49 protein-coding genes and 2 tRNA genes (2 of these 51 only partly in view) are annotated in these 57,671 nt (G+C 60.0%); 21 read left to right on the top strand and 30 right to left on the bottom strand.

Going from position 1 to position 57,671, the window contains the following annotated elements; genetic code table 11:
- On the bottom strand, nucleotides 1-304 hold the 5' end (the start) of the coding sequence (gene sfsA / locus ACVWZP_RS25395; protein ID WP_017847441.1) for a DNA/RNA nuclease SfsA. The gene continues 410 nt to the left of window position 1, outside the view; 304 of the gene's 714 nt are visible here — the first part of the coding sequence; it begins with the start codon at nucleotides 302-304; its stop codon lies off the left edge, out of view.
- Nucleotides 304-1,476 (bottom strand): pyridoxal phosphate-dependent aminotransferase, encoded by a 1,173-nt coding sequence (locus tag ACVWZP_RS25390; RefSeq protein ID WP_046487535.1) that lies wholly within the window; start codon nucleotides 1,474-1,476, stop codon nucleotides 304-306. The genes sfsA and ACVWZP_RS25390 overlap by 1 nt, the downstream gene beginning before the upstream one ends.
- Before the next feature lie 321 nt (nucleotides 1,477-1,797).
- Here ACVWZP_RS25390 and dksA point away from each other — a divergent pair, with 321 nt between their 5' ends.
- The 14 genes from dksA to ACVWZP_RS25320 all read left to right on the top strand — a co-directional run bounded on the left by dksA (nucleotide 1,798) and on the right by ACVWZP_RS25320 (nucleotide 21,245).
- Entirely contained in the window at nucleotides 1,798-2,241 is a 444-nt protein-coding gene (gene dksA, locus ACVWZP_RS25385) for an RNA polymerase-binding protein DksA (RefSeq protein ID WP_017847439.1), read from the top strand.
- Between the two features lie 84 nt (nucleotides 2,242-2,325).
- A complete protein-coding gene (gene gluQRS / locus ACVWZP_RS25380) occupies nucleotides 2,326-3,213 on the top strand; it encodes a tRNA glutamyl-Q(34) synthetase GluQRS (protein WP_017847438.1) in 888 nt (295 codons plus the stop codon).
- A 62-nt stretch (nucleotides 3,214-3,275) separates the two neighbouring features.
- Complete coding sequence (locus ACVWZP_RS25375; RefSeq protein WP_003176118.1) at nucleotides 3,276-3,452, top strand: hypothetical protein; 177 nt, start codon at nucleotides 3,276-3,278, stop codon at nucleotides 3,450-3,452.
- Nucleotides 3,436-6,390 (top strand): sensor histidine kinase, encoded by a 2,955-nt coding sequence (locus tag ACVWZP_RS25370; RefSeq protein ID WP_164887002.1) that lies wholly within the window; start codon nucleotides 3,436-3,438, stop codon nucleotides 6,388-6,390. Before ACVWZP_RS25375 ends, ACVWZP_RS25370 begins: the two co-directional genes overlap by 17 nt.
- A gap of 22 nt (nucleotides 6,391-6,412) precedes the next feature.
- The gene (locus ACVWZP_RS25365) at nucleotides 6,413-7,852 is read left to right on the top strand and encodes a sigma-54-dependent transcriptional regulator (protein ID WP_017847436.1); all 1,440 of its coding nucleotides are present in this window, start codon (nucleotides 6,413-6,415) and stop codon (nucleotides 7,850-7,852) included.
- Nucleotides 7,853-8,549: 697 nt separating this feature from the next.
- A complete protein-coding gene (locus ACVWZP_RS25360) occupies nucleotides 8,550-9,953 on the top strand; it encodes a polynucleotide adenylyltransferase PcnB (RefSeq protein WP_046382050.1) in 1,404 nt (467 codons plus the stop codon).
- 2 nt (nucleotides 9,954-9,955) lie between these two features.
- Nucleotides 9,956-10,453, top strand: coding sequence for a 2-amino-4-hydroxy-6-hydroxymethyldihydropteridine diphosphokinase (gene folK, locus ACVWZP_RS25355; RefSeq protein ID WP_017847434.1), 498 nt, complete (start codon nucleotides 9,956-9,958; stop codon nucleotides 10,451-10,453).
- A gap of 240 nt (nucleotides 10,454-10,693) precedes the next feature.
- Nucleotides 10,694-11,494 (top strand): 3-methyl-2-oxobutanoate hydroxymethyltransferase, encoded by an 801-nt coding sequence (gene panB, locus ACVWZP_RS25350; protein ID WP_457370234.1) that lies wholly within the window; start codon nucleotides 10,694-10,696, stop codon nucleotides 11,492-11,494.
- A complete protein-coding gene (gene panC / locus ACVWZP_RS25345) occupies nucleotides 11,491-12,342 on the top strand; it encodes a pantoate--beta-alanine ligase (protein ID WP_126588581.1) in 852 nt (283 codons plus the stop codon). Before panB ends, panC begins: the two co-directional genes overlap by 4 nt.
- Before the next feature lie 213 nt (nucleotides 12,343-12,555).
- Nucleotides 12,556-14,220 (top strand): glucose-6-phosphate isomerase, encoded by a 1,665-nt coding sequence (gene pgi, locus ACVWZP_RS25340; protein ID WP_017847431.1) that lies wholly within the window; start codon nucleotides 12,556-12,558, stop codon nucleotides 14,218-14,220.
- 105 nt (nucleotides 14,221-14,325) lie between these two features.
- Nucleotides 14,326-16,263 carry an acetate--CoA ligase gene (gene acs, locus ACVWZP_RS25335; protein WP_198864441.1) on the top strand — a complete coding sequence of 646 codons (1,938 nt, stop codon included), beginning with the start codon at nucleotides 14,326-14,328 and terminating at the stop codon, nucleotides 16,261-16,263.
- A 16-nt stretch (nucleotides 16,264-16,279) separates the two neighbouring features.
- On the top strand, nucleotides 16,280-17,149 hold the full coding sequence (locus ACVWZP_RS25330) for an oxygenase MpaB family protein (RefSeq protein ID WP_046382047.1): 870 nt from the start codon (nucleotides 16,280-16,282) through the stop codon (nucleotides 17,147-17,149).
- A gap of 57 nt (nucleotides 17,150-17,206) precedes the next feature.
- Nucleotides 17,207-18,223, top strand: coding sequence for a class I SAM-dependent rRNA methyltransferase (locus ACVWZP_RS25325; RefSeq protein ID WP_046382046.1), 1,017 nt, complete (start codon nucleotides 17,207-17,209; stop codon nucleotides 18,221-18,223).
- Between the two features lie 88 nt (nucleotides 18,224-18,311).
- A complete protein-coding gene (locus ACVWZP_RS25320; RefSeq protein ID WP_457370233.1) occupies nucleotides 18,312-21,245 on the top strand; it encodes a DUF748 domain-containing protein in 2,934 nt (977 codons plus the stop codon).
- A gap of 192 nt (nucleotides 21,246-21,437) precedes the next feature.
- On the opposite strand, the gene ACVWZP_RS25315 is transcribed toward ACVWZP_RS25320, so the two are convergent.
- From ACVWZP_RS25315 to rlmE, 16 genes are all read right to left on the bottom strand, one after another.
- Nucleotides 21,438-22,046, bottom strand: coding sequence for a BON domain-containing protein (locus tag ACVWZP_RS25315; protein WP_448126285.1), 609 nt, complete (start codon nucleotides 22,044-22,046; stop codon nucleotides 21,438-21,440).
- Nucleotides 22,047-22,341: 295 nt separating this feature from the next.
- A complete protein-coding gene (gene pnp / locus ACVWZP_RS25310) occupies nucleotides 22,342-24,447 on the bottom strand; it encodes a polyribonucleotide nucleotidyltransferase (protein ID WP_017847425.1) in 2,106 nt (701 codons plus the stop codon).
- A gap of 195 nt (nucleotides 24,448-24,642) precedes the next feature.
- Nucleotides 24,643-24,912 (bottom strand): 30S ribosomal protein S15, encoded by a 270-nt coding sequence (rpsO, locus tag ACVWZP_RS25305; RefSeq protein WP_003176135.1) that lies wholly within the window; start codon nucleotides 24,910-24,912, stop codon nucleotides 24,643-24,645.
- 159 nt (nucleotides 24,913-25,071) lie between these two features.
- A complete protein-coding gene (gene truB, locus ACVWZP_RS25300; RefSeq protein WP_014719950.1) occupies nucleotides 25,072-25,989 on the bottom strand; it encodes a tRNA pseudouridine(55) synthase TruB in 918 nt (305 codons plus the stop codon).
- A gap of 3 nt (nucleotides 25,990-25,992) precedes the next feature.
- Complete coding sequence (gene rbfA, locus ACVWZP_RS25295) at nucleotides 25,993-26,388, bottom strand: 30S ribosome-binding factor RbfA (protein ID WP_017847424.1); 396 nt, start codon at nucleotides 26,386-26,388, stop codon at nucleotides 25,993-25,995.
- A gap of 159 nt (nucleotides 26,389-26,547) precedes the next feature.
- Nucleotides 26,548-29,076: a translation initiation factor IF-2 gene (gene infB, locus ACVWZP_RS25290; protein WP_046382043.1), complete on the bottom strand. Its 2,529-nt coding sequence runs from the start codon at nucleotides 29,074-29,076 to the stop codon at nucleotides 26,548-26,550.
- Nucleotides 29,077-29,103: 27 nt separating this feature from the next.
- Nucleotides 29,104-30,585, bottom strand: a complete 1,482-nt coding sequence (gene nusA, locus ACVWZP_RS25285) for a transcription termination factor NusA (protein WP_008057419.1) — start codon at nucleotides 30,583-30,585, stop codon at nucleotides 29,104-29,106.
- A gap of 47 nt (nucleotides 30,586-30,632) precedes the next feature.
- Nucleotides 30,633-31,091 (bottom strand): ribosome maturation factor RimP, encoded by a 459-nt coding sequence (rimP, locus tag ACVWZP_RS25280; protein WP_026140087.1) that lies wholly within the window; start codon nucleotides 31,089-31,091, stop codon nucleotides 30,633-30,635.
- Nucleotides 31,092-31,232: 141 nt separating this feature from the next.
- Nucleotides 31,233-31,309, bottom strand: a tRNA-Met gene (locus ACVWZP_RS25275).
- A 96-nt stretch (nucleotides 31,310-31,405) separates the two neighbouring features.
- A tRNA-Leu gene (locus ACVWZP_RS25270) sits at nucleotides 31,406-31,491 on the bottom strand.
- A gap of 22 nt (nucleotides 31,492-31,513) precedes the next feature.
- Nucleotides 31,514-31,897 (bottom strand): preprotein translocase subunit SecG, encoded by a 384-nt coding sequence (gene secG, locus ACVWZP_RS25265; RefSeq protein ID WP_010206600.1) that lies wholly within the window; start codon nucleotides 31,895-31,897, stop codon nucleotides 31,514-31,516.
- Nucleotides 31,898-31,901: 4 nt separating this feature from the next.
- Nucleotides 31,902-32,657 (bottom strand): triose-phosphate isomerase, encoded by a 756-nt coding sequence (tpiA, locus tag ACVWZP_RS25260; RefSeq protein ID WP_046382042.1) that lies wholly within the window; start codon nucleotides 32,655-32,657, stop codon nucleotides 31,902-31,904.
- A gap of 66 nt (nucleotides 32,658-32,723) precedes the next feature.
- Nucleotides 32,724-34,061 carry a phosphoglucosamine mutase gene (gene glmM, locus ACVWZP_RS25255; protein WP_017847420.1) on the bottom strand — a complete coding sequence of 446 codons (1,338 nt, stop codon included), beginning with the start codon at nucleotides 34,059-34,061 and terminating at the stop codon, nucleotides 32,724-32,726.
- Between the two features lie 16 nt (nucleotides 34,062-34,077).
- Nucleotides 34,078-34,929 (bottom strand): dihydropteroate synthase, encoded by an 852-nt coding sequence (gene folP, locus ACVWZP_RS25250; protein WP_026140085.1) that lies wholly within the window; start codon nucleotides 34,927-34,929, stop codon nucleotides 34,078-34,080.
- Between the two features lie 8 nt (nucleotides 34,930-34,937).
- Nucleotides 34,938-36,848, bottom strand: coding sequence for an ATP-dependent zinc metalloprotease FtsH (ftsH, locus tag ACVWZP_RS25245; protein ID WP_017847418.1), 1,911 nt, complete (start codon nucleotides 36,846-36,848; stop codon nucleotides 34,938-34,940).
- 200 nt (nucleotides 36,849-37,048) lie between these two features.
- The gene (rlmE, locus tag ACVWZP_RS25240; protein ID WP_017847417.1) at nucleotides 37,049-37,699 is read right to left on the bottom strand and encodes a 23S rRNA (uridine(2552)-2'-O)-methyltransferase RlmE; all 651 of its coding nucleotides are present in this window, start codon (nucleotides 37,697-37,699) and stop codon (nucleotides 37,049-37,051) included.
- A 105-nt stretch (nucleotides 37,700-37,804) separates the two neighbouring features.
- Between rlmE and ACVWZP_RS25235 the strand changes: the two genes are divergently transcribed.
- Nucleotides 37,805-38,113, top strand: a complete 309-nt coding sequence (locus ACVWZP_RS25235; RefSeq protein WP_017139256.1) for a YhbY family RNA-binding protein — start codon at nucleotides 37,805-37,807, stop codon at nucleotides 38,111-38,113.
- A 9-nt stretch (nucleotides 38,114-38,122) separates the two neighbouring features.
- Here ACVWZP_RS25235 and ACVWZP_RS25230 read toward each other — a convergent pair whose 3' ends face one another.
- From ACVWZP_RS25230 to grpE, 8 genes are all read right to left on the bottom strand, one after another.
- Nucleotides 38,123-38,527, bottom strand: coding sequence for a hypothetical protein (locus tag ACVWZP_RS25230; RefSeq protein WP_017847416.1), 405 nt, complete (start codon nucleotides 38,525-38,527; stop codon nucleotides 38,123-38,125).
- Nucleotides 38,528-38,555: 28 nt separating this feature from the next.
- A complete protein-coding gene (gene greA, locus ACVWZP_RS25225) occupies nucleotides 38,556-39,032 on the bottom strand; it encodes a transcription elongation factor GreA (RefSeq protein WP_017847415.1) in 477 nt (158 codons plus the stop codon).
- On the bottom strand, nucleotides 39,029-42,250 hold the full coding sequence (gene carB / locus ACVWZP_RS25220) for a carbamoyl-phosphate synthase large subunit (protein ID WP_017847414.1): 3,222 nt from the start codon (nucleotides 42,248-42,250) through the stop codon (nucleotides 39,029-39,031). Before carB ends, greA begins: the two co-directional genes overlap by 4 nt.
- A gap of 105 nt (nucleotides 42,251-42,355) precedes the next feature.
- A complete protein-coding gene (gene carA / locus ACVWZP_RS25215; protein ID WP_108525435.1) occupies nucleotides 42,356-43,492 on the bottom strand; it encodes a glutamine-hydrolyzing carbamoyl-phosphate synthase small subunit in 1,137 nt (378 codons plus the stop codon).
- A gap of 259 nt (nucleotides 43,493-43,751) precedes the next feature.
- Nucleotides 43,752-44,558 carry a 4-hydroxy-tetrahydrodipicolinate reductase gene (gene dapB / locus ACVWZP_RS25210; RefSeq protein ID WP_457370232.1) on the bottom strand — a complete coding sequence of 269 codons (807 nt, stop codon included), beginning with the start codon at nucleotides 44,556-44,558 and terminating at the stop codon, nucleotides 43,752-43,754.
- 10 nt (nucleotides 44,559-44,568) lie between these two features.
- The gene (dnaJ, locus tag ACVWZP_RS25205; RefSeq protein WP_057005459.1) at nucleotides 44,569-45,693 is read right to left on the bottom strand and encodes a molecular chaperone DnaJ; all 1,125 of its coding nucleotides are present in this window, start codon (nucleotides 45,691-45,693) and stop codon (nucleotides 44,569-44,571) included.
- 316 nt (nucleotides 45,694-46,009) lie between these two features.
- Complete coding sequence (dnaK, locus tag ACVWZP_RS25200) at nucleotides 46,010-47,926, bottom strand: molecular chaperone DnaK (protein WP_017847410.1); 1,917 nt, start codon at nucleotides 47,924-47,926, stop codon at nucleotides 46,010-46,012.
- A gap of 102 nt (nucleotides 47,927-48,028) precedes the next feature.
- Nucleotides 48,029-48,589 carry a nucleotide exchange factor GrpE gene (grpE, locus tag ACVWZP_RS25195; protein WP_017847409.1) on the bottom strand — a complete coding sequence of 187 codons (561 nt, stop codon included), beginning with the start codon at nucleotides 48,587-48,589 and terminating at the stop codon, nucleotides 48,029-48,031.
- Nucleotides 48,590-48,843: 254 nt separating this feature from the next.
- On the opposite strand from grpE, the gene recN reads away from it, so the two are divergent.
- Entirely contained in the window at nucleotides 48,844-50,517 is a 1,674-nt protein-coding gene (recN, locus tag ACVWZP_RS25190) for a DNA repair protein RecN (RefSeq protein ID WP_046382039.1), read from the top strand.
- 90 nt (nucleotides 50,518-50,607) lie between these two features.
- Here recN and fur read toward each other — a convergent pair whose 3' ends face one another.
- Entirely contained in the window at nucleotides 50,608-51,012 is a 405-nt protein-coding gene (gene fur, locus ACVWZP_RS25185) for a ferric iron uptake transcriptional regulator (RefSeq protein ID WP_026140081.1), read from the bottom strand.
- A 98-nt stretch (nucleotides 51,013-51,110) separates the two neighbouring features.
- Here fur and ACVWZP_RS25180 point away from each other — a divergent pair, with 98 nt between their 5' ends.
- Entirely contained in the window at nucleotides 51,111-51,638 is a 528-nt protein-coding gene (locus ACVWZP_RS25180) for an outer membrane protein assembly factor BamE (RefSeq protein ID WP_046382038.1), read from the top strand.
- Between the two features lie 63 nt (nucleotides 51,639-51,701).
- On the opposite strand, the gene ACVWZP_RS25175 is transcribed toward ACVWZP_RS25180, so the two are convergent.
- A complete protein-coding gene (locus tag ACVWZP_RS25175) occupies nucleotides 51,702-52,004 on the bottom strand; it encodes an RnfH family protein (protein ID WP_057005460.1) in 303 nt (100 codons plus the stop codon).
- Entirely contained in the window at nucleotides 51,997-52,431 is a 435-nt protein-coding gene (locus tag ACVWZP_RS25170; RefSeq protein WP_046382036.1) for a type II toxin-antitoxin system RatA family toxin, read from the bottom strand. Before ACVWZP_RS25170 ends, ACVWZP_RS25175 begins: the two co-directional genes overlap by 8 nt.
- 168 nt (nucleotides 52,432-52,599) lie before the next feature.
- Between ACVWZP_RS25170 and smpB the strand changes: the two genes are divergently transcribed.
- Nucleotides 52,600-53,082, top strand: a complete 483-nt coding sequence (gene smpB, locus ACVWZP_RS25165) for an SsrA-binding protein SmpB (RefSeq protein ID WP_017847403.1) — start codon at nucleotides 52,600-52,602, stop codon at nucleotides 53,080-53,082.
- Between the two features lie 38 nt (nucleotides 53,083-53,120).
- Here the strand turns inward: smpB and ACVWZP_RS25160 are convergent, their stop codons facing one another.
- A complete protein-coding gene (locus ACVWZP_RS25160) occupies nucleotides 53,121-53,888 on the bottom strand; it encodes an FCD domain-containing protein (protein WP_017847402.1) in 768 nt (255 codons plus the stop codon).
- 261 nt (nucleotides 53,889-54,149) lie between these two features.
- Here ACVWZP_RS25160 and ACVWZP_RS25155 point away from each other — a divergent pair, with 261 nt between their 5' ends.
- The 3 genes from ACVWZP_RS25155 to ACVWZP_RS25145 form a co-directional block, all read left to right on the top strand.
- Complete coding sequence (locus ACVWZP_RS25155; protein WP_017847401.1) at nucleotides 54,150-55,844, top strand: lactate permease LctP family transporter; 1,695 nt, start codon at nucleotides 54,150-54,152, stop codon at nucleotides 55,842-55,844.
- Between the two features lie 136 nt (nucleotides 55,845-55,980).
- Entirely contained in the window at nucleotides 55,981-56,805 is an 825-nt protein-coding gene (locus ACVWZP_RS25150; protein ID WP_046382035.1) for a (Fe-S)-binding protein, read from the top strand.
- Nucleotides 56,802-57,671, top strand: the 5' portion of a protein-coding gene (locus ACVWZP_RS25145; protein WP_017847399.1) for a LutB/LldF family L-lactate oxidation iron-sulfur protein. Its footprint extends 582 nt past the window's final position; the window shows 870 of its 1,452 coding nt (coding positions 1-870); its start codon is at nucleotides 56,802-56,804; its stop codon lies off the right edge, out of view. The genes ACVWZP_RS25150 and ACVWZP_RS25145 overlap by 4 nt, the downstream gene beginning before the upstream one ends.

Genomic DNA, 57,671 nt, shown 5'->3' with positions numbered 1-57,671 from the left:
TGAGTTCGGTGATGACCCCGGCATGCAACGCCTCCTCAACCAGTTGATTGGCACGCGCCGTATTGACGCACGCGAGGCGGCCTTGAGGCGTCTCGGCAATTTCCCAGGTGCCGGGCAACTTGCGCTTGGGGTCAGTGGAGCGACTGAACCAGACCTGCCCGCCCTCGACCATGCAATTGAGCATCGAACCGGTATTTGGGCAGTGAATGGTCAACAACTCGCCGGTAACGGTTTCGATATCGGTGAGAAAACGCTTGTAGCGGCGAATCAGCCGCGCCTCTTCGAGGGGAGGATGAAAGCGCATCAGCCCTGCCAGCTCCGCAGCCCACGGGCGATGCGCTCTACCGCCTCTTGCAGCCGATCAAGGTTTTGCGTGTAGGCAAAGCGCACATGGTGGCCGGCTTGATAACGACCGAAATCCAGCCCGGGGGTGAACGCCACATGTTCGGTCTCAAGGAAATGACGGCAAAACGCGAAGGCATCACCGCCGAACGCGCTGATATCGGCGTACAAATAGAACGCCCCTTCCGGTTCGACGGCAATACCGAAGCCCAACTCGCGCAGGGCCGGCAGCAGGAAGTCGCGACGGCGCCCGAACTCGGCACGACGCGCTTCCAGGATGCTCAGGGTTTGCGGGGTGAAGCAGGCCAACGCCGCGTACTGCGCCATGCTCGGAGCGCTGATGTAGAGGTTTTGCGCGAGCTTCTCCAACTCACCGACCGCATCGGGCGGTGCCACCAGCCAACCCAGGCGCCAGCCGGTCATGCCGAAATACTTCGAAAAACTATTCAGGACAAACGCATCATCGTCGACTTCCAGCACGCTGGCCGCCTCGGTGCCGTAAGTGAGGCCGTGGTAGATCTCGTCCACCACCAAATGGCCGTTACGCGCCTTGATGGCACTCGACAACCCGGCCAGTTCGTCCCGCGTCAGGATGGTGCCGGTGGGGTTGGCCGGCGATGCGACCAGCGCGCCCACGCTGTCCTGGTTCCAGTGCTTGGCCACCAGGTCGGCGGTCAATTGATAACGCACGTCCGGCCCCACGGGCACCAACTGCGCCGCGCCTTCCACCAGGCGCAGGAAGTGGCGGTTACACGGGTAACCCGGGTCGGCCAACAGCCAGTGTTTACCAGGGTCCACCAGCAGGCTGCTGGCCAACAGCAACGCGCCGGAGCCGCCCGGGGTGATCAGGATGCGCTCGGGGTCTACGCTCAGGCCGTAGCGTTGCTGGTAGAAACCGCTGATGGCATGGCGCAGCTCCGGCAGGCCGCGGGCTGCGGTATAGCGGGTCTTGCCATTGGCCAGCGCGGCCTGGCCGGCCTGGATGATCGGCTCGGCGGTGGTGAAATCCGGTTCGCCGATTTCCAGATGGATGACATCATGGCCTGCCGCTTGCAGCTCATTGGCTCGCGCCAGCAACGCCATGACATGAAAAGGTTCGATGGCGCGACTGCGCGCACTGTAGGGCTGAGCCATTAGCCTTCCTTAACGGTGAGGACAAAAACAGCGATTCTACCGAACCCTCGCGGTAAAACATGCTCTATTGCCTGCCAGGCCGTCCACGATGAACCCGGCAAGCGCTTGCAAAACGACTAAAATCAACCTTCGAGACGATTCATACCCAGCCACAGCGGGTTGCTGCTGTTTGCAACCCCTGCGTGATGGGCCTCGACAACCGGGAGTGGCGCACCCTGAATCTATCTGGTAAGTTCGCCCGCTTGCAGCCGCAGGGCCGGCAGGTGTCGGTGACGTTGCAATCCTGCGCAATGGATTAGAAGAGTGAGAGGCGGTCTATTCATGTCCACCCAAGCAAAGCAACAGCAATCCCCAGGCCTCAGCGGCTTCGAACCTTACGTCACGAAGGAAGGTGAGGAGTACATGGGCGAGCCCATGCGCGAGCACTTCACCAAGATCCTTAACAAGTGGAAACAAGACTTGATGCAGGAGGTCGACCGCACCGTTGACCATATGAAGGACGAAGCAGCCAACTTCCCTGATCCGGCCGACCGTGCGAGCCAGGAAGAAGAGTTCGCCCTTGAACTGCGTGCCCGTGATCGCGAACGCAAGCTGATCAAGAAGATCGACAAGACACTGCAGTTGATCAAGGACGAAGAATACGGCTGGTGCGAATGCTGCGGCATCGAAATCGGTATTCGCCGCCTGGAAGCACGTCCTACCGCCGACATGTGCGTGGACTGCAAGAACCTGGCAGAAATCAAGGAAAAACAGGTCGGCAAGTAACCCCTGCCGAGCTGAACGAATGGGGCGTACAAACGCCCCATTTTTGTTTCTGGCGTTTAGCGATTTTCCAGTAGTATCCGGCCCATGACAGCCTCTCCCTATATCGGGCGTTTCGCCCCCACGCCCAGCGGCCACCTGCACTTCGGCTCGCTGGTCGCCGCCCTCGCCTCTTACCTTGACGCCCGCGCCAACCATGGCCGCTGGCTGATGCGTATGGAAGACCTCGACCCTCCCCGCGAAGAACCCGGCGCCCAGGCGGCAATCCTGCATGCCCTGGAAAGCTATGGCTTCGAGTGGGACGGTGAACTGGTCCGACAAAGCGACCGGCACGATGCCTACGCCAAGGTGCTGAACGACCTGTTCAACCACGGCCTGGCCTACGCCTGTACCTGCTCGCGCAAACAGCTGGAGCCCTACCACGGGATCTACCCTGGCTTGTGCCGTAATGCCGGTCATGAGCAGCACGATGCGGCCATCCGCCTGCGCGTCCCGGAGCTGGAGTACCACTTTACCGACCGCGTACAAGGCGAATTCCGACAACACCTGGGCCGCGAAGTGGGTGACTTCATCATCCGTCGCCGTGACGGCCTCTACGCCTACCAACTGGCCGTGGTGCTCGATGACGCCTGGCAAGGTGTTACCGACATCGTGCGCGGCGCCGACCTGCTCGACTCCACGCCGCGCCAGCTGTACCTGCAAGAATTATTGGGGCTGCGCCAACCGCGTTACCTGCACGTGCCGCTGATCGTCCAGCCGGACGGTAACAAGTTGGGCAAATCCTATCGTTCCCCGCCCTTGACCACGGACCAGGCCACGCCTTTGCTGTTGAGAGCCCTGCGCGCCCTCGGCCAGCAACCCGGCGACGAACTGCTGCACGCCAGCCCACGGGAACTGCTGGATTGGGGCATTGCCCACTGGGATGCGCAGTTGATCCCGCGCACACTCACGCTGGCCGAAGCGCAGTTACGCTGAAGGCGCTTGCAGCCGGCCAGGCATCCGTTACCATCGCCGCAGTTATTCAATCAGAGGCCAACATGTACATCTATCGCTTGGTCCTGCTGCTGGTCGTCGGGATCTACCTGTTTTCCCCCGCCATCATGGATTGGTGGATCGACGCCACGGGCGCCTGGTATCGCCCCTATCTGCTGTGGCTGATCCTGATCGTCGTGACTTTCATCCTGCAGAGCCAAAAAGATGCCGATGAGCTTTAGCCTCACCCAGATGCTGCTGATCAGCGCCGCCTACCTGGCCGCGCTGTTCGGTGTCGCCTGGATCAGTGAGCGCGGAATGATTCCGCGGGCGATCATTCGCCATCCGTTGACCTACACCTTGTCCTTGGGCGTCTACGCCAGCGCCTGGGCGTTCTATGGCACGGTGGGCCTGGCCTATCAGTATGGGTATGGCTTTCTGTCCAGTTACCTCGGGGTGTCCGGGGCCTTCTTGCTGGCGCCGGTGCTGCTGTACCCGATCCTGAAGATCACCCGCACCTATCAGTTGTCGTCCCTGGCCGACTTGTTCGCCTTCCGCTTTCGCAGCACCTGGGCGGGCGCGCTGACCACGATTTTCATGCTGATCGGCGTGTTGCCCTTGCTGGCCCTGCAGATCCAGGCAGTGGCCGACTCCATCAGCATCCTGACCCGTGAGCCGGTGCAGTATCGCGTCGCCCTGGCCTTCTGCGCGCTGATCAGCCTGTTCACGATTTTCTTCGGCTCACGCCACATCGCCACCCGTGAGAAACACGAAGGCCTGGTCTTTGCGATTGCTTTCGAGTCGGTGATCAAGCTGATCGCCATCGGTGGCGTCGGCCTGTATGCGCTCTACGGCGTATTCGACGGCCCGCAACAGCTGGAGTTGTGGCTGCTGCAAAACCAGACCGCCCTCGCCGCGCTGCACACCCCGCTGCAGGAAGGCCCGTGGCGCACGCTGCTGCTGGTGTTCTTCGCCTCGGCCATCGTGATGCCGCACATGTACCACATGACGTTCACCGAGAACCTCAACCCACGCTCGCTGGTCAGCGCCAGCTGGGGCTTGCCGCTGTTCCTGCTGTTGATGAGTCTGGCGGTGCCGCTGATCCTGTGGGCCGGCCTCAAACTGGGCGCCACCACCAACCCCGAATATTTCACCCTCGGCGTCGGCATCGCCGCCAACAGCCCGGCCCTGGCGCTGCTGGCCTATGTCGGCGGGTTGTCGGCGGCCAGCGGCCTGATCATCGTCACCACGCTGGCGCTCTCGGGCATGGCGCTCAATCACCTGGTGCTGCCGCTGTACCAGCCGCCGGCCGAAGGCAATATCTACCGCTGGCTGAAATGGACCCGCCGTGCGCTGATCGTCGCGATCATCATGGCCGGCTACGGTTTCTACCTGCTGCTGGGCGCCGGGCAAGACCTGGCCAACCTGGGGATCGTCGCGTTTGTCGCCACCTTGCAGTTCCTGCCGGGGGTGTTGTCGGTGCTGTACTGGCCGACGGCCAATCGACGCGGCTTTATCGCCGGGTTGCTCGCCGGGATTCTGGTGTGGCTGGTGACCATGTTGCTGCCGTTGGTCGGCAACCTGCAGGGTTTCTACATCCCGCTGCTGAACATGATCTACGTGCTCGACGACACCAGCTGGCACATGGCGGCGATCGCCTCGCTGGCCGCCAACGTGCTGATGTTCACCCTGATCTCCCTGTTCACCAACGCCAGCCCGGAAGAAACCAGCGCCGCCGAAGCCTGCGCGGTGGACAACGTGCGCCGCCCGCAACGCCGCGAACTGCATGCTGCCTCGCCCCAGGAGTTCGCCACGCAACTGGCCAAGCCCCTGGGCGCCAAGGCCGCGCAAAAGGAAGTCGAACAGGCGTTGCGCGATCTCTATCTACCGTTCGACGAGCGCAGGCCCTACGCGCTGCGCCGCCTGCGCGACCGAATCGAAGCCAACCTGTCCGGGCTGATGGGCCCCAGCGTGTCGCAGGACATGGTGGAAACGTTCCTGCCCTACAAGGCGAGCGGCGAAAACTACGTCACTGAAGACATCCACTTCATCGAAAGCCGGCTTGAGGATTACCACTCACGCCTCACTGGCCTGGCCGCCGAACTCGATGCCCTGCGCCGCTATCACCGCCAGACCTTGCAGGAACTGCCGATGGGGGTCTGCTCCCTGGCCAAGGACCAGGAGATTCTGATGTGGAACAAGGCCATGGAAGAACTCACCGGCATTGCCGCGCAACGGGTCGTGGGCTCGCGCCTCAATACCCTGGGCGACCCGTGGAAGGAACTGCTGCAAGGCTTTATCAACCTGCCCGACGAACACTTGCACAAGCAGCACCTGGCCCTCGACGGCCAGACCCGCTGGCTCAACCTGCACAAGGCGGCGATCGACGAGCCCCTGGCCCCCGGTAACAGCGGCCTGGTGTTGCTCGTCGAAGACCTGACCGAAACCCAGATGCTCGAAGACAAGCTGGTGCATTCCGAGCGCCTGGCCAGTATCGGTCGCCTGGCGGCGGGCGTGGCCCATGAAATCGGCAACCCGATCACCGGTATCGCCTGCCTGGCGCAGAACCTGCGCGAAGAGCGCGAGGAAGACGGCGAAATCACCGAGATCAGCGGGCAGATCCTCGAACAGACCAAGCGCGTGTCGCGCATCGTGCAGTCACTGATGAGCTTCGCCCACGCCGGCGCCCATCAGAACCACGACGAAGCGGTGTGCCTGGCCGAAGTGGCACAGGATGCCATTGGGCTGCTGGCCTTGAATCGGCGCAATTTCGAAGTACAGTTCTTCAACCTATGCGATCCGGACCACTGGGTCGACGGTGACTCCCAGCGCTTGGCGCAGGTGTTGATCAACCTGCTGTCGAACGCCCGCGACGCGTCCCCGGCCGGCAGTGCGGTACGCGTCAAGAGCGAGGCTTTCGAGCACACGGTCGACCTGATCGTGGAGGACGAAGGCAGCGGCATTCCACAGAACATCAAGGACCGCTTGTTCGAACCCTTCTTCACCACCAAGGACCCCGGTGAAGGCACCGGTCTGGGCCTTGCACTGGTCTATTCCATCGTTGAAGAGCATTATGGACAAATCACCATCGACAGCCCGGCTGACACAGAAAGCCAACGCGGCACCCGTATTCGGGTGACCTTGCCGCGTCATGTCGAAGCGACGTCCGCTGTGAACTGAGACCGTCGAGAGAATTGAATCAATGCCGCACATTTTGATCGTCGAAGACGAAACCATTATCCGCTCTGCCTTGCGTCGCCTGCTTGAACGTAATCAGTACCAGGTCAGCGAAGCCGGCTCGGTGCAGGAAGCCCAAGAGCGGTTCAGTATTCCCACGTTCGACCTGATTGTCAGCGACCTGCGCCTGCCCGGCGCGCCGGGCACCGAGTTGATCAAGCTCGGCCAGGGCACCCCGGTGCTGATCATGACCAGCTACGCCAGCCTGCGCTCGGCGGTGGACTCCATGAAGATGGGCGCGGTGGACTACATCGCCAAGCCGTTCGACCACGATGAGATGCTCCAGGCCGTGGCCCGCATCCTGCGTGACCGCCAGTCGGCCAGCAGCGCTACGGCCGAACAGCGTCCCGCCGGCAAGGCGGCCAACGGCGCCGACAAGCCGGGCGTCGACAACAGCAATGGCGAGATCGGCATCATCGGCTCCTGCCCACCCATGCAGGACCTGTACAGCAAGATCCGCAAAGTGGCGCCGACGGACTCGAATGTGCTGATCCAGGGCGAGTCGGGGACCGGTAAGGAACTGGTGGCCCGCGCCCTGCACAACCTGTCCAAGCGCGCCAAGGCACCGATGATCTCGGTGAACTGCGCGGCAATCCCCGAATCCCTGATCGAGTCCGAACTGTTCGGCCACGAGAAAGGCGCGTTTACCGGCGCCAGCGCCGGGCGCGCGGGCCTGGTGGAAGCGGCGGACGGCGGCACGCTGTTCCTCGACGAAATCGGCGAGTTGCCCCTGGAAGCCCAGGCGCGCCTGCTGCGTGTACTGCAAGAAGGCGAAATCCGCCGGGTGGGCTCGGTGCAATCGCAGAAGGTCGATGTGCGCCTGATCGCGGCCACTCACCGCGACCTCAAGAGCCTGGCCAAGATCGGCCAGTTCCGTGAAGACTTGTATTACCGCCTGCATGTGATCGCACTCAAGCTGCCGGCCCTGCGGGAACGGGGTGCCGACGTCAACGAGATCGCCAATGCGTTCCTGTTGCGCCAGAGCGCGCGCATCAACCGTACCGACCTGCGGTTCGCCGCAGACGCCGAGCAGGCGATTCGGCACTACTCGTGGCCGGGTAACGTGCGGGAATTGGAGAATGCGGTCGAGCGTGCGGTGATTCTGTCGGAGAGCCCGGAAATTTCCGCCGAACTGCTGGGTATCGATATAGAGCTCAGTGACCTGGAAGACGACGACTTCATCGGCCTGGCCCCGCAACAGGGCGCCGCCGGCAATACCAGCCATGAACCGACGGAAGATTTGTCACTGGAAGACTACTTCCAGCATTTCGTCCTCGAGCACCAGGACCACATGACCGAGACCGAACTGGCGCGCAAGCTGGGTGTAAGCCGCAAGTGCCTGTGGGAACGGCGCCAACGCCTGGGCATTCCACGGCGCAAGACCGGAGTGGCCAGCGAAAGCTGAGGGCGCGCGCCCACAGGTAACACCCGCCAATGTGAAAAAACTGTTACCGCGGATATTTCGCGTAACAAAAGCCGGGGCTTACGGTAACGAAGCCCCGGCTTTTTTTTCGCCGCCAAACAGCCAAAAACCCCTCAACCCCCTGGTTTTGCTGGTCGGCGCAAAAGTTGGCACGCACCCTGCTATATGCTTAGTACAAAAACAATAACAAGCTTTGTACAAGACAATAAAAATAAGACGAATCGACTCACGCACAATAAAAACAACACGGCGGAGGCGCAGCTAACTGATTCTTTTGGAGAGGCGTTGCATTTGGGGCTTGCCCCGCAACCAGGCCGAGAACAACAAAAACTGCCCTAAGGCAGAGCCTGAACTGGTTGGATCGTAGATCAGCAACACAGCGACCAAAGCAATCCGTTTGCTCTTGACTCCCGATTGGGAGTGTCATGAAGGTCACACTTCATGGCGAGGGCGATCAACAAAAACAAAAAGCCCGAAACCAATAATAAAAATAGAGCACGCAACTACTTCTGGGGGAGCTTCGGCTCCCCTTGTAGTTTCCGGTATTTGACGTTTTTAGGCTTATGGCGCAAGGCCTGTAGCTTGTTCCTACACCATCCCCCGACTAAATGCTAGAATCCCGGCCCATCATGCGGTCATTCTTCGTTATGGCCGAACATTCCTTCAAACAGTGCATCCCATGCTGAAGAAGTTGTTCCAGTCATTCCGTTCTCCCTTGCGTCGAACGCAACACAAACGCAGCACGCCTGAAGTGCTCAACAGCAGCCAACATTCGCTGCAACGCGCTCAGTTCAGCCGTTATGCAGTGAACATCGTCGAACGTTTGCAGAACGCCGGTTACCAGGCTTATCTGGTGGGCGGCTGTGTACGCGACATGCTGCTCAATATCACGCCCAAGGACTTCGACGTCGCCACCAGCGCCACGCCCGAGCAAGTGCGCGCCGAGTTTCGCAATGCGCGCATCATCGGCCGCCGCTTCAAGCTGGTGCATATTCACTTTGGCCGCGAAATCATCGAGGTCGCGACCTTCCGTGCCGGTCATCCGCAAAACGATGAGGAAGAAGACACCAATCAGTCTTCCCGCAACGAAAGCGGACGCATCCTGCGCGACAACGTCTACGGCACCCTGGAAGAAGACGCGCAGCGCCGCGACTTCACCATCAACGCCTTGTATTACGACCCGGTCAGCGAGCGCATCCTCGATTACGCCAACGGCGTGCACGATATTCGCAACAACCTGATCCGCCTGATCGGCGACCCGACGCAGCGCTACCAGGAAGACCCGGTACGCATGCTGCGGGCGGTGCGTTTCGCCGCGAAGCTGAACTTCGGTATCGAGCGCCACACGGCTGCACCGATTCGCGAACTGGCGCCGATGCTGCGGGAAATCCCCTCGGCGCGCCTGTTCGAAGAAGTGCTCAAGCTGTTCCTCTCGGGCTACGCCGCCGATACCTTCGAAATGCTCGTCGACCTGCAGTTGTTCGATCCCTTGTTCCCGGCGAGCGCCGAAGCACTGGAATACAACCCGACGTATACCCACACCCTGATCAGCGAAGCGTTGATCAACACCGACCTGCGCATCAAACAGAACAAACCGGTCACCCCGGCGTTCCTGTTTGCCGCCCTGTTGTGGCCGGCCTTGCCCAAACGCGTACTGCGCCTGCAGGACCGTGGCATGCCGCCGATCCCGGCCATGCAGGAAGCCGCCCACGAGTTGATCGCCGAGCAGTGCCAGCGCATCGCCATCCCGAAACGCTTCACCCTGCCGATCCGCGAGATCTGGGACATGCAGGAACGCCTGCCGCGTCGCAGCGGCAAGCGCGCCGACCTGTTGCTGGAGAACCCGCGCTTCCGTGCCGGCTACGACTTCCTGCTGCTGCGTGAAAGCGCCGGCGAACAGACCGACGACCTGGGCGAATGGTGGACCGACTACCAGGACGCCAATGACAGCGAGCGCCGCGAGATGATTCGTGAACTCGGCAGCAAAGGCGATGGCGTCGGCGAAGGGCCCAAGAAGCGCCGTCGCAGCGGGAGCAAACGCAAGCGCAGCGCCGCCGATGCCTCGGGCGCCGCAGGCGAATAAACGTGGAACGCATCTACATCGGCATGGGCAGCAACCTGGCGGCCCCGGAGCAACAATTGCGCAATGCTATCGAGGCGTTGGCGCAATTGCCGGGCACTACCGTCGCCGGGGTGTCGGCCTTCTATCAAAGCGACTCCCTGCTCCCCGGCCAACCGCGCTACACCAATGCGGTCGCGGCCCTGGACAGCTGCCTGGCGCCACTGGAACTGCTCGATGCGCTGCAAGCCATCGAGAACGACCAAGGCCGCGAGCGCCTTGAGCGTTGGGGCCCACGCACGCTCGACCTGGATATCCTGCTGTTCGGCGACCGCCTGATCGACGAACCACGCCTGCAAGTGCCGCACTATCAGATGCACCTGCGCGCCTTCGTGCTGTACCCGCTGGCCGAACTGGCCCCGGCCACCCTGCAATTGCCCGATGGCCGGCGCCTCAGCGACCTGCTCGCAGCCTGCCCGTTTGTCGGCCTGGAACGCATGCCTGCGCTCAGCACCCAGCGTTGATCAGCCACTGCTGAATCGCATCAGTAACAGCGGTAACACCACCGCCGTAACAATGCGGTAACACATGCAATTGACTTCCCGTGTCCTCCTCACGACTATAGGCGTCCCGCTGCCGCCAACCGGCGCTAAAGGGCGCAATCCAGGCCTTATAAGCACTGCTCTCAAGAAAGTGCGCCTGTATAAACGAAGACTCACGCGCGTTACTCGCTGTTTCCATGCGCCTGAACGAGGACCCTTTTCATGCCAGACGTTACCCTGACCACCTTGCAGAGCCTCAAGCTCAAAGGTGAAAAAATCACGATGCTGACCTGCTATGACGCCACCTTCGCCCACGCCTGCTGCCAAGCCGGTGTCGAGGTGTTACTGGTGGGCGACTCCCTCGGCATGGTGCTTCAAGGGCATGACAGCACCCTGCCCGTCACCACGGATGAACTCGCGTACCACACCGCCAGCGTCAAGCGCGGTAACGACGGCGCCTTTATCATCGCCGACCTGCCGTTCATGGGTTACGCCACCGTCGAACAGACCTTCCACAACGCCGGCAAATTGATGCAAGCCGGCGCGCACATGGTCAAGGTCGAAGGGGCCGCCTGGCTCGCCGAGTCGATCCGCATGCTGGCTGAACGCGGTGTACCGGTGTGCGCGCACATGGGCCTGACGCCGCAGTCCGTGAACATCCTCGGCGGCTATAAAGTACAGGGCCGCAACGAAGCCCAGGCGCGCCAGATGCGTGCCGATGCCATCGCCCTGGAACAAGCCGGCGCCGCGATGATCCTGCTCGAATGCGTGCCCAGCGAACTGGCCGCGGAAATCACCCATGCGGTCAAAGTGCCGGTGATCGGCATTGGTGCCGGGTCGGCCACCGACGGCCAGGTCCTGGTGCTGCACGACATGCTCGGCCTGTCGATGACCGGCCGGGTACCGAAGTTCGTGAAAAACTTCATGACCGGCCAGGACAGCATCCACGCCGCGTTGAGCGCATACGTCGCCGAAGTCAAAGGCGTGACCTTCCCAGGCGCCGAACACGGATTCTCTGCATGAACACCGTAAAAACCCTACGTGAACTGCGGGCCGCCGTTACCCATGCCCGCAGCGCCGGCAAACGCATCGGCTTTGTGCCCACCATGGGCAACCTGCACAGCGGCCACGCGGCCCTCGTGGCCAAGGCGGCCCAACAGGCGGATTTCGTGGTCGCGAGCATCTTCGTCAACCCGCTGCAATTTGGCGCCGGCGAAGACCTGGACAAGTACCCGCGCACCCTCGCCGCCGACCAGGAAAAACTCCTGCAAGCCGGCTGCAACCTGTTGTTCGCGCCAAGCGTCGAGGAAATGTACCCCAGCGGCATGACCGGCCAGACCCGCGTCAGCGTGCCGCAATTGTCCGAAGGCCTGTGCGGCGCCAGCCGTCCCGGGCACTTTGAAGGTGTGGCCACGGTGGTCAACAAGCTGTTCAACATGGTCCAGCCGGATATGGCCGTGTTTGGCCAGAAGGACTACCAGCAACTGGCCGTGATTCGCGCCATGGTCCATGACCTGAACATGCCGATCCAGATCATCGGTGAACCGACCGTGCGCGCCGAGGATGGCCTCGCGCTGTCATCGCGCAACGGTTACCTCACCGCCGAGCAGCGGGCCGTCGCGCCGACGTTGTACCGCAGCCTGAGTCAGATTGCCGCCGCCATCAAAGGCGGCGACCGCGACTTCGCCAAACTGCGTGCCGAACAGGTTCAGCAGATCGAAGCCGCCGGCATGCGCGTGGATTACCTCGAAGTGCGCCAAGGCGTCCACCTGCGCCCGGCCACGGTCGAGGATCGCGATGTAGTGATCCTGGTCGCGGCCTACCTGGGCGCGACGCGCCTGATCGACAACCTGCATCTGACCCTCGACTGACCCCCTGCCCGTTGCCCAGCCTGATGCGCCGGTATAAAAAAGTACCGGCCACAGCGCAGACAAAGCCAAGACATATCGACACGCTAGGTTTAATGTATTCGCCCTGCGCTATGGTTAGCGCTGTCCGGAACCCATTGCTTGATGAAAGACTGGATGTTTCGGGCTTTGAAGTGTCCTAAAGGCAGTCCCCGTAATAAAAGGAAACCCGCAGCGATGGCGTACTACCGCACCCCTCATGACGTTACCGCTCTGCCCGCCTGGCGAGCGCTCAATCAACATCGCCAAGCCATGCAGGATTTCAGCATGCGCGACGCGTTCAATGCCGATCCTCAGCGTTTTTCCCAATTCACCTTGAGCAGCTGCGGGCTTTTCCTCGATTACTCGAAAAACCTGATCACCAGCGAAACCCGCAACCTGCTCGTGGACCTGGCCAAGGAAGTCGACCTTAAAGCCGCGATCGACGCGCTGTATGCCGGCGAGCCGGTGAACTCGTCCGAGGGTCGCCCTGCCCTGCACACCGCCCTGCGCCGCCCAGTGGGCGACAAGTTGTCGGTCAACGGCGTGAACATCATGCCGGACGTACACAAGGTGTTGAACCAGATCACTGACCTCGTGGGCCGCATCCACGACGGCCTGTGGCGCGGCTACACCGAGAAGCCGATCACCGACGTGGTGAACATCGGCATCGGTGGCTCGTTCCTCGGCCCGGAGCTGGTCTCCGAAGCGTTGCTGTCCTACGCCCACAAAGGCGTGCGCTGCCACTACCTGGCGAACATCGACGGCAGCGAGTTCCACGAACTGACCATGAAGCTGCGCGCCGAGACCACGCTGTTCATCGTCTCGTCGAAATCCTTCAACACCCTCGAAACCCTGAAAAACGCCCAGGCCGCCCGCGCCTGGTACCTGGCCCAGGGCGGCTCGGAAGCCGAGCTGTATCGCCACTTCATCGCCGTATCGAGCAACAACGCGGCCGCCGTGGCCTTCGGTATCCGCGAAGAAAACATCTTCCCGATGTGGGACTGGGTCGGCGGCCGTTACTCGCTGTGGTCGGCCATCGGCCTGCCCATCGCCCTGGCCATCGGCATGTCGAACTTCAAGGAACTGCTGTCCGGTGCCTACACCATGGACCAGCATTTCCAGAACGCGCCGTTCGAACAGAACATGCCGGTGCTGCTCGGCCTGCTGGGTGTGTGGTACGGCAACTTCTGGGGCGCGCAGAGCCATGCGATCCTGCCCTACGACCACTACCTGCGTAACATCACCAAACACTTGCAACAGCTGGACATGGAATCCAACGGCAAGAGCGTGCGCCAGGACGGTACACCTGTGTCCACCGATACCGGCCCGGTGATCTGGGGCGGCGTGGGCTGCAACGGTCAGCACGCGTACCACCAGTTGCTGCACCAGGGCACCCAACTGATCCCGGCCGACTTTATCGTGCCGATCGTCAGCTTCAACCCGGTCTCCGACCACCATCAGTGGCTGTACGCCAACTGCCTGTCCCAGAGCCAGGCGCTGATGCTCGGCAAGACCCGCAGCGAAGCCGAAGCCGAGCTGCGCGACAAGGGCCTGCCGGAAGCCGACGTGCAGAAGCTGGCCCCGCACAAGGTGATCCCGGGCAACCGTCCGAGCAACACCCTGGTGGTCGAGCGCATCAGCCCGCGGCGCTTGGGCGCACTGGTCGCGATGTATGAACACAAAGTGTTCGTGCAAAGCGTGATCTGGGGCATCAACGCCTTCGACCAATGGGGCGTGGAGCTGGGCAAGGAACTGGGCAAGGGCGTCTACAACCGCCTGACCGGCGCCGAAGAAAGCCTGGCCGACGATGCGTCGACCCAGGGCCTGATCAACTACTTCCGCGGTCGTCACCGCGGCTGAAGTCGGTCACACAGGGCCGGCGTCCATTCGGACGTCGGCCTTGAACCCGCCCCCGACTGGGTGCATCTTTATGACTTGTCGCAAAAACAAGAATAAGGATCGCTCATGTTCGATATCAGCATGTTTCCCATCGCCGATGCCGTCCGCCGGGCTGCGCAACTGAGTCAAGAGGACTATCAGCGCCTCTATCGCCAATCCATCGAACAGCCGGACACGTTCTGGGCCGAACAGGCCAGGCGCTTTCTCGACTGGACCACGCCCTGGCACACCGTCAATACCTCGGACATCCAGACCGGCGCCACCCAATGGTTTGCCGGCGGCCAATTGAACGTCAGCTACAACTGCATCGACCGCCACCTGGCGCAACGCGCCGAGCAACCGGCCTTCATCTGGGAGGGCGATGATCCGACAGCATCTTCCACCATCACCTACCGCCAACTGCATCAAAACGTCAGCCGCCTGGCCAATGTGCTGAAAAGCCGTGGCGTGAAAAAAGGCGACCGGGTGTGCATCTACATGCCGATGATTCCGCAAGCAGCCTACGCCATGCTCGCCTGTACGCGGATTGGGGCGGTGCATTCGGTGGTGTTTGGCGGCTTTTCACCCGACGCCCTGCGCGACCGCATTCTCGACGCCGACTGCCGCACGGTGATCACCGCCGATGAAGGCGTGCGCGGCGGCAAGCCGGTGGCGTTGAAACAAAATGTCGACAAGGCCCTGGCCAGTTGCCCGAACGTCAGCACCGTGCTGGTGGTAGCGCGCACCGGGGCCGCCGTGAACTGGAGCGAAGGCCGCGACCTCAACTACCAACAGGCCGTGGATGCCGCCAGCGATGACTGCCCACCCGAGCCGATGGGCGCCGAAGACCCGCTGTTTATCCTCTACACCTCCGGCAGCACCGGCAAACCCAAGGGCGTGCTGCACACCACCGGCGGCTACCTGCTGCAAGCCGCGATGACCTTCAAGTACGTGCTCGACTACCGCGACGGCGAAGTGTTCTGGTGTACCGCCGATGTGGGTTGGGTCACCGGCCACAGCTACATCGTGTACGGCCCGCTGGCCAACGGCGCCACCTCGCTGATGTTCGAAGGCGTACCCAGCTACCCGAGCAGCTCGCGCTTCTGGCAGGTCATCGACAAGCACCAGGTCAATATCTTCTATACCGCGCCGACGGCCCTGCGCGCATTGATGCGCGAGGGCCACGCTCCGTTGGAGAACACCTCCCGCGCCAGCCTGCGCCTGCTCGGCAGCGTCGGTGAGCCGATCAATCCGGAAGCCTGGGACTGGTACTTCAACGCCGTCGGCGAACAACGCTGCCCGATTGTCGATACCTGGTGGCAGACCGAAACCGGCGGCATCATGCTCAGCCCGCTGGTCAGCGCCCAGCGCATCAAGCCCGGCTGCGCGACCCAACCGATGTTCGGCGTGCTGCCGGTGCTGCTCGATGAGCACGGCAAGGAAATCAACGGCCCGGGCAGCGGCGTGCTGGCGATCAAATCCAGCTGGCCGGGGCAGATCCGCAGTGTCTATGGCGACCCGCAGCGCATGATCGACACCTATTTCAAACCCTACCCCGGTTATTACTTCACCGGCGATGGCGCGCGGCGTGACGAAGACGGCGACTACTGGATCACCGGGCGCATCGACGATGTGATCAACGTCTCCGGCCACCGTATCGGCACCGCCGAGGTGGAAAGTGCCCTGGTGTTGCATGACTGGGTCGCCGAGGCTGCGGTGGTGGGCTATCCCCATGACGTCAAAGGCCAGGGCATCTATGCGTTCGTCACGCCGATGAATGGCGTGGAGCCCAGCGATACACTGAAAAAACATCTGCTCGAACTGGTCAGCAAGGAAATCGGCAGCTTTGCCAAACCGGAACTGATCCAATGGGCCCCGGCCTTGCCGAAAACCCGCTCGGGTAAGATCATGCGACGCATTTTGCGCAAAATAGCCTGCAACGAGTTGGACAGCCTCGGAGATACCTCCACCCTGGCCGACCCCAGCGTGGTCGCCGGCCTGATCGACAAACGCCTGAACCGATAGGAACCCGCGCGTCGCCATGGAATTTATCCGCAGCCGTATCGAAACCCAGTTGATGAGCCTCACCGGCTTGTCGCTGGGCCAGTTGGACCTGGAAAACCCCAAGGGCGACCCCGGCCTGTTCGGCCCGGACTCGGTCAGTTGGCAAGTGCATGGCGATTTCAGCAGCATGCTCATCGGCGGCATCAGCGCCTTGATGCTGCAAGCCTTGCACCCATTGGCGCTGGCTGGCGTGTGGGACCATTCGAACTTTCGCCAGGACATGCTCGGGCGCCTGCGCCGCACATCGCAGTTCATTTCCGGCACCACCTTCGGCTCGCGCAAAGACGCCGATTGGCTGATCGAGAAAGTACGCACCATTCACCTGCAGGTTGTCGGCCATGCGCCCGACGGCCGCGCCTACGCGGCCAGCGACCCGCAGTTGCTGACCTGGGTGCATGTGGCGGAGGTCAGCAGCTTCCTCGCCGCACACGTGCGTTATCGCAACCCGCAGCTGTCGGGGCGCGATCAGGATCGTTACTACAACGAAATCGCCCTGGTCGCCGAACGCCTGGGCGCGCGGAATGTGCCGCGCTCACGCGAGGAAATTGCGGATTATCTGGCGCGCATCCGTCCACAATTATTGTGCGACGCGCGCAGCCGCGAAGTGCTGCGCCTGCTGCTCGAAGCCCCGGCGCCCAGCACCCTGGCCAAACCCTTTGGCGCCCTGATGATGCAGGCCGGGATCGACCTGCTGCCGGCCTGGGCCGCCGACATGCTGGGGCAACACCCGAGCCCGCTGCAACGCCAGCTGGTGCGTGCCGGGGTCAAGCGCAGCGCGCCGGTGCTGCGTTGGGCGATGCGCAATGGCTCGGTGCAGCGCGCGCATCGGCGGATGGGGTTGATGTAGGCGACGCTCCATAACTGCTAAACTCCGCGCCCACATTTACCCAGCAAGGCGCGCTCCATGTCTCCCCTGAACCAGGCGCTGCGCGCCGCCCTCGATCATCGTCAAGGCCTGATCAGCGAGTTGCATGCCCAAGGCACCGACTGTTACCGGCTGTTCCACGGCAGCCAGGAAGGCGCCGGAGGCCTGACCATCGACCGCTATGGCCCGCAATTGCTGGTGCAGAGCTTCCACCAACCGCTGGAAAGCGCAGACTTGCTGGACCTGCATCAACTGATCAGCCAGTACATGGGCCTGGAATTGCTGCTGGTGTACAACGACCGTTCCCGTGGCAACTCGCGGATCGACCGCGAAGACACGGTCTACCGCGCCACACCGCAAGCGCTGCAGGACCTGGTCGGCCACGAATGGGGCCTCAATTACCGCGTGCGCGGGCGCCATGCCGGGCAAGACCCGTTGCTGTTCCTCGACCTGCGCAACACCCGCGGCTGGGTCAAGACACACAGTGCCGGCAAAAGCGTACTGAACCTGTTCGCCTACACCTGTGGCGTGGGCCTGAGCGCCGCGGCCGGCGGTGCCCGTGACGTGTGCAACCTGGATTTTGCCGAAGGCAACCTGGCGGTCGGTCGCGAAAACGGCCTGCTCAACCCGCAGCTGGCACCCATGACGTTCGTGCAATCCGATTATTTCCCGGCGATTCGCCAGCTGGCCGGCCTGCCGATCACTCAGCGGCGCGGGCAGAAACTGCCGAGCTATCCGCGCCTGGAACCGCGTCAATATGACCTGGTGTTGCTTGACCCGCCGGCCTGGGCCAAGAGCGCCTTCGGCACCGTCGACCTGTTGCGCGACTATCAAAGCCTGCTCAAGCCGGCGCTGTTGGCAACCGCCGATGACGGCGTGCTGATCTGTTGCAACAACCTGGCAAAAGTGAGCATGGACGATTGGCGTGAGCAGGTGCTACGTTGCGCCGAGAAAGCCGGGCGTCCGGTGCGCGACTGGCAAATCATGCCTCCTGGCGCCGACTTTCCGTCGCAAGACCAGCAACCTCCATTGAAGACTCTGATCCTGCAGTTATAGGAATTTTCTGAAAGAGGGTGGCTCTTCGGAACCGAAAACCCGTGCCATACTCCAAGGCACTCCTGTTCGACATAGATGGCGCCGCCCCATGCCCAAAGGATTGATTCGCGCCACTGGCGCCTTGTTGACTGCCGTTGCCCTGTACAGCTTGCTGGGCTTTTTGATTTTGCCCGGCATTGCCCTTCGCATAGCCAACCAACAGTTGACCAACTACGCCACGGTGCCGGCCCGCATCGAGCGTATCGAGCTCAACCCGTTCAGCCTGGAAGTGACGCTGTGGGGCCTCAAGATCGGCGATCCCGGCAAGGAACAAGTGGGTTTCGAGCGGCTCTACGCCAACCTGCAGCTCGACAGCCTGTGGACCCGCGCCCTGCACTTGGCCGATGTGCAACTCGACAAACCCAAGACCGAGTTGCTGTTCGACAAGTCCGGCCAGTTGAACCTGGCGCAGTTGTTCAAACTGCCACCCAGCGAACCGACACCGGCAGACCCCAACGCCAAACCGTTCCCGTTGCGGATCGAGCGGATCAAGCTGGCGGGCGGTTATCTGCACTTTGAAGACCTGCGCCCCAGCGAGCCGATCGAGTTCCTCTACGACAAACTCGACTTCGAGCTGAAAAACCTCAGCACCCTGCCGGAAGACAATGCCGACATGACCCTGGTCGCCGCCGGCCCGGAAGGCGGGCAGATCGACTGGAAGGGTAACGTCAGCCTGGTGCCGATCACGTCCAAAGGCACCCTGAAAATCACCGATGGCAAGATGAAAGCCTGGTGGCCCTACGTGCGCGACGCCCTGCCCCTGGTCCTCGAAAACGGCGTGCTCAACTTCAGCACGGACTACACGTTCAGCCTGGCCAAAGAAACCGAACTGAACCTGACCAACACCGCCGCCAGCATCGCGCCGTTCGCCATCAAGGCTCCGGATGGCCGGCCGTTGGTGCGCCTGGAGCGCCTGGACGTCAGCGAAACCACGATCGACCTGGCCAAGCAGCAGGTGGTGGTCGGCAAGATCCGCAGCAACAAGCTGGAAACCTGGGCCGCCCGCGAAGCCGATGGCCAACTGGACTGGCAGAAACTGTTCGCCAGCCAGCCGAGCAAGCCGGCCAAGGCGCCGGAAGCAGCCAGCGCGCCAGCAGCTGCCGACTCGCCCAAAGCCGCGCCTGCAGCGCCGAGCAAGCCTTGGCAAGTGCTGCTCAAGGATGTGCAACTGCGCAACTATCAGGTCCACCTGGCCGACCGCCAGGCCAAACCTGCGGTCGCGCTGGAACTCGGCCCGCTGAACGTCGATGTGCAGAACTTCGACAGCCTCAACGGCAGCCCCTTCACCCTCAAGGTCGACACCGGCCTGGGCAAGCAAGGCAAGATCCAGGCAACCGGCGAGGTCAACCTCAACCCGATCAGCGCCAAGCTGAAAGTGAACACCCAGGACATCGACCTGCGGGTCGCACAGTCCTATATCAGCCCGTTCATCCGCCTGGAACTGCGTAGCGGCATGCTCGGCAGCAACCTCGATGTGAACCTCAAAAGCACCGAGCCGCTGGCCCTACAGATCACCGGCCGGGCGCAGGTCGATCAGTTGCACACCCTCGACACCCTCAAGACCCGCGACTTCCTCAAATGGCAGCGCCTGGTGCTGGAAGGGCTGAACTACCAGCATGGCGACAGCCTGTCGATCGACAAGATCAACCTGCAACAGCCCTATGTGCGCTTCATGATCAACGATGATCGCACCACCAACGTCGACGACCTGCTGATTCCCCAGCCGGCCGACAGCGGCGCCAAGCCAGCGGCCAAGCCGGCCGCAAGCAAAGAAAAACCGCTGGGCATTCATATCGGGCAGATCGCGATCAACGACGGTTCGGCCAACTTCGCCGACTTCAGCCTCACGCCCAACTTCGCCACCGCGATCCAACAGCTCAACGGGCAGATCGGCACCATTGACAGCCGCCAGGCCAAACCGGCAGCTGTCGACATCAAGGGCAAGGTGGATCGCTATGCACCGGTGACCATCAAAGGCAGCGTGAACCCGTTTGATCCGATGGCGGCACTGGATATCGCCACCAGCTTCAAACGTGTCGAACTGACGACCCTGACGCCCTACTCGGGCAAGTTCGCCGGTTTCCGGATTCGCAAGGGCCGCCTCAACCTCGACCTGCATTACGTGATCACCAAAGGCCAGCTGAAGGCCGAGAACAAAGTGGTGGTCGAGCAACTGCAACTGGGTGAGAAAGTCGACAGTGCCGATGCGGTAGACCTGCCGATTCGCCTGGCGATCGCCCTGCTCAAGGACTCTGACGGCAAGATCTCGATTGAACTGCCCATCAGCGGCGACTTGAACAACCCGCAATTCAGCGTGATGCCGATCGTCTGGCAGACCCTGCGCAACCTGGTGGTGCGCGCGGCAACGGCGCCGTTCAAGTTTATCGGTGGGCTGGTGAGCGGCGGCGGTTCGGAAGACCTCGGCAATGTCTCGTTCGCCGCAGGCTCCAGCGAACTGAACAAAGACGCCGAGGGCGCCCTGAACACCTTGGCCAAGGCTCTCAAAGAACGCCCTACCCTGCGCCTGGAAATCGAAGGCACGGCAGCGGCCGACAGTGACGGCAAGTTCCTCGCCGAGCAGCGTCTGGAGCGCGAATACCAATATAACTATTACAAGATCCTGCAGCGCCGTGGCGACAAGGTTCCGGCCCAGGCGTCCTTGCTGCAAGTACCGGAAAAGGAAAAAGCCCCCTTGCTCGAAGGTATCTACCGCACCCGCCTGAAACAACAACCGCCGGCGGAGTGGAAAAACCTGAGCGACGATGAACGCACGGCCAAACTCAAGGGCGGCGTGATCACGTTCTGGAGCAGCAGCGACGTGCTGTTGCGCCAGCTCGGTCAGGACCGCGCAAGCACCATCAAGGACTACCTGGTCGACAAAGGGCAGCTGGAAGATGACCGGGTGTACTTCGTCGACGCCAAACTGGGCCAGGCCGAGAAGGATGGCCGGGTGGTAACGCAGATGCATCTGGACGCCGAATGACCCCACGCGCCAGCGCAAGCTGGCGCCCACTTCGAAAGCATTCCTGGCCGGAATAGAACAGGCCCCGACACATGTGCCGGGGCCTGTAATGACCACATCCCTATGGTCGGTCGCATGAACCCGTGAGGTGCATTGAGTGGATATCTAACTCACTCGTTGCCGCCGCCGCCTAGTTCAGCGATTGGTTGAGCGTTATTCTGCTTTCAGGCCATCGGCCGATACAGCTTTCACGCCTTTGATTTTCTTGGTGATGTTCACCGCGGTAGTTTTCTGCGCTTCGGTCACTGCGACGGAAGAAGACAGGGAAACTACACCCTTGTTGGTTTCGACTTTGATGTCGGTACCCGGAATGCCTTTCTCGGTAACCAGGTCAGCCTTCACCTTGGTAGTGATCCAAGTGTCCGAAGTGGCCTCTTTGGATTTGTCGATGTTGTCGGCTTTTACCGCACCGCCAGCCAGCAGGCCGTCAGCGGATACAGCGGTCACACCTTTGATACGCTTGGTGATGGCGACAGCGGTAGCTTTCTGCGAGTCAGAGATGGCAACGGTCGAAGACAGGGAAACCACACCTTTGTTGGTCTCAACCTTGATGTCCGAACCTGGAATGCCCTTTTCGGTCAGCAGGTCAGCTTTGACTTTGGTGGTGATCCAAGTGTCCGAGGTGGACTCTTTGGCTTTGGTCATTTCGCCAGCTGCCAGCGTCATCGGCGCCTGCGCGGTTTGAGCGAAGGCAACGTTGGCCATGGCCATGGCCAGGGTCAGGGCGGTAGCAGTTGCGGTAGCGAGAGCGAACTTCTTCATACGAGTAACTCCTGTTTTATTAAAAGTCTGCAGTGTGTGAACCTTGATGCTGCAGCATTAACAGGACTATTGCAGGCACTGTGCCAAGTCGAACTCTTCAAATAAACCCTTTAAAAACAATTAGTTATAGATTGAGCGAATTTTCGGATTCGTGCAATTTGCATGAAGCAGAGCGTGCCTGCATGCAAGTTGCGGCTTTTGGCTGTGATTAAGCGTCTGATTTTTCGGCATTTTCCTGCGCGCATAAAAAAAGGACTCCGAAGAGTCCTTTTTTCAGCGTGAAGCCTGCGGGTATTTAAGCGCCCGAAGCCTTGGCTGCTGCCACGTCTTTGATGGACAGCTTGATACGGCCGCGGTTGTCCACGTCCAGTACCAGCACTTCCACTTCCTGGCCTTCTTTCAGAATGTCGGTCACTTTCTCAACACGAGCGTCGCTCAGCATGGAGATGTGAACCAGACCGTCTTTGCCCGGCAGGATGTTGACGAATGCGCCGAAGTCGACGATGCGCTCAACTTTACCGACGTAGATCTTGCCGATCTCGGCTTCGGCAGTGATGCCCAGAACGCGCTGACGCGCCGCTTCTGCAGCTTCCTTGGTTTCGCCGAAGATCTTGATCGAGCCGTCGTCTTCGATATCGATCGAAGCCTTGGTCTCTTCACAGATCGCACGAATGGTCGCGCCGCCTTTACCGATGACATCACGGATTTTGTCGGTGTCGATTTTCATCGCGATCATGGTCGGAGCATTTTCCGACAGTTCGGTGCGGGACTGACCAATGATCTGGTTCATCTGACCGAGGATGTTCAGGCGCGCTTCCAGGGCTTGGCCCAGAGCGATTTCCATGATCTCTTCGGTGATGCCTTTGATCTTGATGTCCATCTGCAGCGCGGTAACACCTTTAGCGGTACCGGCTACTTTGAAGTCCATGTCGCCCAGGTGGTCTTCGTCACCCAGGATGTCGGTCAGGACGGCGAACTTCTCGCCTTCTTTGACCAGGCCCATGGCGATACCGGCAACCGGCGCCTTCATCGGCACACCAGCGTCCATCAGTGCCAGGGAAGCACCGCAGACCGAAGCCATGGAGCTGGAACCGTTGGACTCGGTGATTTCCGACACTACACGGATGGTGTACGGGAACACGTCGGCGGCTGGCAGCATGGCCTGAACCGAACGACGGGCCAGACGGCCGTGACCGATTTCGCGACGACCGGCGCCACCCATGCGACCACATTCGCCCACCGAGAACGGCGGGAAGTTGTAGTGCAGCATGAACGGGTCTTTTTTCTCGCCTTCCAGGGTGTCCAGCAGCTGTGCGTCGCGGGCAGTACCCAGGGTCGCAACGACCAGGGCCTGGGTTTCGCCACGGGTGAACAGCGCGGAACCGTGAGTCTTCGGCAGAACGCCGACTTCGATGTTCAGCGGACGCACGGTGCGGGTGTCGCGACCGTCGATACGTGGCTTGCCGTTAACGATGTTTTCGCGAACGGTGCGGTATTCGATTTCGCCGAATGCTGCTTTGACGTCGCTGGCAGAAGGCTGGCCTTCTTCACCGGACAGCTTGGCAACGACCTGATCCTTCAGCTCGCCCAGGCGAGCGTAACGGTCGGCCTTGACGGTGATGGTGTAGGCCTGGGAGATCGCTTCGCCGAACTCGGCACGGATCGCGCCCAGCAGTTCGGTGGCTTCGGCTTGCGGAGCCCAGGCCCAGGTTGGCTTGGCGGCTTCGGCAGCGAGTTCTTTGACGGCGTTGATCACAACCTGGAACTCGTCGTGAGCGAACAGTACCGCGCCCAGCATCTGGTCTTCGGTCAGCTCTTTGGCTTCCGATTCAACCATCAGAACGGCTTCCGAGGTACCGGCAACGACCATGTCCAGGCTCGAGGCTTTCAGTTGCTCGTAAGTCGGGTTCAGCAGGTAGCCGGTGCTTTCGTGGAAAGCCACGCGCGCAGCGCCGATCGGGCCATCGAAAGGAATGCCGGAGATAGCCAGGGCAGCCGAGGTACCGATCATCGCAGCGATGTCCGGATCGGTCTTTTTGCTGGTGGAGACGACGGTGCAGACAACCTGCACTTCGTTCATGAAGCCTTCTGGGAACAGCGGACGGATCGGACGGTCGATCAGTCGGGAAGTCAGGGTTTCTTTCTCGGAAGGACGGCCTTCGCGCTTGAAGAAACCGCCAGGGATCTTACCGGCAGCGTAAGTCTTTTCCTGGTAGTGAACAGACAGAGGGAAGAAGCCTTTGCTCGGGTCTGCGGTCTTGGCGCCTACAACGGTCACCAGTACGGTAACGTCGTCGTCAACGGTAACCAGCACTGCGCCGGAGGCTTGACGGGCGATACGGCCTGTCTCGAGGGTAACGGTCGACTGACCGAACTGAAATTTTTTGATAACCGGGTTCACGGTGTCCTACCTTCTTTGTGGCTCTTGGGGAACTTGTCTTCTTGCGAAATTCTTGGGCAATGTCGGGAATCGGCCCAACCCTTGTCCAGGGGTAAAACGTGTATCCAGATAAAACTTGAGGCTGGAAGCCTGCCATGGGCCAGCGGGAATCCCACTGACACACGGCAAACAACCAACCTCTAGCGCAATCGCTTATTAGCGACGCAGACCCAGGCGACCGATCAGAGCCTGATAACGACCCAGATCCTTGCCTTTCAGGTAGTCCAGCAGCTTACGGCGCTGGTTTACCATGCGGATCAGACCACGACGGGAGTGGTGATCTTTACCGTTGGCCTTGAAGTGACCTTGCAGTTTGTTGATGTTGTGGGTCAGCAGTGCAACTTGCACTTCTGGCGAACCAGTGTCACCAACAGCTTGCTGATAGTCAGCTACGATTTGTGCTTTTTCTTGAACGTCGAGAGCCATGAGGCAATCCTTTTTTCAGGAAACCACCCAAAGGGCAGTTTCAACAGGCCAGGGACAAATCCCTGTATCTAAAAATGAGTAGTGACCGTGCCTGTTAACAGCCACCCTCGTTCCAGCTTGCGTAAAGGCTGATACGCTTTTACCACAAACTGGTTTCGGTCATTCTGACCGAATCAGTCGACGCGGCGCGATGCGCCCGTCTTCGCTCACTTCACCGATACCGATAAAGCGACCGTTATGATCCTGTACCCGCACCATGCCGAATTTCGGCGCGTCCGGGGCACGTACCGGCTGGCCGTTGAGCCAGTAGAACGCGCTGTGCTCCGAGAAGTGCAGCAATGGCCAATCGAGCAAACCGCTGTCCGATGGCATCAAGAAGCGATCGACCGCTTCATTGCCGCCTTCGGCGTGTACCGCTTCCAACTCTTCCAGCGTCACCGTCTGGGCCAGGCTGAAAGGGCCGGCCTGGGTCCGTCGCAGTTCTGCGACATACGCGCCGCAACCGAGCTTTTCACCGATATCTTCCACCAGGGTACGGATATAGGTGCCTTTGCTGCAGTCCACGGCCAGGCGTGCGGTGTCGCCTTCACAGGCGAGCAATTCCAAGCGCGCAATAGTAACAGAACGCGGTTCGCGCTCCACTACTTCACCCGCACGAGCCAGCTTGTAAAGTGGTTGCCCATCGCGCTTGAGCGCCGAGTACATCGGCGGTATCTGACTGATTTGCCCACGAAAAGCGGGTAAAGCAGCCTCGATATCAGCACGACCAACGGTCACGTCGCGAACCTGCAAAACATCACCCTCGGCATCGGCCGTGGTGGTGGTCTTGCCCAGTTGCATCAGGGTTTCGTAACCCTTGTCGGAATCGAGCAGGTATTGCGAGAACTTGGTGGCCTCGCCAAAGCACAACGGCAACACGCCGGTGGCCAGGGGGTCGAGGCTGCCGGTGTGCCCGGCTTTCTCGGCATTGAGCAGCCAGCGGACCTTCTGCAAGGCGGCATTGGAGGTAAAGCCAATGGGCTTGTCGAGCAGAATGATGCCGCTGACGTTGCGACGGATACGTTTGACCTGAGCCACCGCTTACTCCTTGGCGTCTTCAGGTGTGGACGGATGCTGATTATCCTCAGCCACGGCGCGTTCGATCAATGCCGACAGGTGCGCGCCACGCACGACGCTTTCGTCGTAGTGGAAGTGCAACTGAGGCACGCTGCGCAGCTTCATTTCGCGGGCCAACTGCATGCGCAGGAAACCTGCGGCCGAGTTGAGCACCTTGATGCTTTGCGCGATTTCTTCGCTGCTGTCCTCACCCATCACGGTGATGAAGATTTTTGCGTGACCTACGTCACGGCTCACTTCAACGGCGGTGATGGTGACCAGGCCAACACGAGGATCTTTGACTTCGCGACGGATCAGTTGGGCCAGCTCGCGCTGCATCTGATCGCCGATACGTTGGGTACGGCTGTATTCTTTTGCCATGTCTTGTTACCTGTTACTGCCACACGGTGAAACCCGTGGGGTCTGAAAGCGGCAAACGCCCGGCCTGACAAAAGCCAGACCGGGCGTTGCGTTTAGAGTCCGGACGTTGCGCGGGGCATTTGCATGCCCACACGCGGCGTGGCTCCTGAAGTGCGCGAGTTAGAGGCTGCGAGCAACCTGAACCTTCTCGAAGACTTCGATCTTGTCGCCAACCTTGACGTCGTTGTAGCTCTTGACGCCGATACCGCATTCCATGCCGGCACGTACTTCGGAAGCGTCATCCTTGAAGCGGCGCAGGGATTCCAGCTCGCCTTCGAAGATAACGATGTCTTCACGCAGTACACGGATCGGACGGTTACGGTGAACGGTGCCTTCGATAACCATGCAGCCGGCGATCGCGCCGAATTTCGGCGAGCGGAACACGTCACGCACCTCGGCGATACCCAGGATGTTCTCCCGGACGTCGCTGCCAAGCATGCCGGTGAGGGCTTTCTTGACGTCTTCGATGATGTCGTAGATGACGTTGTAGTAACGCATGTCCAGGCCTTCCTGCTCGACGATCTTGCGAGCGCCAGCATCGGCACGCACGTTGAAGCCGAACAGTACAGCGTTGGAAGCCAGTGCCAGGTTGGCGTCGGACTCGGTGATACCACCGACACCGCCACCGACGACACGCACTTGCACTTCGTCGTTACCCAGGCCGTTCAAGGCGCCGTTCAACGCTTCGAGGGAACCACGGACGTCAGATTTGAGGACGATGTTAAGCGTCTTCTTCTCTTCCTGGCCCATGTTCTCGAAGATGTTTTCCAGCTTGCCGGCGTGAGCACGGGCCAACTTGACTTCGCGGAACTTGCCTTGACGGAACAGAGCCACTTCACGGGCTTTCTTCTCGTCGGCAACCACGCTCATCTCGTCGCCAGCGTCCGGGGTACCGTCCAGGCCGAGAATCTCGACAGGGATGGACGGACCGGCTTCCTTGATGGACTTGCCGTTCTCGTCGAGCATGGCACGTACACGGCCATAGTTCGAACCGACCAGCACCATGTCGCCTTGGCGCAGGGTACCGTCTTGAACCAGAACGGTCGCCACCGGGCCACGGCCCTTGTCGAGGCGGGACTCAACCACAACACCACGGCCAGGAGCCGATGGCGTAGCGGTCAGTTCCAGGACTTCGGCTTGCAACAGAACAGCTTCGAGCAGTTCGTCAACGCCAGTACCGACTTTCGCCGAGACCGGTACGAATGGAGTGTCGCCACCCCATTCTTCGGAAGTCACGCCGTGAACCGACAGTTCGCTACGGATGCGATCGAGATCGGCGCCCGGCTTGTCGATTTTGTTCACCGCAACCACCAACGGTACGCCAGCTGCCTTGGCATGCTGAACGGCTTCGATGGTTTGTGGCATCACGCCGTCGTCTGCTGCAACGACCAGGATCACGATGTCGGTCGCCTTGGCACCACGGGCACGCATCGCGGTAAACGCCGCGTGACCAGGGGTGTCGAGGAACGTCACCATGCCGCGATCGGTTTCAACGTGGTAGGCGCCGATGTGCTGGGTAATACCGCCAGCCTCGCCTGCCGCAACCTTGGCACGACGGATGTAGTCGAGCAGGGAAGTCTTACCGTGGTCAACGTGGCCCATTACGGTCACGACCGGCGCACGGGAAACGGCTTCACCTTCGAACTTCAGGGACTCGGCCAGGGAATCTTCCAGGGCGGTGTCGCTGACCAGGGTCACTTTGTGGCCCAGCTCTTCGGCAACCAGTTGGGCAGTTTCCTGATCCAGTACCTGGTTGATGGTGGCCGGAGTGCCCAGCTTGAACATGAACTTGATGATTTCAGCTGCCTTGACCGACATCTGCTGGGCGAGATCGCCCACAGTGATGGTCTCGCCGATCTTCACTTCACGCACGACAGGGCCGGTTGGGCTCTGGAAACCGTGGGCGTTGCGTTTTTTCAGCTTGGCCTTGCCGCGACCACCACGACGGAAGCTGTCGCTTTCTTCGTCGGTGGTACGTGGGGCAACGCGTGGCGCAGGCGCTTTCTCTTTGACCGAAGCACGATGCGGAGCGTTTTTGCGCTCACCATCACCGCCGCCACCGCGACGACTGTTATCGTCGGCACGTGGTTTGTCCGGACGACGAGGTTCGTCGCGTTTACGCGCATCAGCAGCAGGTGCTGGTGCGGCGGCCACCGGAGCGGCCTCACGCACAGCTTCTACAGGCGCGGCAGCAGGAGCAGCGACCGCATCAGTGGCAGCAGGTTGCGCAGCAGCAGGCTGGCGACGCGCTTCTTCTTCGGCGCGACGCTTGGCTTCTTCTTCAGCCTTCTGACGAGCAGCATTTTCTACTGCGCGACGTTCTTCCAGTTCGCGTTTGCGCTCGGCTTCGATTTCTTCCGGGCTGCGCTGTACGAAGACTTTCTTCTTGCGTACTTCAACGCTGATGCTCTTGCTACCAGCAACACGCAGGGTGCTGGTGGTTTTGCGCTGCAATGTAATCTTGCGCGGTTCTTCCACTTTCGCCTTGTGGCTGCTCTTCAAGTGAGTCAGCAAAGACTGCTTCTCACTATCGCTCACACCTTCATCGGCGGCGGTGTGCGGCAGACCTGCCTCACGCATCTGCTGCAACAGGCGCTCTACCGGTGTTTTGACCTCATCGGCCAGTTGTTTCACCGTGACTTGCGTCATGCACTTCTCTCCTCAGGCCGCGCCTAATTACTCGAACCAATGGGCTCGGGCGGCCATGATCAACTTGCCGGCACGATCATCGTCAATGCCGTCGATGTCGAGCAGATCGTCAATAGACTGCTCGGCCAGGTCTTCGCGGGTAATTACGCCGCGCACCGCCAGTTCCATCGCCAAATCCTTGTCCATACCCTCAAGCGAGAGCAGGTCTTCGGCCGGATGGGCGTCTGCCAGCTTTTCCTCAGTAGCGATGGCTTTAGTCAACAAACGATCCTTGGCCCGAGCGCGAAGCTCGTTGACGGTGTCTTCGTCAAAGCCATCGATGTTGAGCATTTCTTCCAACGGTACGTAGGCAATCTCTTCCAGGCTGGTGAAGCCTTCATCTACCAGCACCTGCGCCAGGTCTTCGTCGACTTCCAGCTCGTCGATGAAGTTGCGCAGGATGTCACCGGTTTCAGCTTGCTGCTTAGCCTGGATGTCCGATTCGGTCATCACGTTCAGGGTCCAGCCGGTCAGTTGGCTGGCCAGACGCACGTTCTGACCACCACGACCAATGGCCTGAGCCAGATTGTCTGCGCCAACGGCGATGTCCATGGCATGGGCATCTTCGTCAACGATAATTGCCGCCACTTCAGCCGGCGACATGGCGTTGATCACGAACTGCGCCGGGTTATCGTCCCACAGGACGATATCCACACGCTCACCGCCCAACTCGCCCGACACTGCCTGGACGCGCGAACCGCGCATACCAATGCAAGCGCCCTGCGGGTCGATGCGTTTGTCCTTGGAACGGACCGCGATCTTGGCGCGCGAACCCGGGTCGCGGGACGCAGCCATGACTTCGATCAGGCCTTCGGCGATTTCCGGCACTTCGATGCGGAACAGTTCAATCAGCATTTCCGGCGCGGTACGCGACAGGATCAGCTGAGGACCGCGGTTCTCGGTGCGGATTTCCTTGAGCAGCGCACGCAGACGCACGCCGACACGGAAGGTTTCGCGAGAAATGATGTCTTCGCGGGCCAGCAACGCTTCGGCGTTGTTGCCCAGGTCGACGATCACGTTGTCGCGGGTAACTTTTTTCACGGTGCCGGAGATGATTTCACCCAGGCGCTCGCGATAGGCGTCAACGACTTGAGCGCGCTCGGCCTCGCGAACCTTCTGCACAATGACCTGCTTGGCAGTTTGTGCAGCAATACGGCCGAACTCGATCGATTCGATCTTTTCTTCGACAACATCACCGACCTTGGCGCCAGGGTGCGTTTCAGCGACCTTGCTCGGCCAGGTTTCGATGGCCGGATCATCAAGATCGGCTTCTTCAACGACCGTCCAGCGACGGAAAGTTTCATAGGCACCGGTGTGGCGGTTGATTTCCACACGCAGATCAACTTCGTCTTCAAAACGCTTTTTGGTCGCAGTGGCCAGGGCCAGCTCCAGCGCTTCAAAAATCACGTTTGCCGGTACGCCCTTTTCATTGGATACCGACTCAACAACCAGCAGTACTTCTTTGCTCATCGTACGCCTCGCCTTTCGCAAGCCATTGGATCCGCGGGATCCGCGTCTCAGTCAAAACTGGGAATAATGTTGGCCTTGTCGATCATATCGATCGGCAACAGGAACTCATGGTCTTCTACTTGCACCACGACATCCTGCTCTTCTACACCGCGCAGAAGGCCCTGAAAATTGCGTCGCCCTTCAAAGGGAGATCGCAGCTTGATTTTCACTTGTCCACCGGCAAATTTTGCAAACTGCTCGAGAGTGAACAGTGGGCGTTCCATGCCAGGCGAGGAAACTTCGAGGGTGTACTCAACGGCGATTGGATCTTCAACATCCAGGACGCCACTGATCTGACGGCTGACAATGGCACAATCGTCCACCAGCACGCCGCCCTCTTTATCAATATAAACGCGCAACATTGAGTGGCGACCTTGAGCCGAAAACTCAATACCCCAGCATTCATAGCCCAGGGCCACGACCACCGGGGCCAGCAAGGCCTGCAACTCTTCTAGCTTGCTCGACACCTGAACCCCCTCGTGCATGTATGTGCATGCTGTGCAAAATAAAAAAATGGGCGAAACGCCCATCCTTGAAACGCCGTCGAATAGCGGCGTTGAAAGTGTCCAGCTAACAAAAAGCCCCTTAATAAGGGGCTCCGCTAAAACTGGTTGCGGGGGCCGGATTTGAACCGACGACCTTCGGGTTATGAGCCCGACGAGCTACCAGACTGCTCCACCCCGCGACAAAGCTGGGGCGGAAGTATACGACCGATCCCTTACAGGGTCAATGTAACCTTCCACCTACAAGAAAGCCCGCAACAGCGGGCTCTCCTGATAATTGGTACCGAGAAGGGGACTCGAACCCCTACACCCTATGGGCACAACCACCTCAAGGTTGCGTGTCTACCAATTCCACCACCTCGGCAATACAGCGTTTACAACCCTTCTTACTTCTGCTCTTGAGCTGGAGGCACGTCAGTCGCTGGAGTAGCCGACTTTTGCTCTTGAAGCACCGGGACATCATCAGAAGCCGGTTTTGCTTTTGGTACTTCCAACACTGCTGGGTTTGGCAAACCTACTTGAGTCAGCACATGAGCTTTCTCTTTAGCAAAGTAACCTAACCCTAAGCTGGTTATGAAGAAACCTGCGGCAAGTATAGCAGTAAACTTACTAAGAAAGGTAGAGGAACCTTGGCTTCCGAACACAGTATTTGAAGCACCTGCACCGAAAGACGCACCAGCATCCGCACCTTTACCCTGTTGCAACAAAACCAGGGCAACTACGCCCAGGGCAGCCAACAGATGAAAAACGACTACGACTGTTTCCAGCATTTTTTCAGTTTCCCGCGGCGCGACAAATCGCACCGAACTCATCTGCATTCAGGGAAGCTCCACCAATGAGCCCCCCATCGATATCCGGCATGCCGAACAGTTCGACCGCATTGGCCGCCTTCACGCTGCCGCCGTATAGAAGCCGCACACCTTGTGCGACCTCAGAATTCTCTGCCGCCAACTGCGCGCGGATAGCTGCATGCACATCCTGCGCCTGTTGCGGTGTTGCAGTCAGCCCGGTGCCAATGGCCCAGACCGGCTCGTAAGCGATGACTGCCTTCGCAAACGCACCAACACCCAGCTCCTCGATGATGCTGCCCAGCTGACGCGAGACAACTTCAAGAGTCTTGCCCGATTCGCGCTGTTCAAGGGTCTCCCCTATGCACAACACCGGAATCAAGCCACAAGCCTGTGCCGCTGCGAACTTGCGATTGAGTGTCCCATCCCGTTCGCCCATCAACTGACGGCGCTCGGAGTGCCCGACAAGCACGTAGGAACAACCCGCATCAACCAACTGACTTGGCGAAATCTCACCTGTCAGCGCACCTTGCATGGGTTCCATTGCGCAATTCTGCGCGCCGACCTGAATCGACTTACCTTTCAAGCCATCAACCACTTGGTTGATATGCAAGCAAGATGGAAAAACCGCGACATCAACACCGCTCGGCAAGGCCAAGTGACGAAGGCCATTGATCAGCTCAGCGACACTGGCGCGGGTACCGTGCATCTTCCAGTTACCAGCTACCATAGTGCGACGCATGCTGTACCTCGTCGGTCAAAGTGGGCGCAGATGTTACCCAACCACACCATCACTGGCAAGCCGAATTCAGGAGCAAACTTCAGTTACTAGTTTTGCCAGGTCTTCGGCATGCCCGCGAACCAGGGTTTCGTCCTCACCTTCGACCATGACGCGCACCAGCGGCTCTGTGCCGGACTTGCGCAGCAACACGCGCCCACGCCCCGCCATTGCCAGGGTCACGCGCTCGCAGGCCGCTTTGACAGCCGGGTGTTCGATCGGGTTGTCGCCACCGGCAAAGCGCACATTGAGCAGCACTTGCGGGCACTTGCGCAGGGCTTGACGCGCCTGGGCCAGGCTTTCCTGGCGACGGCGCAACGCCAACAGCACCTGCAGCGCGGCGATGATCGCGTCGCCCGTGGTGGTGTGCTGGAAGCACACGACATGCCCGGAGTTCTCGCCACCGATCTGCCAATTGCGCTCCAGCAGTTCGGCAATCACATAACGATCCCCGACATTGGCACGCACAAAAGGAATGCCCAGCTCGCCCAGTGCCAACTCCAGCCCGAGATTGCTCATCAGCGTACCGACGACACCACCCTGCAAGCGGTTACGCTCATGCAGGTCGCGGGCAATGATGAACATCAAGTCATCGCCATCAACCACGGCGCCGGTGTGATCCACCATCAGCACGCGGTCACCGTCGCCATCAAAGGCAATACCCAGGTCGGCATGCTCGGCTAGGACGGCAGCCTGCAATTGCTCCATATGCGTGGAGCCGCAGTTTTCGTTGATGTTCAACCCGTTAGGCTGGGCCGACAGCACCGTCACTTCCGCACCCAGCTCCTTGAACACGCTCGGCGCCACTTTATAGGTCGCACCATGGGCACAGTCGACGACGATCTTCAGCCCGGCGAAATTGGTGCTGCTTGGCACACTGCTCTTACAGAATTCGATATAACGGCCAGAGGCGTCGTTGATCCGCGACACCTTGCCCAGCTTGCTGGACTCGACCACCGTCATCGGCGCATCCAGCAGCTCTTCGATCATCAGCTCGATCTCATCCGGCAGCTTGGTGCCCTGCCCCGAGAAGAACTTGATGCCGTTGTCATCATGAGGATTGTGCGAAGCACTGATCACAATGCCGGCTTCGGCATGGAAGGTACGCGTCAGGTAAGCGATCGCCGGGGTCGGCATCGGGCCCAGCAGCATTACATCGGCACCGGCGGCGGACAAACCGGCCTCCAGCGCAGACTCAAACATATAGCCTGAGATACGCGTGTCCTTGCCCACCAGGATGCGGCACGCGCCCATGCTGCGGAACGCCATGCCTGCCGCCCAACCCAGCTTGAGCATGAAATCGGGGGTAATCGGAAACTCGCCGACCCGACCACGGATACCGTCGGTGCCAAAGTATTTCTTTGTCATAAGTGCTCCATCATTCTTATTCGGCCGATTCTACTGCGGCAATCATGCGGACAACATCCACGGTCTCAGCGACATCATGCACACGCAAGATACGCGCACCCTTGGTCACAGCAAGTGCCGCCAGCGCCAACCCACCATAAAGCCGCTCGCCCACCGGGCGATTCAGCGCCAGACCTATCATGCTCTTGCGCGAAACGCCGACCAACAAAGGTCGACCCAGGGCATGCAAGGCTTCCATATGCTTGAACAGACTTAGATTGTGCTGCAGGGTCTTGGCGAAACCAAACCCCGGATCGAGGATGATCTTGTCGGCAGCGATCCCTACGGCGGCGCATTGAGCAATGCGATCAGCCAGGAACCCGCTCACTTCGCCAACCAGATCATCGTAGTGCGGATTGTCCTGCATGGTGCCGGGCTCGCCCAGCATATGCATCAGGCACACCGGCAGGCCGGTCGCCGCGGCGGCGTCCAGCGCGCCATCACGCTGCAACGAACGCACATCGTTGATCAGCCCCGCACCCAGGCGCGCCGTTTCGCGCATCACCGCCGGGGTCGATGTATCCACGGAAATGATCACATCCAGCTCGCGAGCGATGCGCTCGACGATCGGCGCCACCCGCTCCAGTTCCTCCACGGGAGAAACCACGCGAGCACCGGGCCGGGTCGACTCGCCGCCAACATCGATCAAGGTCGCACCCGCCGCCACCATCGCCTCGGCGTGACGCAACGCAGCATCGAGCTGATTGAAGCGACCACCATCGGAAAAGGAATCGGGGGTTACATTAAGAATGCCCATGACATGCGTATGGGCCAAATCAAGAACCCGGCTGCCGCAAGGCAACCGGGTGGAGGACGACGCAAAAGTCATTTCAAACCTTAGTGGTCAGCTGCAGGACCGCCGATCGGGTTTTCAGGGCGTTCGTTCTGAACCACTGGCGGCGTGCCAGAGGTGCCCGAACCACCTTCCCAATCGCGAGGTTCACGCGGTGTACGGCCCGCCATGATGTCGTCGATCTGATCGGCATCAATGGTTTCGTACTTCATCAGCGCATCCGCCATGGCATCCAGCTTGTCGCGGTTGTCGGTGAGGATCTGCTTGGCCGTGCCGTAGCACTGGTCAATGATGCTGCGCACTTCGGAGTCGATCAGCTTGGCTGTCTCACCTGAGAAGCTGGCACTTTGACCGCCACCGCCACGCCCCAGGAACACTTCACCTTCTTCCTCAGCGTACATCAAAGGACCGAGTTTTTCCGACAGACCCCATTTGGTCACCATGTTCCGCGCAATCTGGCTGGCACGCATGATGTCGTTGGAAGCACCGGTGGTGACACCGTCGAAGCCCAGGGTCATCTCTTCAGCAATCCGGCCGCCGTACAGCGAGCAGATCTGACTGATCAACGCACGCTTGGAGAGGCTGTAGCGATCCTCTTCCGGCAGGAACATGGTCACACCCAGCGCCCGACCACGAGGAATGATCGACACTTTGTAGACCGGGTCATGCTCAGGCACGACGCGCCCTACGATAGCGTGACCGGCTTCGTGATAAGCGGTGTTCTGCTTCTCTTTCTCGGACATGACCATGGATTTGCGCTCGGCGCCCATCATGATCTTGTCTTTGGCCAGTTCGAACTCTTTCATTTCCACGATGCGCTTGCCGGTGCGGGCCGCAAACAGCGAAGCCTCGTTCACCAGGTTGGCCAGGTCGGCACCGGAGAAGCCAGGCGTACCGCGGGCAATCACGGCCGGAGCGACGTCGTCGCCCATGGGTACTTTACGCATGTGGACTTTCAGGATCTGTTCACGACCACGGATATCCGGCAAGCCCACCACAACCTGACGGTCGAAACGGCCTGGACGCAGCAATGCAGGGTCCAACACATCCGGACGGTTGGTTGCGGCAATGACGATGATGCCGTCATTCATTTCAAAGCCGTCCATCTCCACCAGCAACTGGTTGAGGGTCTGCTCACGCTCATCGTGACCACCGCCCATGCCAGCACCACGATGGCGACCAACGGCGTCGATTTCATCGATGAAGATGATGCATGGCGCGTGTTTCTTGGCCTGCTCGAACATGTCGCGAACACGGCTGGCACCGACGCCGACGAACATTTCGACGAAGTCCGAACCGGAAATGGTGAAGAACGGCACCTTGGCTTCACCGGCAATCGCCTTGGCCAGCAAGGTTTTACCGGTACCCGGCGGGCCGACCATCAGCACACCGCGTGGAATGCGGCCACCCAGGCGCTGGAACTTGCCCGGATCACGCAGGAACTCGACCAGCTCACCCACTTCTTCCTTGGCTTCGTCGCAACCGGCGACGTCAGCCAGGGTGGTCTTCACCTGGTCTTCAGAGAGCAGGCGCGCCTTGCTCTTGCCGAAACTCATCGGCCCGCCCTTGCCTCCTGCACCGCCTTGCATCTGGCGCATGAAGAACATGAACACGGCGATGATCACCAGGATCGGGAAGCTCGCCACCAGGAGTTGAGTCCAGATGCTCTGCTGCTCAGGCAGCTTGCCTTCGACGATCACGTGGTTATCCACCAGGTCGCCGATCAGACCGTTGTCCTGGATTGCCGGACGAATGGTCTTGAAGCCGTCGCCATCGTTGCGCTTGCCGGTAATCACGTAGCCATCAACCGCTACGCGCTCGACCTTGCCATCCTTAACTTGCTGGATGAAGTCGGAATAGTTGAGGGTCTGCGGCTCGTTAGGGCTGGAGAAGTTGTTCATCACCGTCACCAGGACAGCCGCGATGATCAACCACAGGATCAGATTCTTTGCCATATCGTTCAATTAACTACCCTCTGAAGCAAGCTCCGCTACTGGCGCGCGCTTCGCATGATATTCACCGGCCTAACTTACTACATTACCTACAACTCTGGCAGGCGCCGTCTGTAACCCTTTGTGAAACTTTGACTACACAATATTCGTAAAGCTTCGTGACGAAAGCGATATAAAAAAACCTATCGACTCCCCTCAAACCTTCAAAGGCGCTCATCACTCGCTGCACCTTCGATACCGCGGAACCCCCGCGCCAGCAGATATTGCTCGCGAGACCGGTCCCGTGAGGAGTCCGGTTTACGCATCTGCACCTTATCGAACAGCTTGCGGATGTTCTTGTGGTACTCGTCGAAACCTTCGCCCTGGAAGACCTTGACCAGGAAATCACCACCCGGACGCAATACCCGCCCCGCCAGATCCAGCGCCAACTCGCACAGGAACATGGCTCGCGGCATATCAACAGCCGGTAATCCACTCATATTGGGGGCCATGTCGGAAATCACAAGGTCCACCTGCGAATTTCCCACAGCCTGCAGGATCTCAGCTAACACCGCATCCTGGGTAAAGTCACCATGGACGAAGGTCACATCCGGGATGCTGTCCATCTCCAGGATGTCGGAAGCGATCAACCGGCCTTGCCCGCCAATCAGACGACTGGCCACCTGGGACCAGCCACCCGGGGCGGCGCCCAGGTCGATCACGCTCATGCCGGGACGGAACAGTTTGTCCTTGTCCTGAAGCTCCAGCAGCTTGTAGCTGGCCCGGGAACGGTAGCCGTCCTTTTGCGCCTTTTTGACGTAAGGGTCGTTGAAATGCTCTTGCAGCCACTTAAGGCTAGTTTTGGAACGGGCCACGGGCCACCTCGAAAATAAAACGGGTCGTGATTAACTGGGCGGTCCCGGACTCGCTCGGGTAAACTGGCCGCCGCTTTTTACAAGATCAGACGCAGGGGTCAGATTATGCCGCTCACTCAAGAGCAGAAGAAACAGTACAAATCCATTGGCCACCATCTGAAACCAGTTTTGATCGTGGCCGACAACGGTTTGACTGAAGGTGTGTTAGCCGAACTTGAACGCGCATTGGGCGATCACGAACTGATCAAGATCAAGGTCAACATCCTTGACCGCGAAGCGCGCCTGGCCGCCATTGCAGAACTGTGCAAGGTTGGCAAGGCAGACCTGGTTCAGGTCATCGGCAAGATGGCACTGCTGTATCGCAAGAACTTCAGCGTCAACAAGCAACTGTCGAACGTTCATCGCTTCAAATGACAACAAGGGTCACGGGCGTGCTTCGCGCGCCCCGCCACTCCACCCAGGCGCCGGTTGCATCACCAGCACCAGGCCGGAAAACCCTAGCACAAGATAGCTGAATAGCTGCCAGCGCAACGCTTCCGGCAGCCACACATGCACGATGCAATACATTGCACATGCATACAGCGCCATCAACAGCAGTTGGCCGCGAATATCCCGCCACAAACTCCCCAAGCCTTCGGCCTTGATCAGCACCAGCGCCTGAAGCGTCACGCACGCCGCCGCAAAACCCACCAGCAGCGCACTCAGTAATCCATCGATCTCATCGATCAACAACGGCGCCAGGCCAATCAGGCCCAACGCCGGTAACACGCCAATATGCAACAACCACAGGCCGCCCACCCACAGCATCTGGGCAAACTGCCAAAGCATGGCGCCCGCACGAAGCGGGCGCCGCCTTTCAGACATGGCGAACTTCAACAATCTCGTACTCGATCACGCCACCGGGCGTTTTCACAACCACCACATCACCCTCTTCCTTGGCAATCAAGGCACGGGCGAGTGGCGAACCGACGGAGATCTTGCCGAGTTTGAAGTCAGCTTCGTCTTCACCGACGATGTGGTACACCACGCTTTCGTCGGTTTCGACATTGGCGATTTCCACCGTGGTGCCGAAAATCACTTTGCCGGTGTGCGGGATGGTCGTGACGTCGATGATGACCGCATTCTGCATACGGCCTTCGATGTCACGGATCCGCGCCTCGACCATACCCTGCTGCTCGCGGGCAGCGTGGTATTCGGCGTTTTCCTTCAAGTCACCCAGCTCGCGGGCCGTACCGATGTCCTGGCTCAGCTTTGGACGTACGACCTTGGTCAGATGGGCGTGCTCCTCTTCCAGGGCCTTGGCGCCCCGAACGGTCATTGGGTATTTGATCATGCCTTCAATCCTGCGTGTAGATCCTGCAAGCGACGCACGGTCTTTTCCGGACCGAACTTGAGCGCTTCGCAGATAGCTTCGCCAGCAGCAATGGTCGTGGTGCAGTAGATCTTGTGCTGCAAGGCATTACGACGAATGGAGTAAGAATCCGCAATCGACTGACGACCCTCAGTGGTGTTGATGATCAGAGTGACTTCGTCATTCTTGATCATATCGACCACATGCGGACGGCCTTCCGTCACCTTGTTCACGCGACGCACTTTCAGACCCGCCGCTTCAATCAGCCTGGCGGTCCCGGCGGTGGCCACGATCTCGAAGCCCAAGTTGATCAGATCACGGGCCACGCCTGCAACCAGTGGCTTGTCATCGTCGCGCACGCTGATGAAAGCAGTACCGCCGGTCGGCAGCACTTCGCTGGCGCCCATCTGGGCCTTGGCGAACGCTTCACCGAAGGTATCGCCCACGCCCATCACTTCACCGGTGGACTTCATCTCTGGGCCCAGGATCGGGTCCACGCCAGGGAATTTGGCGAATGGGAACACCGCCTCTTTCACACTGTAGAAGTTCGGAATGATTTCCTTGGTGAAGCCGATTTCCTTCAGGGTCTTACCGGCCATCACGCGGGCAGCGATCATGGCCAGGGACACACCGATGCACTTGGACACGAACGGCACGGTACGCGAGGCGCGCGGGTTGACTTCGATGACGTAGATGTCTTCGCCTTGCAGCGCCAACTGTACGTTCATCAGGCCGACCACACCCAGTTCCAGGGCCATTTTCTTGACCTGTTCGCGCATCTCGTCCTGGATGTGCAGCGGCAGCGAGTAAGGCGGCAGCGAGCACGCGGAGTCACCGGAGTGAACGCCCGCCTGTTCGATGTGCTGCATGATTGCGCCGATGACCACGTCAGTACCGTCGCAAACCGCATCCACGTCCATCTCGATGGCGCAGTTGAGGAAGTGGTCCAGCAGCACCGGGCTGTCGTTGGACACTTTCACCGCATCACGCAGGTAACGCTTGAGTTCTTCTTCTTCGTAGACGATTTCCATCGCCCGGCCGCCCAGTACGTAGGACGGACGCACCACCAGCGGGTAGCCGATCTTGCTGGCCGCACGCAAGGCTTCGTCTTCGCTGCGCACGGTAGCGTTCGGCGGCTGACGCAGGTTCAGGCGCTCGACCATTTGCTGGAAGCGCTCACGGTCTTCGGCACGGTCGATGGCGTCTGGGCTGGTGCCGATGATCGGCACGCCAGCGGCTTCCAGGGCACGGGCCAGTTTCAGCGGGGTTTGGCCGCCGTACTGGACGATCACGCCTTTAGGCTTCTCGACGCGCACGATTTCCAGCACGTCTTCCAGGGTGACCGGTTCGAAGTACAGGCGGTCGGAAGTGTCGTAGTCGGTGGAAACGGTTTCCGGGTTGCAGTTGACCATGATGGTCTCGTACCCGTCTTCGCGCAGGGCGAGGGCGGCGTGTACGCAGCAGTAGTCGAACTCGATGCCCTGGCCGATACGGTTCGGACCGCCACCCAGGATCATGATCTTGTCGCGACCCGACGGCGCAGCTTCGCACTCTTCCTCGTAGGTGGAGTACAGGTAGGCGGTGTCGGTGGAAAACTCGGCGGCGCAGGTGTCAACGCGCTTGTAGACCGGGAAGATGTCCAACTTGTGGCGATGAGTGCGCAGGTTTTTCTCAGTCACACCCAGCAACTTGGCCAGGCGCTGGTCGGAGAAACCTTTGCGCTTGAGGCGGAACATGGTGTCGCGGTCGATGCTGGCCAGACCCAGGGTCTTGACCTTCTCTTCTTCCTTGATCAGATCTTCGATCTGCACCAGGAACCACGGATCGATCATGTTCATGCCGAAGATGTCTTCGACGGTCATGCCGGCGCGGAACGCGTCAGCAACGTACCAGATACGCTCGGCGCCCGGCACGGTCAGCTCGCGCTTGAGCACGCTCATGCTTTCCGGATTGCTCAGGTCGAGCTTCTCGTCCAGGCCGCAAACGCCGACTTCGAGGCCGCGCAGGGCTTTCTGCAGGGATTCCTGGAAGGTCCGGCCAATGGCCATGACTTCGCCGACCGACTTCATCTGAGTGGTCAGGCGCGCGTCAGCCTTGGGGAACTTCTCGAAGGCGAAACGTGGCAGCTTGGTCACGACGTAGTCGATGGACGGCTCGAAGGACGCCGGGGTCTTGCCGCCGGTGATGTCGTTCGACAGTTCGTCCAGGGTGTAACCCACAGCCAGCTTGGCCGCGACCTTGGCGATCGGGAAACCGGTGGCTTTCGAGGCCAGGGCCGACGAACGGGACACACGCGGGTTCATCTCGATCACGACCATGCGGCCGGTGTTCGGGCAGATACCGAACTGCACGTTGGAACCGCCAGTCTCCACGCCGATCTCGCGCAGTACCGCCAGGGAGGCGTCACGCAGGATCTGGTATTCCTTGTCGGTCAGGGTCTGTGCCGGAGCAACGGTGATCGAGTCACCGGTGTGCACGCCCATCGGGTCGAAGTTCTCGATGGAGCAGACGATGATGCAGTTGTCCTTCTTATCGCGGACAACCTCCATCTCATATTCTTTCCAGCCGATCAGGGATTCGTCGATCAGCAGCTCTTTGGTCGGCGACAGGTCCAGGCCGCGGGCGCAGATTTCTTCGAACTCTTCACGGTTGTACGCAATACCGCCACCGGTACCGCCCATGGTGAAGGACGGACGGATGATGCACGGGAAGCCCAGGGTCTCGAGGACCGCATTGGCTTCTTCCATGCTGTGGGCGATACCGGAACGCGGGCACGCCAGGCCGATGGACTTCATCGCCTTGTCGAAGCGCGAACGGTCTTCGGCCTTGTCGATGGTGTCAGCGTTGGCACCGATCATCTCAACGCCGAATTTTTCCAGGATGCCTTCGCGCTCCAGGTCGAGGGCGCAGTTCAGGGCGGTCTGGCCGCCCATGGTCGGCAGCAGTGCGTCCGGACGCTCTTTCTCGATGATCTTGGCAACGGTCTGCCACTTGATCGGCTCGATGTAGGTGGCGTCGGCCATGGCCGGGTCGGTCATGATGGTGGCCGGGTTGGAGTTCACCAGGATGACGCGGTAACCCTCCTCGCGCAGGGCTTTACAGGCCTGGGCGCCGGAGTAGTCGAATTCGCAGGCCTGGCCGATCACGATCGGGCCAGCGCCGAGAATCAGGATGCTTTTTATGTCTGTACGTTTTGGCATGGGTTTGTCACTCAAATCCGCAGGTCAGTCGGCAAGCCGTCTTGAACAATCTTTGAAGAGCCTGCGGGGGCCACCGACAGTCGGGGCCGCCCGCAGGCCGCTCAGTCAGCGTCGCTTGGCCATCTCATTGATGAAACGGTCGAACAGCGGCGCTACGTCGTTCGGGCCCGGGCTGGCTTCAGGGTGGCCCTGGAAGCTGAACGCGCTCTTGTCGGTGCGCTCGATGCCTTGCAGGGAACCGTCGAACAGCGACTTGTGGGTCGCACGGACGTTGGCCGGCAAGGTCGTTTCATCCACCGCAAAACCGTGGTTCTGGCTGGTGATCATCACTACGCCGGTGTCCAGGTCCTGTACAGGGTGGTTCGCGCCGTGGTGGCCGTGCCCCATTTTCAGGGTCTTGGCGCCGGAGGCCAGAGCGAGCAGCTGGTGGCCCAGGCAGATACCGAACACCGGGATCTCGGTCTCCAGCACGTCCTTGATCGCCTTGATGGCGTAGTCACATGGCTCAGGGTCACCCGGGCCGTTGGACAGGAACACGCCGTCCGGCTGCAACGCCAGGACGTCGCTGGCAGGGGTTTGCGCCGGCACCACGGTCACGCGGCAACCGCGCTCGACCAGCATGCGCAGGATGTTGTACTTGATGCCGTAGTCGTAAGCCACTACGTGGTAGGGCAGATCAGCGGCGTCGATGGTCTCGTGGCTGTCGGTCTTCAAGTCCCAGACAGTGGAGCGCCAATCGTACTGTTGCTGGGTGCTGACGACTTTCGCCAGGTCCATGCCCTTCAGGCCAGGGAAGCCTTGCGCCGCAGCAATTGCCGCAGCCTCGGAGATATTCTCACCGACCATGATGCAGCCGTTCTGCGAGCCTTTTTCACGCAGGATGCGTGTCAGGCGGCGCGTATCGATACCGGCGATCGCCACAACGTTGTTGGCTTTCAGGTAATCGGACAGCGACATCGTGCTACGCCAGTTGCTCGCAACCAGTGGCAGGTCACGAATCACCAGGCCCGCGGACCAGACGCGATTGGACTCGACGTCTTGCGGCGTAGTACCGGTGTTGCCGATGTGCGGATAAGTCAGGGTAACGATCTGTTGGGCGTAGGAAGGATCGGTAAGGATTTCCTGATAGCCGGTCATGGCAGTGTTAAACACCACCTCTCCAACGGTTTGACCGTCGGCTCCAATGGCTTCGCCGCGAAAAATGCTGCCATCAGCAAGGGCGAGTATGGCTGGCTTAGTCAAGAAGACCTCCCGTAAATAAAGCCTGAAAGGGCGATCGCAGGTTGTAAAAAAGCGGAGTGACGTATGGACACGTCACCCCGCTTCTTCACTGAATTATTCTGCGCGCTTTTAGTGGACACACTAAAGCTGTAGCTTACAGAAAAAGGCTGTTTTGGTCCACCGCTAATGAGCCTTAAAGGCAGGAGAATGCGACAGGACGTCGCTTAGCGGGTAAAAACGGGGCCTTAGGATAATCCCGAGGCCCCATTTTAGCTACTGATTAGTGCAGATCCAGCACATCGCGCATGTCATACAGACCCGGCGCACACCCATCCAGCCACAGCGCGGCACGCACCGCACCCTTGGCGAATGTCATGCGGCTGGAGGCTTTGTGCGTGATTTCCAGGCGCTCGCCTTCAGTGGCGAACAGCACGGTGTGATCACCGACGACGTCGCCACCACGAACGGTGGCAAAACCAATGGTGTCACGCGCACGCGCGCCGGTATGACCTTCACGCCCGTACACCGCCACCTTCGACAAGTCGCGACCCAGGGCATCGGCGATAGCCTCACCCATGCGCAACGCGGTTCCCGACGGCGCATCGATCTTGTGGCGATGATGGGTCTCGATGATTTCGATATCCGCCTCATCGCCCAGCACGCGCGCCGCCAGATCCAGTAGCTTGAGCGACAGGTTCACGCCCACGCTGAAGTTGGCGGCAAACACGATGGGAATATCCTTGCCCGCCTCGACCAGCAACTGTTTCTGCTCAGCACTCAAGCCGGTGGTGCCGATCACCATGGCCTTGCCCGCCTTGCGGCAGAACGCCAGGTTTTTCAGCATCACGTCCGGCAGCGTAAAGTCGATCAGCACGTCGAACTCGTCCGCCACCTGCTCCAGGTTGCCGGACAACGACACGCCGATACGCCCTAGCGAAGCCAGCTCACCGGCATCGGCGCCGATCAGCGTACTGCCTGGGCGAACGATCGCCGCGGTCAGGCCGGAGGCCGGCGAGCGCTGCTGTACCGCTTCGATCAGGGTTTTACCCATGCGCCCGGCAGCGCCCATTACGGCTATACGTCGCATACTCAATTCCTTACAAGTCGCCGAAGAAGCGCTTCACGCCATCGAAGAAGCCCGTGGTTTTCGGCGAGTGGGAGTCGTCACCTTCCAGCGAACTGCGGAACTCTTCGAGCAACTCGCGTTGGCGACGGCCCAGGTTGACCGGCGTTTCCACCGTGACACGGCACATCAGGTCGCCCGCACCGCCACCACGCACCGGCGCCACGCCTTTGCCACGGATACGGAACTGCTTGCCGGTCTGCGTCCCCTCAGGGATCTTGAGCTTGACCCGACCATCCAGAGTCGGAATCTCCAGCTCGCCGCCCAGGGCCGCATCGACGAAGCTGATCGGCACTTCGCAGAACAGGTGCTTGCCGTCGCGCTGGAAGATCGAGTGCTCGCGCACATTGATCACCACATACAGGTCACCCGTCGGGCCACCCTGAGTCCCCGCCTCGCCTTCGCCCGACAGGCGAATGCGGTCACCGGTATCCACGCCCGCCGGCACTTTGACCGACAGGGTTTTGTACTCTTCGACACGCCCTTCACCGTGGCAGGAATCGCACGGGTCAGAAATGATCTTGCCTTGGCCTTGGCACCGCGGGCAGGTTTGCTGCACCGAGAAGAAGCCCTGCTGCATGCGGACCTGACCGATACCACCGCAGGTCGGGCAAGTGATCGGCGAGGAGCCTTTCTTGGCCCCCGAACCGTCGCACGGCTTGCAGTTGACCAGCGTCGGCACGCGGATATTGACGCTGGTGCCGCGCACGGCTTCTTCCAGGTTCAGCTCCAGGGTGTAGCGCAGGTCGCTGCCGCGCTGGGCACCGCCACGCTGACCACCGCGGCCACCGCCGAAGAAGTCGCTGAACACATCGCCGAAAATATCGGAGAAGTTCTGGCCGCCGAAGCCGGCACCGCCGCCACCCATGCTCGGGTCGACGCCGGCGTGACCGTACTGGTCGTAGGCCGCACGCTTGTTGGGATCACACAGGCATTCGTAGGCCTCGTTGGCCTCTTTGAACATTTCTTCGGATTCTTTGTTATCCGGATTACGGTCCGGGTGGTGCTTCATCGCCAGGCGACGGTAAGCCTTCTTCAGGTCCGCCTCGCTGGAACCGCGCTCCACACCCAATACTTCGTAATAGTCACGCTTTGCCATAAGTCTTTGCACTCTTAAGGACGTTCAGCCAGACCCTCCTGAGCCTTGCCGAACTCGTTGAGCCCCAATACAGGCCCGGACCCAACTCACGTCAATTCAACGATCCTGGTCATAACAGCTTTCAGCCAGGGACCCGGCCAAAAACGCGGTGACTGTCGCCGGAAAGCAGGAGCATTCCCGATCACACCGCCAGCATCCGAGCCTTGTCGCATGCTGTAAAAATTCGCATACCCCAGACACGCCAACGCGGGAGCAAGCTCCCGCGCGGCGACATCCTACCAGTCACCGCTTGATAGCGGTCAACCGGCCAAGCAGATTACTTCTGCTCTTTGACTTCTTCGAACTCGGCATCGACAACGTCATCGTGCTTGGCTTCAGGCTCTGCCTGATGCGCGGCACCGTCAGCTGGCTGACCTTGCTCGGCGTACATTTTCTGAGCAACCGGCGCGGAGACCTTCGACAGTTCCTCAACCTTGGCTTCGATGGCCGCCTTGTCGTCGCCTTTAACTGCGGCTTCCAGGGCAACCAAGGCCGCTTCGATTGCGGTCTTCTCTTCGGCAGTCACTTTGTCGCCAGCTTCAGCGATCATTTTGCGCGTCGAGTGAACCAGTGCGTCGCCCTGGTTACGGGCAGCCGCCAACTCTTCGAACTTCTTGTCAGCCTCGGCATTGGTTTCCGCATCACGAATCATCTGCTGAATTTCTTCATCAGACAGACCAGAGTTGGCCTTGATGGTGATCTTCTGCTCTTTGCCGGTAGCCTTGTCTTTGGCGCCTACGTGCAAGATGCCGTTGGCGTCGATGTCGAAGGTCACTTCGATTTGTGGCACGCCACGTGGTGCTGGTGGAATCTCGGCCAGGTCGAACTTGCCCAGGGACTTGTTCTGCGCCGCTTGCTTACGCTCACCTTGCAGCACGTGAATGGTCACGGCGCCCTGGTTGTCATCGGCCGTCGAGAACACTTGCGATTTCTTGGTAGGAATCGTGGTGTTTTTCTCGATCAGCGCAGTCATCACGCCACCCATGGTTTCGATACCCAGGGTCAGCGGGCTGACGTCCAGCAGCAATACGTCTTTCACGTCGCCGGCCAGTACCGCACCCTGGATGGCAGCACCCATGGCAACAGCTTCGTCCGGGTTCACGTCTTTACGTGCTTCTTTGCCGAAGAACTCGGTCACCAACTTCTGAACCAGTGGCATACGGGTCTGACCGCCGACCAGGATCACGTCGTTGATCGCACTCACTTCGATGCCGGAGTCTTTCAGCGCGATGCGGCAAGGTTCGATGGTGCGCTGAACCAGGTCTTCAACCAGCGCTTCCAGCTTGGCGCGCGAGATCTTCACGTTCAAGTGCTTAGGACCGGTAGCGTCTGCAGTGATGTACGGCAGGTTAACGTCGGTCGACTGAGCCGAAGACAGCTCGATCTTGGCTTTCTCGGCAGCTTCTTTCAGACGCTGCATGGCCAGCGGGTCACCCTTGAGGTTCATGCCGCTTTCTTTCTTGAACTCGTCAACGAGGTAGTCGATCAGACGGATGTCGAAGTCTTCACCACCCAGGAAGGTGTCGCCGTTGGTGGCCAACACTTCGAACTGGTGCTCGCCGTCAACTTCCGCGATTTCGATCACGGACACGTCGAAGGTACCGCCACCCAGGTCATAAACGATGACCGTGTGGTCGCCCTTGGCTTTGTCCATGCCGTAGGCCAGAGCGGCTGCGGTTGGTTCGTTGATGATACGTTTTACGTCCAGGCCCGCGATGCGGCCGGCGTCTTTGGTCGCCTGGCGCTGGCTGTCGTTGAAGTAGGCCGGAACGGTGATCACCGCTTCAGTCACCGCTTCACCGAGGTAGTCTTCGGCGGTTTTCTTCATCTTTTTCAAGATTTCAGCCGAGATCTGTGGCGGCGACATTTTCTGGCCGTTCACTTCAACCCAGGCGTCACCGTTGTCAGCCTTGGCGATTTTGTAAGGGACCATCTTGATGTCTTTCTGTACGACTTCTTCCTCGAACTTACGCCCGATCAGACGCTTCACCGCGTACAGGGTGTTGTGCGGGTTGGTCACCGCCTGACGCTTGGCCGACTGACCGACGAGGATTTCGCCGTCGTTGGCGTAAGCAATGATCGACGGCGTAGTACGCGCGCCTTCGGCGTTTTCGATGACTTTTGCAACGCCGTTTTCCAGCACGGAGACGCAGGAGTTGGTGGTCCCCAGGTCGATACCGATAATTTTGCCCATGATTTACTCTCCCGAAACTTGAATTTGGATGCCGCAGCAGTGGTGGCTAACTGCGGTAGCACTTAAACGCTTGACTTATAAATGGGGGCCTTGCGGCGTATTTCAAGCCTGCTCATCAATCGAAGGTGAAACCGGTGCAGGCGCCTTGCTGACCACGACCATTGCCGGACGCAGCAGGCGACCGTTGAGCTGGTATCCCTTCTGGAATACTTTCAACACGCTGTTTGGCTCAAGGTCATGACTTTCCTGCATCGCCATGGCCTGGTGATGCTCGGCGTTGAACGGCTCGCCGCCTTGCGGATCGACAGCCTCCAACTGATAACGCTTCAGGGTGTCCTGGAACATTTTCAGGGTCAGCTCGATACCTTCACGCATCGGGCGGATGTTTTCGTCGTCCGGGTTGGACAACTCAAGGCCGCGCTCCAGGCTGTCGATGATCGGCAACAGATCACCGGCGAATTTTTCCAGCGCGAACTTGTGGGCCTTTTCTACATCCTGCTCGGCACGGCGGCGGACGTTCTGCAGATCGGCGGCAACACGCAAAGATTGATCCTGCGCAGCGGCCAATTGCTCTTCGAGCACTTGCACACGAGTCGCCAGCTCATCACCGGCAGCCGAATTGGCGTCTGGAGTTTGCGTATCCTGCGTCTGTTCGTCAGCCATAGATTTCTCCTTTCAAAATCATGCGCGAACTCAACTCGCGCTTCTGTTCCGGTATATGGGGCCACAATTTCCAGGTTCAAGGGTGCGGGCGTCACCAAAAGTCTTTCATCTGATCCAGATCAATTCCGACCCATTCATTCCTCTTCGCACTAAAAAAAACATCGAAGCAAGCAAATCGAGCTAAGCGCCAGGATTGTCAGCCCGGAACAAAACACTGTATAAATAACCAGACCTAAAGCCTGGGAGCGGCCGTCATGCTCGTGCACCTGTCCGTACATAACTACGCCATCGTTGAACATCTGGATCTCGAACTGGATCGCGGGATGAGCGTAATCACAGGCGAAACCGGCGCCGGCAAGTCGATCATGCTCGACGCCCTCGGCCTGACCCTGGGCGACCGCGCCGACAGTGGCGTGGTACGCCCCGGCGCAGACAAGGCCGACATCCTGGCGACCTTCGATCTGGCGGACATCCCCGAAGCCGAAGCCTGGCTTGCCGAGCGCGACCTTAATAATGAAGGGCCGTGCATCCTGCGCCGGGTCATCACCGCCGAAGGCCGCTCCCGTGGCTACATCAACGGCACGCCCTGCCCGCTGGGTGACTTGAAGGCCCTGGGCGAGCTGCTGATCGATATCCACAGCCAGCACGAACACCAATCCCTGCTCAAAACCGATACCCATCGCCGCCTGCTCGATGAATACGCCGGCGCCACCGACCTCGCCCGCCAGGTCCAGCTCGCCGCCCAACGTTGGCGCCAGACCCGCCTGGAACTGGAGCGCCTCTCCAATTCCGGCGACGAGCAACGCGCACGCCACCAATTGCTCAGCTATCAACTCGAAGAGCTCGAAAGCCTTGGCCTCGGCGAAAGCGAGCTGGAACAGCTTGAGCAGGAACACAAGAACCTCACCAACGCCGAAACCCTGCTGGGTATTTGTCGCCAGGTGGTGGAGCAATGCAGCGAGAGCGACTCGGGCAATGTGCTCAATGCACTGACCGTCAGCCTCAATCGGCTGTCCAGCGTGAACAATGCGTCCGGCTCGCTGAATGAAGCCACGACCTTGCTGACCAGTGCGCAAATCCAGGTAGAAGAAGCCGTAGGCGAACTGAACCGTTTCCTCGATCACTTCGACGCCGACCCGGCACGCCTGCAGGAAATAGAAGAACGCCTGGACACCATCTACACCCTGGCGCGCAAACATCGGATCCAGCCGACTGAAGTGGCAACGATGCAGCAGAAGCTGCTGGATGAAATCGAAACCCTGAACGCGAATGACGAGTCCATTGAGCGCCTGGGCGACGAACTGGCTTCTTTCGCCCGCCATTACCAAGAGAAGGCCCGCGAACTGAGCGATCTGCGCCATCAAGCCGCCACGAGCCTGGCCAGCGCGGTCGAGCAGGAAATCCAGCGCCTCGGCATGCCCGGCGGCCGCTTCACCATCGAACTGCACAGCAATACCAGCGCCGAACTGCAGCCCCACGGCCTGGAACAGGTAGAACTGCTGGTCAGCGCCAACCCAGGGCAGCCGCTCAAAGCGCTGGCAAAAGTCGCCTCCGGGGGCGAACTATCGCGGATCAGCCTGGCGATTCAGGTGATCACCGCCCAAACCTCACGGGTTCCGACGCTGGTCTTTGACGAGGTAGACGTTGGCATTGGTGGCCCGACCGCAGAAATTGTCGGCCAACTGCTGCGTCGCCTGGGGGATCGCGGCCAGGTGCTGACGGTTACCCACTTACCGCAAGTAGCCGCCCAAGGGCATCAGCATTTGTTTGTACACAAAGTGCGGGGCAGCGATGCGACGCACACGGCGGTGTCCAAGCTGAACAAGTCGGAACGCGTGGAGGAAGTCGCGCGCATGCTCGGCGGCATCGACCTGACCAAGGAGTCCCTGGCCCACGCGAAAAAAATGGTGGTGGCGGCGAAGGCCTGACCGAACCGGCAATTTTCTCTCTTGTAGAAAGCACGAAGGCGACCCAGGGGTCGCCTTCAATCGTTCCGCAGAGCGAATCTGCGTCGATTTTTACTTTTTCTTACGTACGTAAAGAACCAAATTATGGTCCGACAGATCGTAGCCATGCTCCTCGGCAATTGCCTTCTGCAGCCGCTCGATTTCCGGGTTGGTGAATTCGATAACCTCACCAGTGTCCACGTCGACCATGTGGTCGTGATGACCACCATCAGCCAATTCGAACACTGCGTGACCGCCGTCGAAATTATGACGAACCACCAGCCCCGCGGCTTCAAACTGGGTCAGCACGCGGTAAACCGTGGCCAGGCCAACGTCCTCATTGGACTCCATCAGCGCCTTGTAAACATCCTCGGCACTCATGTGGCGCTGCTCAGCAGAATCGAGCATTTGTAGAATCTTGACGCGTGGCAGAGTCACTTTAAGACCGGCTTTGCGTAGTTCGCTATTTTCAACCATGGTTAGCTTTCTCGCGGATGCTGCTTCGCAGCTTCTCTTAATACGGGTATGATCGGCGTTTACGTTGTCCCAGCCAAGATAGTGGAAGTCGCCCACCGATGCAAAACACCAAGCTCTTGCTAACCAGTTTCACCTTTGTGGGACTGCTCGCACTCGCCGGTTGTTCATTCCCCGGGGTTTACAAAATCGACATCCAGCAGGGCAATGTCGTCACGCAGGACATGATAGACCAGTTACGCCCGGGAATGACCCGACGGCAAGTACGGTTTATTATGGGCAACCCCCTGCTGACTGACACTTTCCACGCCGATCGCTGGGATTATCTCTACAGCATCCAGCCTGGGGGCGGTGAACGCCAACAGGAGCGCGTCAGCGTCATCTTCAATGGCAATGATCAACTGGTCAGCCTGTCCGGCGATTTCATGCCCGGCGTAAGCCGCGATGAAGCCTTGCTGGGCAAGGATAACGGCACCAACGTGACTGCGCCTGCGCAGGAAGCCGAGAAGCCGAAATCCGAAGTACCGGCCAAGCCTGGCTCATTGCTCGACAAGATCCAGAAAGACGTCGACCGCGTACAAACAGTTCCAGTCCCGACGCCACAGCCTCTGGACACCAGCCCGCAGTAAGTTTGCGGCGCTCGATAAAAAGCCCGGCATGCCGGGCTTTTTGTTGCCTGCAGATTCGCCGGCCTATGAACGCTGTTGCTTGACCAACGCCGCCTTGGCCGCTCGCAGCCGCCGCACTTCTTTGGGGTCGGCCAGCAGCGGGCGGTAGATCTCGATACGATCACCTGACTGCACGGTGCAGGTATCGGGGTCGAGCACTGCCTTACCGAATACCCCCAACGGGCAATCAGCAAGGTTCACCTCAGGAAAGTGCGTAGCAATCCCCGACGCCTGCACCGCAGCCCGCAGGCTCGTCCCCGCTGGCACCGCGACCGCCACCAACACCTGGCGATCCACGCCGGCATACACCACTTCAATCTCAACCATGCAGTTGCTTGGCTCGCTGACAGAATGCGTCGACCAGGGTATTGGCCGCCTGATTGAACAAAGGCCCCAACGTCGCCCGCACAATGGGCCCCGCATAATCGAAGGACAGATCCAGGCTGATCTTGCAGGCTTTCTCGGTCAACGCCTTGAACACCCAGACACCATGCAATTGAGTAAACGGCCCTTCCTGCAGATTCATTTCAATGGACTTGCCCGGCACCAGGACATTGCGTGTCACAAAGTGCTGGCTGAGCCCCCCCTTGGCCACCCCGACACTGGCAACCATGTGCTCATCACTGCCTTCCAGCACCTCGGCGGTCGAGCACCAAGGCAGGAATTCCGGGTAACGCGCCACGTCGTTGACCAGGTCATAAAGCACCTGGGCCGGATAGGGCAGCAGGGCCGAACGTTGAATATGCGTCGTCATGTGAGCGTTATTTCCACAGCTGAGCGGCAAACATCGCGAAAGAACAACCCGATCCGCGAGAGAAAAAAACCAAAGAACTGCCGGTATTGTCCGGGATTCGTCCAACACGCTCAAGCACGCAGGTTGACCGTAGCCGACACGCTCGCAACGCCCTATAATGCCGCCCCTATGGCTAAACAAAAGAAACACCCCACAGGGACCATCGCGCAGAATAAAAAAGCGCGACACGATTACTTCATCGAACATCGGTTCGAGGCTGGTCTGGTCCTGGCCGGCTGGGAAGTAAAAAGTCTGCGTGCCAGCAAGCTGCAACTGGTCGACAGCTATGTGCTGCTCAAGGATGGCGAGGCATGGCTGCTCGGCAGTCATATCACCCCGCTGACCACCGCGAGCACGCACGTGATTGCCGACCCGGTACGCACGCGCAAGCTGCTGCTCAATGCCCGCGAACTGGACAAGCTCGCCGCCGCCGTACAGCAGAAAGGCTATGCCTGCGTCTGCCTGTCCTGGTATTGGAGCAAGCATCTGGTCAAGTGCGAGATCGCACTGGGCAAAGGCAAGAAGGAATACGACAAGCGTGACACCGAGCGCGAGCGCGATTCCGACCGTGAACTGCATCGCGCCGTGCGCAACAAGGGCAAGGAAGAATAATCCTTGTGCCGCTGTAGCCTAGGGCGCTTCGCCCCTGGCTACATGCCCTTGCGCCGCGCCGCCCGGGCCACGCGCTGAACTTCCTGACGTACCTCCTCCAACACCTCCTGCACATACAACAGGTGACGTGTTGAGACTTCCCGCGCTTGCTCGGCCCGCCCCTCGATGATTGCCAGGTACAAATCCCGGTGCTGACTGATCAGCATATCGCGGGTTTCCGTGCGCTGCTGGTACATGCCGCCAATGTTGGTCACCACGTTCCGCTTGAGCAGGTCGAACAACCCGCGGATGGTGTGCAACAGCACAGCATTGTGGCTGGCCTCGGCAATGGCCAAGTGAAACCGCGCATCCGCGGCGCCCTCCTCTGCGCGGCTGACCTTATCGTCGCGCGCGTAACAATCCTGTAGCGCTTCAAAGGCTGCCGTCAGCCGCTCACGGTCGACTTCGGTAGCGCGCAATGCCGCGTAATAGGCACAGGACGCTTCGAGGGTTTGGCGAAACTCCAGCAAATCACGCTGAGCCTCGGGATTGTTTTCCAGCAGGTGCAACAACGGATCGCTGAACGTCGAGCCCAACGAATCAGACACATAATTGCCACCGCCCTGGCGACTGACCAGCAACCCCTTGGCCGCCAGTTTCTGGATCGCCTCACGCAGCGAGGGGCGCGAAACGCCGAACTTTTCAGCCAACGCGCGCTCGGCCGGCAAGCGCTCGCCCGATTTCAGCGTGCCCTCAAGGATCATGCCCTCAAGCTGCTCGACAATATCGTCAGACAAACGGCGCTGACGCACCTGATCAAACCCCATAACTCTCTCTCCACGATCCCGACCACTCGCCGGGGCCTCTATTCTGGCCTATCGCAACGTTTGCAGCACCCATCAGAACATCTTCGATTGATGCGATCAGAGCGCCCGCCCTCCCGCTTAAGACCAAAGTTTCGCAGGCGGCAAATTGACACATCCCTGCCTAGGCTTTTACTCTAGCCAACAGCGGCTGTAAATTGGTATTACCAATTATCCAAGCCGACTAAAATGTGCCTGACCAACAACAATTAGGGGCCACCCCATATGCAAACCTGGCAACAGCTCTACAGCCCGCTCGGCAGCCTCGGCCTGTCCGCACTGGCCGCCGTTATTCCAATCGTATTTTTCTTCCTGGCTCTGGCCGTGTTTCGCCTTAAAGGCCACGTCGCCGGCAGCATCACGCTGGCGCTGTCGATCCTGGTGGCGATCTTTGCCTTCCAGATGCCGGTGGACATGGCACTGGCCGCTGCCGGCTATGGCTTTGCCTACGGCCTGTGGCCCATCGCCTGGATCATCGTCGCTGCGGTATTTCTCTACAAACTGACAGTCAAGAGCGGCCAGTTCGAGATCATCCGCAGCTCGGTACTGTCGATCACCGACGACCAACGCCTGCAGGTCCTGCTGATCGGCTTCTGCTTCGGCGCCTTCCTGGAAGGTGCCGCCGGCTTTGGTGCTCCCGTGGCGATTACCGCCGCGCTGCTGGTCGGCCTGGGCTTCAACCCGCTGTACGCCGCCGGCCTGTGCCTGATCGCCAACACCGCGCCCGTCGCTTTCGGTGCCCTCGGGATTCCGATCATCGTCGCCGGGCAAGTGACCGGCATCGACGCGTTCAAGATCGGCGCCATGACTGGTCGCCAATTGCCACTGCTGTCGCTGTTCGTTCCGTTCTGGCTGGTGTTCATGATGGACGGCCTGCGCGGCGTGCGCGAAACCTGGCCGGCCGCCTTGGTGGCAGGCTTGAGCTTTGCCATCACCCAATACTTCACCTCCAACTTCATCGGCCCGGAACTGCCGGACATCACCTCGGCCCTGGCCAGCCTGGTTTCCTTGACTCTGTTCCTGAAAATCTGGCAACCCAAGCGCACCGCCGGCGCGCAGATTGCCGGTGCGACCTCCAGCGCAACGATCACCGCCAGCGCCGGCGGCTTCGGCCTGCCACGCAGCACTGTCGCTTCGCCCTACAGCCTGGGGCGAATCTTCAAAGCCTGGTCGCCGTTCCTGATCCTGACGGTGCTGGTGACCATCTGGACCCTCAAGCCCTTCAAGGCGATGTTCGCCGCAGGCGGCTCGATGTACAGCTGGGTGTTCAACTTTGCGATCCCGCACCTGGACCAACTGGTGGTCAAGGTTGCGCCTATCGTGACCAACCCGACGGCCATCCCCGCGGTATTCAAACTGGACCCGATTTCAGCGACCGGCACTGCGATTTTCTTTTCCGCGCTGATCTCGATGCTGGTATTGAAGATCGACATCAAAACTGGTCTTACCACTTTAAAAGAGACCTTCTACGAACTGCGCTGGCCGATCCTGTCCATCGGCATGGTGCTGGCGTTCGCGTTCGTCACCAACTACTCGGGCATGTCCTCGACCATGGCATTGGTCCTGGCCGGCACTGGCGCAGCCTTCCCGTTCTTCTCGCCGTTCCTCGGCTGGCTGGGGGTTTTCCTGACAGGCTCCGACACCTCGTCCAACGCCCTGTTCAGCTCGTTGCAAGCCACCACCGCCCACCAGATCGGTGTCAACGACGTCCTGCTGGTCGCGGCAAACACCAGCGGCGGCGTGACCGGCAAGATGATTTCGCCGCAATCGATCGCTGTGGCTTGCGCCGCTACCGGCCTGGTCGGCAAGGAATCCGACCTGTTCCGCTTCACCCTCAAGCACAGCCTGTTTTTCGCCACCATCGTCGGGCTGATCACACTGGCCCAGGCCTACTGGTTCACCGGCATGCTGGTGCATTGAGACCACAGGTAATCACGCAATAACCGACGCCGAACCGCGATTTCGGCGTCAGCTCTCCACAACCCCTCTGCCGGGCCGCTGAACACGCTGCGGCCCTGACGGACGGACAACCGGGACCACCCGGAGAACGCGCCTGATGAGCGAGCTTTTTTACAACGCCGTGCCGAATGCCACCCGTGTCGCGCCGCCTCTGGCCGAGCCACGCGAATACCCCCACGAAAAACCGCAGAAGGTCTACCTGTTCGGCACCTGCGTGGTCGATCTGTTTTATCCCGAAGCCGGCATGGACGCGATCCACCTGCTGGAACGCGAAGGGATCTGCGTGGATTATCCCCAAGGGCAAAGCTGCTGCGGGCAACCGGCCTACACCTCGGGCTATACCGACCAGGCCCGACAAGTGGCACGCGCGCAACTGGCGCTGTTCGCCGGTGACTACCCGGTGGTGGTGCCATCCGGCTCCTGTGCCGGCATGTTACGTGAGCACTACGCCGACCTCTTCAAGGACGAACCCGACACCCTCAAACAAGTACAGGCCCTCGCGGCCCGGACTTATGAGTTGGCGGAGTTCCTGTTGTTCGTGTGCAAGGTGCAACTCAACGACAGCGGGGCGCCGGTCAAGGTCGCCCTGCACACGTCGTGCTCCGCGCGTCGGGAAATGAACACCCACCTTCACGGCCGCGAACTGCTGGCCCAATTGCGCAATGTCGAACGCGTCGACCACAGCCACGAAAGCGAATGCTGTGGCTTTGGTGGGACGTTCAGCGTGCGTATGCCAGACATTTCCGGCGCAATGGTGGCCGACAAGACCCGAGCCTTGCAGGACTCCGGCGCCCATCAAGTACTGAGTGCTGATTGCGGTTGCCTGATGAACATCAATGGCGCTCTGGAGAAACAACAGGCGGCCTTACGCGGGCAACACCTGGCCAGCTTTCTCTGGCAACGCACCGGGGGTGAACGATGAACGCCGCGCTGATTCCCACCGTCGAGGTGTCGGAAGACTTCCGCACCCGCGCCCACCAGGCACTGGGCGACGCGCAACTGCGAAACAACTTTCGCAATGCCATGGATTCCCTGATGAGCAAACGGGCGGCGTCTTTCAGCGACGCCCACGAACGCGAACACCTGCGCGCCCTCGGTAACGCGGTGCGCGCCCGCGCCCTGTCGAAGCTGCCCGACCTGCTCGAACAACTGGAAGCCAACCTGACCCGAAACGGCGTGACCGTGCATTGGGCAGAAACGGTTGAAGAGGCCAATGCGATCGTGCTGTCGATCATCCGCCGGCGCGAAGCCACGCAGGTGATCAAAGGCAAATCCATGGTCAGCGAAGAGATGGAGATGAACCACGTACTCGCCGCCCAAGGCATCGAATGCCTTGAGTCGGATATGGGTGAGTTTATTGTTCAACTCGACCATGAGAAGCCGTCCCACATCATCATGCCGGCGATCCACAAGAACGCCAGCCAGGTCGCGTCGCTGTTCCACGAAAAACTCGGCGTGGAGTACACCAAGGATGTCGACCAGTTGATTCAGATTGGTCGCCGCGTGCTGCGGGAAAAGTTCTTCGAAGCGGATATCGGCGTCTCCGGCGTCAACTTCGCCGTGGCCGAAACCGGCACGCTGCTGCTGGTGGAAAACGAAGGCAACGGGCGTATGTCGACCACGGTGCCACCCGTGCATATCGCCGTGACCGGCATCGAGAAGGTCGTGGAAAACCTGCGCGACGTGGTGCCGTTACTGTCGCTGCTGACCCGCTCCGCGCTCGGCCAGCCGATCACCACCTACGTCAATATGATCTCCGGCCCGCGCAAGGCCGATGAGCTCGACGGC

It is taken from the genome of Pseudomonas sp. TE36184, from assembly GCF_054060055.1.
The sequence above is the reverse complement of the archived record's forward strand: the minus strand, read 5'-3'. Positions and strand labels throughout refer to the sequence as shown.

What these genes read in the sequence shown, in the direction of transcription:
- ACVWZP_RS25390 (WP_046487535.1), bottom strand. Translation starts at nt 1,476, where the DNA reads ATGGCTCAGCCCTACAGTGCGCGCAGTCGCGCCATCGAACCTTTTCAT.
- dksA (WP_017847439.1), top strand. Translation starts at nt 1,798, where the DNA reads ATGTCCACCCAAGCAAAGCAACAGCAATCCCCAGGCCTCAGCGGCTTC.
- gluQRS (WP_017847438.1), top strand. Translation starts at nt 2,326, where the DNA reads ATGACAGCCTCTCCCTATATCGGGCGTTTCGCCCCCACGCCCAGCGGC.
- ACVWZP_RS25375 (WP_003176118.1), top strand. Translation starts at nt 3,276, where the DNA reads ATGTACATCTATCGCTTGGTCCTGCTGCTGGTCGTCGGGATCTACCTG.
- ACVWZP_RS25370 (WP_164887002.1), top strand. Translation starts at nt 3,436, where the DNA reads ATGCCGATGAGCTTTAGCCTCACCCAGATGCTGCTGATCAGCGCCGCC.
- ACVWZP_RS25365 (WP_017847436.1), top strand. Translation starts at nt 6,413, where the DNA reads ATGCCGCACATTTTGATCGTCGAAGACGAAACCATTATCCGCTCTGCC.
- ACVWZP_RS25360 (WP_046382050.1), top strand. Translation starts at nt 8,550, where the DNA reads ATGCTGAAGAAGTTGTTCCAGTCATTCCGTTCTCCCTTGCGTCGAACG.
- panB (WP_457370234.1), top strand. Translation starts at nt 10,694, where the DNA reads ATGCCAGACGTTACCCTGACCACCTTGCAGAGCCTCAAGCTCAAAGGT.
- panC (WP_126588581.1), top strand. Translation starts at nt 11,491, where the DNA reads ATGAACACCGTAAAAACCCTACGTGAACTGCGGGCCGCCGTTACCCAT.
- pgi (WP_017847431.1), top strand. Translation starts at nt 12,556, where the DNA reads ATGGCGTACTACCGCACCCCTCATGACGTTACCGCTCTGCCCGCCTGG.
- acs (WP_198864441.1), top strand. Translation starts at nt 14,326, where the DNA reads ATGTTCGATATCAGCATGTTTCCCATCGCCGATGCCGTCCGCCGGGCT.
- ACVWZP_RS25330 (WP_046382047.1), top strand. Translation starts at nt 16,280, where the DNA reads ATGGAATTTATCCGCAGCCGTATCGAAACCCAGTTGATGAGCCTCACC.
- ACVWZP_RS25325 (WP_046382046.1), top strand. Translation starts at nt 17,207, where the DNA reads ATGTCTCCCCTGAACCAGGCGCTGCGCGCCGCCCTCGATCATCGTCAA.
- ACVWZP_RS25320 (WP_457370233.1), top strand. Translation starts at nt 18,312, where the DNA reads ATGCCCAAAGGATTGATTCGCGCCACTGGCGCCTTGTTGACTGCCGTT.
- ACVWZP_RS25315 (WP_448126285.1), bottom strand. Translation starts at nt 22,046, where the DNA reads ATGAAGAAGTTCGCTCTCGCTACCGCAACTGCTACCGCCCTGACCCTG.
- rpsO (WP_003176135.1), bottom strand. Translation starts at nt 24,912, where the DNA reads ATGGCTCTCGACGTTCAAGAAAAAGCACAAATCGTAGCTGACTATCAG.
- rbfA (WP_017847424.1), bottom strand. Translation starts at nt 26,388, where the DNA reads ATGGCAAAAGAATACAGCCGTACCCAACGTATCGGCGATCAGATGCAG.
- infB (WP_046382043.1), bottom strand. Translation starts at nt 29,076, where the DNA reads ATGACGCAAGTCACGGTGAAACAACTGGCCGATGAGGTCAAAACACCG.
- nusA (WP_008057419.1), bottom strand. Translation starts at nt 30,585, where the DNA reads ATGAGCAAAGAAGTACTGCTGGTTGTTGAGTCGGTATCCAATGAAAAG.
- secG (WP_010206600.1), bottom strand. Translation starts at nt 31,897, where the DNA reads ATGCTGGAAACAGTCGTAGTCGTTTTTCATCTGTTGGCTGCCCTGGGC.
- tpiA (WP_046382042.1), bottom strand. Translation starts at nt 32,657, where the DNA reads ATGCGTCGCACTATGGTAGCTGGTAACTGGAAGATGCACGGTACCCGC.
- glmM (WP_017847420.1), bottom strand. Translation starts at nt 34,061, where the DNA reads ATGACAAAGAAATACTTTGGCACCGACGGTATCCGTGGTCGGGTCGGC.
- folP (WP_026140085.1), bottom strand. Translation starts at nt 34,929, where the DNA reads ATGACTTTTGCGTCGTCCTCCACCCGGTTGCCTTGCGGCAGCCGGGTT.
- ftsH (WP_017847418.1), bottom strand. Translation starts at nt 36,848, where the DNA reads ATGGCAAAGAATCTGATCCTGTGGTTGATCATCGCGGCTGTCCTGGTG.
- ACVWZP_RS25235 (WP_017139256.1), top strand. Translation starts at nt 37,805, where the DNA reads ATGCCGCTCACTCAAGAGCAGAAGAAACAGTACAAATCCATTGGCCAC.
- ACVWZP_RS25230 (WP_017847416.1), bottom strand. Translation starts at nt 38,527, where the DNA reads ATGCTTTGGCAGTTTGCCCAGATGCTGTGGGTGGGCGGCCTGTGGTTG.
- greA (WP_017847415.1), bottom strand. Translation starts at nt 39,032, where the DNA reads ATGATCAAATACCCAATGACCGTTCGGGGCGCCAAGGCCCTGGAAGAG.
- carB (WP_017847414.1), bottom strand. Translation starts at nt 42,250, where the DNA reads ATGCCAAAACGTACAGACATAAAAAGCATCCTGATTCTCGGCGCTGGC.
- dapB (WP_457370232.1), bottom strand. Translation starts at nt 44,558, where the DNA reads ATGCGACGTATAGCCGTAATGGGCGCTGCCGGGCGCATGGGTAAAACC.
- dnaJ (WP_057005459.1), bottom strand. Translation starts at nt 45,693, where the DNA reads ATGGCAAAGCGTGACTATTACGAAGTATTGGGTGTGGAGCGCGGTTCC.
- dnaK (WP_017847410.1), bottom strand. Translation starts at nt 47,926, where the DNA reads ATGGGCAAAATTATCGGTATCGACCTGGGGACCACCAACTCCTGCGTC.
- grpE (WP_017847409.1), bottom strand. Translation starts at nt 48,589, where the DNA reads ATGGCTGACGAACAGACGCAGGATACGCAAACTCCAGACGCCAATTCG.
- recN (WP_046382039.1), top strand. Translation starts at nt 48,844, where the DNA reads ATGCTCGTGCACCTGTCCGTACATAACTACGCCATCGTTGAACATCTG.
- fur (WP_026140081.1), bottom strand. Translation starts at nt 51,012, where the DNA reads ATGGTTGAAAATAGCGAACTACGCAAAGCCGGTCTTAAAGTGACTCTG.
- ACVWZP_RS25180 (WP_046382038.1), top strand. Translation starts at nt 51,111, where the DNA reads ATGCAAAACACCAAGCTCTTGCTAACCAGTTTCACCTTTGTGGGACTG.
- ACVWZP_RS25175 (WP_057005460.1), bottom strand. Translation starts at nt 52,004, where the DNA reads ATGGTTGAGATTGAAGTGGTGTATGCCGGCGTGGATCGCCAGGTGTTG.
- ACVWZP_RS25170 (WP_046382036.1), bottom strand. Translation starts at nt 52,431, where the DNA reads ATGACGACGCATATTCAACGTTCGGCCCTGCTGCCCTATCCGGCCCAG.
- smpB (WP_017847403.1), top strand. Translation starts at nt 52,600, where the DNA reads ATGGCTAAACAAAAGAAACACCCCACAGGGACCATCGCGCAGAATAAA.
- ACVWZP_RS25160 (WP_017847402.1), bottom strand. Translation starts at nt 53,888, where the DNA reads ATGGGGTTTGATCAGGTGCGTCAGCGCCGTTTGTCTGACGATATTGTC.
- ACVWZP_RS25155 (WP_017847401.1), top strand. Translation starts at nt 54,150, where the DNA reads ATGCAAACCTGGCAACAGCTCTACAGCCCGCTCGGCAGCCTCGGCCTG.
- ACVWZP_RS25150 (WP_046382035.1), top strand. Translation starts at nt 55,981, where the DNA reads ATGAGCGAGCTTTTTTACAACGCCGTGCCGAATGCCACCCGTGTCGCG.